Source organism: Thermomonas sp., assembly GCF_023953935.1.
Taxonomy (GTDB): domain Bacteria; phylum Pseudomonadota; class Gammaproteobacteria; order Xanthomonadales; family Xanthomonadaceae; genus Thermomonas.
Genome location: NZ_JAMLIW010000010.1, coordinates 1 through 55,599, shown reverse-complemented (window position 1 = coordinate 55,599; position 55,599 = coordinate 1). Strand labels below are relative to the sequence as shown.

The 55,599-nt window shown below is 67.7% G+C and carries 53 protein-coding genes and 6 pseudogenes (1 of these 59 only partly in view); 39 read left to right on the top strand and 20 right to left on the bottom strand.

Annotated elements, in window-relative coordinates:
* From M9902_RS11095 to hslU, 8 genes and pseudogenes are all read left to right on the top strand, one after another.
* On the top strand, window positions 1-1,173 hold the 3' portion of the coding sequence (locus M9902_RS11095) for a S9 family peptidase (protein WP_297223018.1). It extends 990 nt beyond the left edge of the window; 1,173 of the gene's 2,163 nt are visible here — the last part of the coding sequence; its start codon lies beyond the left edge, outside the window; the stop codon is at window positions 1,171-1,173.
* Between the two features lie 123 nt (window positions 1,174-1,296).
* Window positions 1,297-1,659: a YbaN family protein gene (locus tag M9902_RS11090; RefSeq protein ID WP_297223016.1), complete on the top strand. Its 363-nt coding sequence runs from the start codon at window positions 1,297-1,299 to the stop codon at window positions 1,657-1,659.
* Window positions 1,660-1,709: 50 nt separating this feature from the next.
* Window positions 1,710-1,907 carry a lipoprotein gene (locus M9902_RS11085; RefSeq protein ID WP_297223014.1) on the top strand — a complete coding sequence of 66 codons (198 nt, stop codon included), beginning with the start codon at window positions 1,710-1,712 and terminating at the stop codon, window positions 1,905-1,907.
* 7 nt (window positions 1,908-1,914) lie between these two features.
* Complete coding sequence (dapF, locus tag M9902_RS11080) at window positions 1,915-2,748, top strand: diaminopimelate epimerase (RefSeq protein ID WP_297223012.1); 834 nt, start codon at window positions 1,915-1,917, stop codon at window positions 2,746-2,748.
* Window positions 2,745-3,437, top strand: a complete 693-nt coding sequence (locus M9902_RS11075) for a DUF484 family protein (protein WP_297223010.1) — start codon at window positions 2,745-2,747, stop codon at window positions 3,435-3,437. The genes dapF and M9902_RS11075 overlap by 4 nt, the downstream gene beginning before the upstream one ends.
* Window positions 3,438-3,492: 55 nt before the next feature.
* A complete protein-coding gene (xerC, locus tag M9902_RS11070; RefSeq protein WP_297223008.1) occupies window positions 3,493-4,374 on the top strand; it encodes a tyrosine recombinase XerC in 882 nt (293 codons plus the stop codon).
* 111 nt (window positions 4,375-4,485) lie between these two features.
* On the top strand, window positions 4,486-5,037 hold the full coding sequence (gene hslV / locus M9902_RS11065; RefSeq protein WP_297223007.1) for an ATP-dependent protease subunit HslV: 552 nt from the start codon (window positions 4,486-4,488) through the stop codon (window positions 5,035-5,037).
* A 335-nt stretch (window positions 5,038-5,372) separates the two neighbouring features.
* Window positions 5,373-6,745 (top strand): annotated as a pseudogene (hslU, locus tag M9902_RS11060) (ATP-dependent protease ATPase subunit HslU).
* A gap of 57 nt (window positions 6,746-6,802) precedes the next feature.
* Here hslU and M9902_RS11055 read toward each other — a convergent pair.
* From M9902_RS11055 to M9902_RS11040, 4 genes and pseudogenes are all read right to left on the bottom strand, one after another.
* On the bottom strand, window positions 6,803-7,426 hold the full coding sequence (locus M9902_RS11055; protein WP_297223005.1) for a YbhB/YbcL family Raf kinase inhibitor-like protein: 624 nt from the start codon (window positions 7,424-7,426) through the stop codon (window positions 6,803-6,805).
* 79 nt (window positions 7,427-7,505) lie between these two features.
* Window positions 7,506-8,276, bottom strand: a complete 771-nt coding sequence (locus tag M9902_RS11050; protein WP_297223003.1) for a lysophospholipid acyltransferase family protein — start codon at window positions 8,274-8,276, stop codon at window positions 7,506-7,508.
* A 73-nt stretch (window positions 8,277-8,349) separates the two neighbouring features.
* Window positions 8,350-8,725: pseudogene (locus M9902_RS11045) on the bottom strand (hotdog fold thioesterase).
* An 82-nt stretch (window positions 8,726-8,807) separates the two neighbouring features.
* On the bottom strand, window positions 8,808-9,422 hold the full coding sequence (locus tag M9902_RS11040) for a DUF1232 domain-containing protein (protein WP_297223001.1): 615 nt from the start codon (window positions 9,420-9,422) through the stop codon (window positions 8,808-8,810).
* Between the two features lie 264 nt (window positions 9,423-9,686).
* Between M9902_RS11040 and M9902_RS11035 the strand changes: the two genes are divergently transcribed.
* From M9902_RS11035 to M9902_RS11020, 6 genes and pseudogenes are all read left to right on the top strand, one after another.
* Window positions 9,687-10,970 (top strand): cytochrome c, encoded by a 1,284-nt coding sequence (locus M9902_RS11035; protein WP_343231887.1) that lies wholly within the window; start codon window positions 9,687-9,689, stop codon window positions 10,968-10,970.
* On the top strand, window positions 10,919-11,425 hold the full coding sequence (locus M9902_RS12050) for an FTR1 family protein (RefSeq protein WP_343231886.1): 507 nt from the start codon (window positions 10,919-10,921) through the stop codon (window positions 11,423-11,425). The genes M9902_RS11035 and M9902_RS12050 overlap by 52 nt, the downstream gene beginning before the upstream one ends.
* A 5-nt stretch (window positions 11,426-11,430) precedes the next feature.
* Window positions 11,431-11,643 (top strand): hypothetical protein, encoded by a 213-nt coding sequence (locus M9902_RS12045; protein ID WP_343231885.1) that lies wholly within the window; start codon window positions 11,431-11,433, stop codon window positions 11,641-11,643.
* Window positions 11,644-11,714: 71 nt separating this feature from the next.
* Window positions 11,715-12,346: pseudogene (locus M9902_RS11030) on the top strand (ParA family protein).
* Between the two features lie 24 nt (window positions 12,347-12,370).
* Window positions 12,371-12,841: a histidine phosphatase family protein gene (locus M9902_RS11025; RefSeq protein WP_297222999.1), complete on the top strand. Its 471-nt coding sequence runs from the start codon at window positions 12,371-12,373 to the stop codon at window positions 12,839-12,841.
* A 4-nt stretch (window positions 12,842-12,845) separates the two neighbouring features.
* Window positions 12,846-14,824, top strand: a pseudogene (locus M9902_RS11020) (phospholipase D family protein).
* Window positions 14,825-15,595: 771 nt separating this feature from the next.
* Here M9902_RS11020 and M9902_RS11015 read toward each other — a convergent pair.
* The 3 genes from M9902_RS11015 to M9902_RS11005 form a co-directional block, all read right to left on the bottom strand.
* Window positions 15,596-15,793 (bottom strand): hypothetical protein, encoded by a 198-nt coding sequence (locus M9902_RS11015; RefSeq protein ID WP_297222997.1) that lies wholly within the window; start codon window positions 15,791-15,793, stop codon window positions 15,596-15,598.
* A 209-nt stretch (window positions 15,794-16,002) separates the two neighbouring features.
* Window positions 16,003-16,269 (bottom strand): RHS repeat-associated core domain-containing protein, encoded by a 267-nt coding sequence (locus tag M9902_RS11010; RefSeq protein WP_297222995.1) that lies wholly within the window; start codon window positions 16,267-16,269, stop codon window positions 16,003-16,005.
* Between the two features lie 116 nt (window positions 16,270-16,385).
* Entirely contained in the window at window positions 16,386-17,264 is an 879-nt protein-coding gene (locus M9902_RS11005) for an RHS repeat domain-containing protein (RefSeq protein ID WP_297222994.1), read from the bottom strand.
* Window positions 17,265-17,290: 26 nt separating this feature from the next.
* Between M9902_RS11005 and gdhA the strand changes: the two genes are divergently transcribed.
* The 4 genes from gdhA (at window position 17,291) to M9902_RS10985 (ending at window position 21,500) form a co-directional block, all read left to right on the top strand.
* The gene (gene gdhA / locus M9902_RS11000; protein WP_297223097.1) at window positions 17,291-18,628 is read left to right on the top strand and encodes an NADP-specific glutamate dehydrogenase; all 1,338 of its coding nucleotides are present in this window, start codon (window positions 17,291-17,293) and stop codon (window positions 18,626-18,628) included.
* A gap of 97 nt (window positions 18,629-18,725) precedes the next feature.
* On the top strand, window positions 18,726-19,367 hold the full coding sequence (locus M9902_RS10995; RefSeq protein WP_297222993.1) for a TetR/AcrR family transcriptional regulator: 642 nt from the start codon (window positions 18,726-18,728) through the stop codon (window positions 19,365-19,367).
* 132 nt (window positions 19,368-19,499) lie between these two features.
* A complete protein-coding gene (locus tag M9902_RS10990; RefSeq protein ID WP_297222991.1) occupies window positions 19,500-20,153 on the top strand; it encodes a protein-L-isoaspartate O-methyltransferase in 654 nt (217 codons plus the stop codon).
* An 18-nt stretch (window positions 20,154-20,171) separates the two neighbouring features.
* Window positions 20,172-21,500: a TolC family outer membrane protein gene (locus M9902_RS10985; RefSeq protein WP_297222980.1), complete on the top strand. Its 1,329-nt coding sequence runs from the start codon at window positions 20,172-20,174 to the stop codon at window positions 21,498-21,500.
* A gap of 3 nt (window positions 21,501-21,503) precedes the next feature.
* Here the strand turns inward: M9902_RS10985 and waaA are convergent, their stop codons facing one another.
* Window positions 21,504-22,808 (bottom strand): lipid IV(A) 3-deoxy-D-manno-octulosonic acid transferase, encoded by a 1,305-nt coding sequence (gene waaA / locus M9902_RS10980; protein ID WP_297222978.1) that lies wholly within the window; start codon window positions 22,806-22,808, stop codon window positions 21,504-21,506.
* 41 nt (window positions 22,809-22,849) lie between these two features.
* Here waaA and lpxL point away from each other — a divergent pair, with 41 nt between their 5' ends.
* Window positions 22,850-23,758, top strand: coding sequence for an LpxL/LpxP family Kdo(2)-lipid IV(A) lauroyl/palmitoleoyl acyltransferase (gene lpxL, locus M9902_RS10975; RefSeq protein ID WP_297171936.1), 909 nt, complete (start codon window positions 22,850-22,852; stop codon window positions 23,756-23,758).
* Window positions 23,759-23,848: 90 nt separating this feature from the next.
* On the opposite strand, the gene phhA is transcribed toward lpxL, so the two are convergent.
* Window positions 23,849-24,739, bottom strand: coding sequence for a phenylalanine 4-monooxygenase (gene phhA / locus M9902_RS10970; RefSeq protein ID WP_297222976.1), 891 nt, complete (start codon window positions 24,737-24,739; stop codon window positions 23,849-23,851).
* A 131-nt stretch (window positions 24,740-24,870) separates the two neighbouring features.
* On the opposite strand from phhA, the gene M9902_RS10965 reads away from it, so the two are divergent.
* Entirely contained in the window at window positions 24,871-25,347 is a 477-nt protein-coding gene (locus M9902_RS10965) for an Lrp/AsnC family transcriptional regulator (protein ID WP_297222974.1), read from the top strand.
* Between the two features lie 27 nt (window positions 25,348-25,374).
* Here M9902_RS10965 and M9902_RS10960 read toward each other — a convergent pair whose 3' ends face one another.
* On the bottom strand, window positions 25,375-26,874 hold the full coding sequence (locus tag M9902_RS10960) for an FAD-dependent oxidoreductase (protein WP_297222972.1): 1,500 nt from the start codon (window positions 26,872-26,874) through the stop codon (window positions 25,375-25,377).
* Between the two features lie 190 nt (window positions 26,875-27,064).
* On the opposite strand from M9902_RS10960, the gene folE (M9902_RS10955) reads away from it, so the two are divergent.
* The 4 genes from folE (M9902_RS10955) to M9902_RS10940 are packed head-to-tail and all read left to right on the top strand — an operon-like array spanning window position 27,065 to window position 29,183.
* The gene (gene folE, locus M9902_RS10955) at window positions 27,065-27,676 is read left to right on the top strand and encodes a GTP cyclohydrolase I (protein WP_297222970.1); all 612 of its coding nucleotides are present in this window, start codon (window positions 27,065-27,067) and stop codon (window positions 27,674-27,676) included.
* A 10-nt stretch (window positions 27,677-27,686) separates the two neighbouring features.
* Entirely contained in the window at window positions 27,687-28,376 is a 690-nt protein-coding gene (locus tag M9902_RS10950) for an RNA polymerase sigma factor (RefSeq protein ID WP_297222967.1), read from the top strand.
* A gap of 40 nt (window positions 28,377-28,416) precedes the next feature.
* Window positions 28,417-28,761 (top strand): hypothetical protein, encoded by a 345-nt coding sequence (locus tag M9902_RS10945; protein WP_297222965.1) that lies wholly within the window; start codon window positions 28,417-28,419, stop codon window positions 28,759-28,761.
* Window positions 28,758-29,183, top strand: a complete 426-nt coding sequence (locus M9902_RS10940) for a DUF2231 domain-containing protein (RefSeq protein WP_297222963.1) — start codon at window positions 28,758-28,760, stop codon at window positions 29,181-29,183. The genes M9902_RS10945 and M9902_RS10940 overlap by 4 nt, the downstream gene beginning before the upstream one ends.
* 102 nt (window positions 29,184-29,285) lie before the next feature.
* On the opposite strand, the pseudogene M9902_RS10935 reads toward M9902_RS10940, so the two are convergent.
* The 3 genes and pseudogenes from M9902_RS10935 to M9902_RS10925 all read right to left on the bottom strand — a co-directional run.
* Window positions 29,286-30,221, bottom strand: a pseudogene (locus M9902_RS10935) (patatin-like phospholipase family protein); the annotation flags it as partial.
* 104 nt (window positions 30,222-30,325) lie between these two features.
* A complete protein-coding gene (locus M9902_RS10930) occupies window positions 30,326-31,090 on the bottom strand; it encodes a rhomboid family intramembrane serine protease (protein ID WP_297222961.1) in 765 nt (254 codons plus the stop codon).
* 84 nt (window positions 31,091-31,174) lie between these two features.
* Window positions 31,175-32,134 (bottom strand): TerC family protein, encoded by a 960-nt coding sequence (locus M9902_RS10925; protein WP_297173795.1) that lies wholly within the window; start codon window positions 32,132-32,134, stop codon window positions 31,175-31,177.
* A gap of 208 nt (window positions 32,135-32,342) precedes the next feature.
* On the opposite strand from M9902_RS10925, the gene M9902_RS10920 reads away from it, so the two are divergent.
* From M9902_RS10920 to M9902_RS10875, 10 genes and pseudogenes are all read left to right on the top strand, one after another.
* Window positions 32,343-33,512, top strand: a complete 1,170-nt coding sequence (locus tag M9902_RS10920) for a class I SAM-dependent rRNA methyltransferase (protein WP_297223095.1) — start codon at window positions 32,343-32,345, stop codon at window positions 33,510-33,512.
* 15 nt (window positions 33,513-33,527) lie between these two features.
* Entirely contained in the window at window positions 33,528-34,193 is a 666-nt protein-coding gene (locus M9902_RS10915) for a response regulator transcription factor (RefSeq protein WP_297222960.1), read from the top strand.
* Entirely contained in the window at window positions 34,180-35,523 is a 1,344-nt protein-coding gene (locus M9902_RS10910) for an ATP-binding protein (protein WP_297222958.1), read from the top strand. The genes M9902_RS10915 and M9902_RS10910 overlap by 14 nt, the downstream gene beginning before the upstream one ends.
* A 120-nt stretch (window positions 35,524-35,643) precedes the next feature.
* Entirely contained in the window at window positions 35,644-36,738 is a 1,095-nt protein-coding gene (locus M9902_RS10905; RefSeq protein WP_297222956.1) for an efflux RND transporter periplasmic adaptor subunit, read from the top strand.
* Window positions 36,739-36,742: 4 nt separating this feature from the next.
* Window positions 36,743-39,817, top strand: a complete 3,075-nt coding sequence (locus tag M9902_RS10900; protein ID WP_297222954.1) for a CusA/CzcA family heavy metal efflux RND transporter — start codon at window positions 36,743-36,745, stop codon at window positions 39,815-39,817.
* Window positions 39,814-40,119, top strand: coding sequence for a DUF3240 family protein (locus M9902_RS10895; RefSeq protein ID WP_297222952.1), 306 nt, complete (start codon window positions 39,814-39,816; stop codon window positions 40,117-40,119). Before M9902_RS10900 ends, M9902_RS10895 begins: the two co-directional genes overlap by 4 nt.
* The gene (locus M9902_RS10890) at window positions 40,116-41,348 is read left to right on the top strand and encodes a TolC family protein (RefSeq protein ID WP_297222950.1); all 1,233 of its coding nucleotides are present in this window, start codon (window positions 40,116-40,118) and stop codon (window positions 41,346-41,348) included. Before M9902_RS10895 ends, M9902_RS10890 begins: the two co-directional genes overlap by 4 nt.
* 123 nt (window positions 41,349-41,471) lie before the next feature.
* A pseudogene (locus tag M9902_RS10885) lies at window positions 41,472-42,176 on the top strand (VIT family protein); the annotation flags it as partial.
* A 53-nt stretch (window positions 42,177-42,229) separates the two neighbouring features.
* Complete coding sequence (gene rmuC / locus M9902_RS10880) at window positions 42,230-43,597, top strand: DNA recombination protein RmuC (RefSeq protein ID WP_297222947.1); 1,368 nt, start codon at window positions 42,230-42,232, stop codon at window positions 43,595-43,597.
* Window positions 43,598-43,649: 52 nt separating this feature from the next.
* The gene (locus tag M9902_RS10875; protein WP_297222945.1) at window positions 43,650-45,278 is read left to right on the top strand and encodes an acyl-CoA dehydrogenase family protein; all 1,629 of its coding nucleotides are present in this window, start codon (window positions 43,650-43,652) and stop codon (window positions 45,276-45,278) included.
* Window positions 45,279-45,293: 15 nt separating this feature from the next.
* On the opposite strand, the gene M9902_RS10870 is transcribed toward M9902_RS10875, so the two are convergent.
* Window positions 45,294-45,623: an SMR family transporter gene (locus M9902_RS10870; RefSeq protein WP_297173804.1), complete on the bottom strand. Its 330-nt coding sequence runs from the start codon at window positions 45,621-45,623 to the stop codon at window positions 45,294-45,296.
* Entirely contained in the window at window positions 45,620-47,137 is a 1,518-nt protein-coding gene (locus tag M9902_RS10865; RefSeq protein ID WP_297222943.1) for an acetyl-CoA hydrolase/transferase family protein, read from the bottom strand. The genes M9902_RS10870 and M9902_RS10865 overlap by 4 nt, the downstream gene beginning before the upstream one ends.
* Before the next feature lie 94 nt (window positions 47,138-47,231).
* Here M9902_RS10865 and folE (M9902_RS10860) point away from each other — a divergent pair, with 94 nt between their 5' ends.
* Both folE (M9902_RS10860) and M9902_RS10855 read left to right on the top strand, forming a co-directional pair.
* Window positions 47,232-47,828, top strand: a complete 597-nt coding sequence (gene folE, locus M9902_RS10860) for a GTP cyclohydrolase I FolE (RefSeq protein ID WP_297222941.1) — start codon at window positions 47,232-47,234, stop codon at window positions 47,826-47,828.
* 54 nt (window positions 47,829-47,882) lie between these two features.
* Window positions 47,883-48,476, top strand: coding sequence for a DUF2239 family protein (locus M9902_RS10855; RefSeq protein ID WP_297222939.1), 594 nt, complete (start codon window positions 47,883-47,885; stop codon window positions 48,474-48,476).
* Between the two features lie 69 nt (window positions 48,477-48,545).
* On the opposite strand, the gene M9902_RS10850 is transcribed toward M9902_RS10855, so the two are convergent.
* Complete coding sequence (locus tag M9902_RS10850) at window positions 48,546-48,842, bottom strand: I78 family peptidase inhibitor (protein ID WP_297222937.1); 297 nt, start codon at window positions 48,840-48,842, stop codon at window positions 48,546-48,548.
* A gap of 129 nt (window positions 48,843-48,971) precedes the next feature.
* Here M9902_RS10850 and M9902_RS10845 point away from each other — a divergent pair, with 129 nt between their 5' ends.
* The 3 genes from M9902_RS10845 (at window position 48,972) to M9902_RS10835 (ending at window position 52,869) form a co-directional block, all read left to right on the top strand.
* Complete coding sequence (locus M9902_RS10845; protein WP_297222935.1) at window positions 48,972-50,888, top strand: M61 family peptidase; 1,917 nt, start codon at window positions 48,972-48,974, stop codon at window positions 50,886-50,888.
* A 155-nt stretch (window positions 50,889-51,043) separates the two neighbouring features.
* Window positions 51,044-52,012 carry a ferrochelatase gene (gene hemH, locus M9902_RS10840; RefSeq protein WP_297222934.1) on the top strand — a complete coding sequence of 323 codons (969 nt, stop codon included), beginning with the start codon at window positions 51,044-51,046 and terminating at the stop codon, window positions 52,010-52,012.
* Complete coding sequence (locus tag M9902_RS10835; RefSeq protein ID WP_297222932.1) at window positions 52,012-52,869, top strand: alpha/beta hydrolase; 858 nt, start codon at window positions 52,012-52,014, stop codon at window positions 52,867-52,869. Before hemH ends, M9902_RS10835 begins: the two co-directional genes overlap by 1 nt.
* A 30-nt stretch (window positions 52,870-52,899) precedes the next feature.
* On the opposite strand, the gene M9902_RS10830 is transcribed toward M9902_RS10835, so the two are convergent.
* The 4 genes from M9902_RS10830 to M9902_RS10815 form a co-directional block, all read right to left on the bottom strand.
* Window positions 52,900-53,124, bottom strand: coding sequence for a hypothetical protein (locus M9902_RS10830; protein WP_297222931.1), 225 nt, complete (start codon window positions 53,122-53,124; stop codon window positions 52,900-52,902).
* Between the two features lie 105 nt (window positions 53,125-53,229).
* The gene (locus M9902_RS10825; protein WP_297170318.1) at window positions 53,230-53,745 is read right to left on the bottom strand and encodes a hypothetical protein; all 516 of its coding nucleotides are present in this window, start codon (window positions 53,743-53,745) and stop codon (window positions 53,230-53,232) included.
* A gap of 51 nt (window positions 53,746-53,796) precedes the next feature.
* Window positions 53,797-54,585, bottom strand: a complete 789-nt coding sequence (locus M9902_RS10820) for a SprT family zinc-dependent metalloprotease (RefSeq protein WP_297222928.1) — start codon at window positions 54,583-54,585, stop codon at window positions 53,797-53,799.
* 59 nt (window positions 54,586-54,644) lie between these two features.
* A complete protein-coding gene (locus M9902_RS10815) occupies window positions 54,645-55,547 on the bottom strand; it encodes a recombination-associated protein RdgC (RefSeq protein ID WP_297222927.1) in 903 nt (300 codons plus the stop codon).
* Between the last annotated feature and the right edge of the window lie 52 nt (window positions 55,548-55,599).

Below are 55,599 nucleotides of genomic sequence, written 5' to 3'. Positions count from 1 at the left end.
AACTTCAAGCTCGTCACTGCCGCCGACGGTGCGACATCGCGCACGGACTGGCAAGACTGGATCGGCCACCGCGACGACGTGCTGATCGAGGATTTCGAACTGTTCGACGGCTTCACGGCGATTGCCGAACGCAGCGGCGGGCTGGAGCGCGTGCGCCTGCTGCGCGCCGACGGCAGCGAGGAATTCGTCCGCGCCGACGAGCCGGCCTATTCGATGGGACTGGCCACCAACAGCGAGCCTGGCACCGCCTGGGTGCGCTACAGCTACACCTCGATGACCACCCCGGGCACGGTGTACGAGCTCAACGTGGCCACCGGCGAACGCCGCCTGCTCAAGCGCCAGCCGGTGCTGGGTGATTTCGACCCGGCCAACTACGTCACCGAACGGCTGTGGGCGACGGCGCGCGACGGCACCCGCCTCCCCGTCTCGCTAGTCTATCGCAAGGGCTTTGAAAAGAACGGTCAAGCCGCGCTGCTGCTGTACGGCTACGGCAGCTATGGCGCATCGATGGATCCGGGCTTTTCGATCAGCACGCTCAGCCTGCTCGATCGCGGCATGGTCTATGCCATCGCCCACGTCCGCGGCGGCCAGGAACTGGGCCGGCGCTGGTACGAGGACGGCAAGCTGCTCAAGAAGGTCAACACCTTCACCGATTTCATCGACGTCCGCGATTTTCTGGTGCGCGAAGGCTACGCCGCACCGAACCGTATCGCCGCCCACGGCGGCAGCGCCGGTGGCCTGCTGATGGGCGCGGTGGCCAACATGGCGCCGGACAAGTTCCGGGTGATCCTCTCGCAGGTGCCGTTCGTCGATGTGGTGACGACGATGCTGGACCCGTCGATCCCGCTGACCACCAACGAATACGACGAATGGGGCAACCCCGAGGACAAGACCTACTACGACTACATCCTCGGCTATTCGCCCTACGACAACCTGCGCGCGCAGGCCTACCCGGCGATGTTCGTCGGCACCGGGCTGTGGGATTCGCAGGTGCAATACTGGGAGCCGGCGAAATACGTGGCGCGGCTGCGCGATGTGAACACCTCTGCCGCACCTGTCGTCTTCCGCACCAACATGGACGCCGGCCACGGCGGCAAATCCGGCCGCTTCCGCCGCTACCGCGAGCAGGCCGAGATGTACGCCTTCATGCTGGAACAACTGGGGGTCGATTGAGCTTCGCGGCGCGCACCGCTTTCATCACGGGACCACATCCCGTTCGTGGTGAGCCTGTCGAACCATGAACGGACCAGAACCCTCGATGCCAGTCATCACACCGCGACTCGGACAGCCCGCCGCATGACCCGCCACCTCTGGGCAGCACTGGCCTGGATCAGCTTGATCCTCGGCATCATCGGCGCGTTCCTGCCGATCATGCCGACCGTGCCCTTCATCCTGCTGGCCGCCTTCGCCGCCGCGCGCGGCTCGCAGCGGCTGCGCCACTGGCTGGTCACCCACCCGAAATTCGGCCAGAGCATCATCGACTGGGAACGTGACGGCACCGTCGCCCGCCGCGCCAAATGGCTGGCGACCGGAATGATGTCCGCCTCGGCGGTCTCCATGCTGGTGTTCTCGCCGGTCTGGTGGGTGCCGGCGCTGGGCATCGCGATCATGGGTTCGGTGACGCTGTGGCTTTGGCGGCGGCCGGAACCGAAAGGCTGATCTGCGCGCCTGACCGCGACGGCGGCGCGGGGCACGGGTACACTTCCGCCATGATCAAACGCGCCATCTTCCTGCTGCTCCTGTCCTGCCTGCTGGCCGCCTGCGGCAACAAGGGGCCACTGGTGCTGCCGGACAAGCCGCAGGCAGCGGCTGCGCCTGAGCCGATCGTGCCTGTGCCGGCACCCGCCGCGCCTGCATCCACCCAGGCGGCCCCGGAAAGCGCGCCCCAGCCCGATCCCGTCCGCTGAGCCGGCCATGCGTTTTTCCAAGATGCACGGTGCCGGCAACGATTTCGTGGTGCTGGACCTGCGCGACGGCACGCCCGCACCGACGCCGGCACTGTGCGAACAGCTGGCCGATCGCCATTTCGGCATCGGCTGCGACCAGATCCTCACCATCGAACCTCCACAACACGCCGCGGCGGTCGCGTCGTATCGCATCTGGAATGCCGATGGCTCGGCCTCCGGCCAATGCGGCAATGGCGCGCGCTGCATCGCGGCCTGGCTGGTGCGCGACGGCAGTGCGCCGGCGGCGGAAGGATTCGTGATCGAAAGTCCGGCCGGCCAGCACGCCGTGACCCGCGCCAGCAACGGCGACTTCGTGATCGACATGGGCGCGGCGCGCTTTGCCCCGGCCGACATTCCGCTGGCCGGCGTTGCCGCCGCGCAGGACGAATACGCGCTCGACATCGACGGGCAAACCCTGCGCTTCGGCGCCGTGTCGATGGGCAATCCGCACGCCGTCATCGAGGTGGACGCCGTGGCCGGCGCGCCGGTGGCGACGCTGGGCGCGGCGCTCCAGCGCAGCAGCATGTTTCCGGAATCCTGCAATGTCGGCTTTGCCGAGGTGCGCGCACCGGATCACATCCGCCTGCGCGTCAACGAGCGCGGCGCGGGCGAGACCCTGGCCTGCGGCAGCGGCGCCTGCGCGGCGGTGGCGGTGCTGGCCGCGCGCGGCCGCGTCGATGCCGCGCGCGGCGTGACGGTTGAACTGCCCGGTGGCTGCCTGCACATCCGGCAGGCAAGCGATTCCGGCACCATCTTCATGGGCGGCCCGGCCGCCTTCGTCTTCGAGGGAGAATGGCCTTGAGCGTGGATTACGACGACAGCACCGAAAAACTCGGCGCGCACGAAGTGGCGGCCTGGTTGCGCCGACACCCGAACTTCCTCCTGCAGTTCCCCGATCTGGCGCAATCGCTGGTGCTGCCGCGCGACAACGGGCAGACCGCCTCGCTGGCCAGCTACCAGCTGGAAATCCTGCGCGAAAAGAACCGCGAGCTCGGCCGCCGCCTGCACACGCTGGCCGCCAACGCGCAGGACAACGAACGCTTGGCGGTGCGCACGCACCAGCTCGCGCTGGCGCTGATGAAGCAGGGCAGCGCCGCCGACACCCTGCGGGCGATGGCCGCCAGCCTGACCGAGGATTTCCAGGGCGATCTGGTCCGGATCGTCAGCTTCCGCGACCTGCCCGAACTGGACGCCGCCGAGTGGTACCAGCATCTTCCGCCCGACAGCCCGCGCCTGGCCGGTTTTCAGGATTTGCTGGCCAGCGGTGAGCCGGTCTGCGGCCGCCTGCACCCGGACAAGAACGCGCTGCTTTACGGCGTCCGCGCCGAGGACGTGCAAAGCTCGGCGCTGCTGAGCCTTGCCGGTGTCGGACTGGTTGCAGTCGGCAGTTTCGACGGCAACCGCTTCTTCCCGGGCATGGGCACGATGTTCCTGAGCATGATGGGCGAAGCGCTGGCGGTGGCGTTGCAGCGGGAGTCGGCGGCGGGCTGAGTCGCGGGCAGAGCGCCAGGTTTCCCCCGCCTCGCGGAACGAGGATGATGGAAGAATGCCGGTTGCCGCCTTCCTCGAACACCTGCGCGTCGAACGCCAAAGCTCGCTGCACACGCTGGACGCCTATCGCCGCGACTTGGCCGCGCTTGCCGACTTCGCGCAAGGCCGCGACCTGCTCGAACTGCATGCTGACGACATTCGCGCCTTCATCGCCCGCGAACACCGCCGTGGACTGACCCCGAAGTCGCTCCAGCGCCGGCTCTCGGCCTGCCGCAGCCTGTACCGCTGGTTGCTCAAGCAAGGCCGCATCACCGCGCTGCCGACCGCCGGCGTGCGCGCGCCGAAAGCGCCGCGCAAGCTGCCGCAGGTGCTCGATGTCGATGAAGCCTCCCGATTGGTCGAAGTGGCCACCGACGCGCCGCTGGGACTGCGCGACCGCGCCTTGCTGGAATTGCTGTATTCCTCCGGACTGCGCCTGTCCGAGCTGTGCGCGCTGCGCTGGCGTGATCTCGATTTCGAACAGGGCCTGGTCAGCGTGCTCGGCAAGGGCAGCAAGCAGCGGATCGTGCCGGTCGGCTCGCACGCACGCACCGCCCTGCACGAATGGCGGGCAGAGTCCGCGGGCACACCGGAGAGCTTCGTCTTCCCCGGCCGCAGCGGCAAACAGATCAGCGCGCGCGCGATCCAGCTGCGGATGAAGCAGCTGGCGCTGCGCCAGGGCGTGCTCAAGCGCATCCACCCGCACCTGCTGCGCCACAGCTTCGCCAGCCACGTACTGGAATCTTCCGGCGATCTGCGCGGGGTGCAGGAATTGCTCGGCCACGCCGACATCGCCACCACCCAGATCTACACCCATCTGGATTTCCAGCACCTGGCCAAGGTCTACGACAGCGCGCACCCGCGCGCGCACCGCAAGCGCACGGACAAGGGCGAGTGAGCGCGCAGCGGGTTCCCGCTGCGCACCCACGCTCCATCGCAACCCCACCGGTTGCCGCGCTTGAAGCCGTGCCCGCGCGCCCCCACCTTGCAGGTTCAAGCGGAGACAACGATGGATCCCAGCCAGAACCCGACCGTGTTCCACGCCACCACCATTTGCTCGGTGCGCCGAAACGGCCAAGTCGTGATCGCCGGCGACGGCCAGGTGACGCTGGGCCACACGGTGATGAAGGCCAACGCGCGCAAGGTGCGCCGGCTCGGCAAGGACGGCCGGGTGCTGGCCGGCTTCGCCGGTGCCGCCGCCGACGCCTTCACCCTGTTCGAATTGTTCGAAGCCAAGCTCGAAAAGCACGGCCAGCTGCAGCGCGCGGCGGTGGAGATGGCCAAGGACTGGCGCACCGAGCGCCGCTTCGGCAAGCTCGAAGCCCTGCTGGCGGTGGCCGATGCCGACACCTCGCTGGTGATCTCCGGCACCGGCGACGTGATCGAACCGGAAGACGGCCTGATCGCGATCGGCTCCGGCGGCATGTACGCGCTGTCGGCGGCGCGCGCGCTGCTGGCGCATACCGATCTGGACGCCCGCACCATCGCCACGGAAGCACTCAAGATCGCCGGTGATATTTGCATCTACACCAACCAGAACATCGTGGTTGAAGCGTTGTGATTGGGGATTCGGGATTGGGGATTTGATAAAACCAAAGCATTTGGCTCCGTTCCGCACCTCCCGTCTCCCGTCTCCCGTCTCCCGTCTCCCGTCTCCCGTCTCCCGTCTCCCGTCTCCCGTCTCCCGTCTCCCGCCTCCCGTCTCCCGAATCCCGAATCCCGAATCCCGAATCCCGAATCCCGCCTCCCGTCTCCCGAATCCCGAATCCCGAATCCCGAATCCCGAATCCCGAATCCCGAATCCCGAATCACGAATCACGAATCACGAATCACGAATCCCGAATCCCGAATCCCGAATCACGAATCACGAATCACGAATCACGAATCACGCCCCCCATGACCGACTCCTCCTCCATGACCCCGCGCGAGATCGTTGCCGAGCTCGATCGCCACATCATCGGCCAGCAGGCCGCCAAGCGCGCCGTGGCCATCGCCCTGCGCAACCGCTGGCGGCGCGCGCAGTTGCCGGCCGAGCTGCGCAACGAGGTGATGCCGAAGAACATCCTGATGATCGGCCCCACCGGCGTCGGCAAGACGGAGATCGCGCGGCGGCTGGCAACGCTGGCCAACGCGCCATTCGTGAAGGTGGAGGCAACCCGCTTCACCGAAGTCGGCTATGTCGGCAAGGACGTCGAACAGATCATCCGCGACCTCGCCGATACCGCGGTCAAGCTGTACCGCAGCCAGGCCAAGCAGCGCGTGCGCACCCAGGCCGAGGAGCGCGCCGAGGAGCGCATCCTCGATGCCCTGCTGCCGCGCCGCGAGATGAAATCGGGGTTCGGCCTGCAACAGAGCGTGACCACGGTGGACATCGCCGCCGAGCCATCGTCGCAGGAATCGGCCACCCGCCAGAAACTGCGCAAGCAATTGCGCGCCGGCGAGCTCGATGAACGCGAGATCGAGCTCGATCTGAGCGTGAACATCGGCGTGGACATCATGGCGCCTCCGGGCATGGAGGAAATGGGCCAGCAGCTGCGGCAGATGTTCTCCCAGCTCTCGGGGCAGCCAAACCCACAAGAAGACCCTGAGCATCCGCGCCGCCCGCCCGCTGCTGATCGAGGAAGAGGCCGGCAAGCTGGTCAATGAAGACGACGTGCGCGAGCAGGCGATCGAGGCCTGCGAACAGCACGGCATCGTCTTCATCGACGAGATCGACAAGGTCGCCAAGCGCAGCGAGGGGCTATGGCGCGGATGTTTCCCGCGAAGGCGTGCAGCGCGACCTGCTGCCGCTGGTCGAAGGCAGCACCGTGAGCACCAAGTACGGGCCGGTGCGCACCGACCACATCCTGTTCATTGCCTCCGGCGCCTTCCACCTCGCCAAGCCGTCGGACCTGATCCCGGAGATGCAGGGCCGCTTCCCGATCCGGGTGGAGCTGTCGGCGCTGGGCAAGGACGACTTCGTGCGCATCCTGACCGAACCCAAGGCCGCGCTGACCCGGCAATACGTCGAACTGATGCAGACCGAGGGCGTGGCGCTCAGCTTCGCGACGGAGGCGGTGGATCGCCTGGCCGAGATCGCGGCGCATGTGAACGAACGCCAGGAAAACATCGGCGCCCGGCGCCTGCATACGGTGCTGGAACGGCTGCTGGAATCGCTGAGTTTCGACGCCCCGGACAAGGGCGGCACACTCACCATCGACCGCGCCTACGTCGATGCCCACCTCGGTGAACTGGCGCAGGATCCGGATTTGAGTCGCTACATTCTTTGATGGGGATGGTCCGTCCGTGGTTCGACCGGCTCACCACGAACGGATACCGCATCGGGCTCAGCCCTGCCCCGAAGCCGCATTGAGGCTGTAGGTCCCGTGGATCGCCGTCTCGGCCAGCACGTGGCCGTGCATCGCGCGCAGGACATCGCCGGCGGTGAACGTGTCGGGCAGGGCCAGCTGCGCGCAATCCAGCGCGAACAGGCGGAAGAAATAGCGGTGCACACGCAGGTCGTGCGGCGGCGGGTAGGGGCCGTCGTAGCCGTGGTACTGGCCGGCCATCGCCGGATCGCCGGCGAACCAGCCGGTGTAGTCGTTGAGGCCGCGCGCGCCGCCGGCGTCCTGACCGGCCGGCTTGCCGTGCACGGTCAAGCCATCACTGCAACTGCCGGCCGCGATCCCGCGCACGCCGGCCGGGATGTTGGCGATGGCCCAATGCACGAAATCCCCGCGCGGATGTTCCACCGGAATGGGCGTCGCCGCATCGGCCACCAGCGCGCCGTCGGTGGGCGCATCGGTGTCGATGCACAGCAGGGCGAACGAATGCGTGCCCTCCGGCACGTCCTCCCAGGCCAGATGCGGGTTGCGGTTGCCACCGAGCCCGTCCTTGCCATCCCGTGCCCCGAGGGCGAATTCGGGCGGAATCGACTGGCGGTTCTGGAAACTGTGGCTATGGATCTGCATGGCGTACTCCAAAAGCGCGTGCAAAACGGCTTGCACGCAAAGCGTACACGCACGACCGTCGCCGCCAAAGCGGCGCGACTCAGTCCGCCGTCAACGCCGCGATCACCCGTGCCTGCGCCGTTTCGGCCATCCCGCGCCGCCCGTCGAACTGTCCGGGAAGCACGGGTTCGAGGAAGCAGACCCGTACCGGGCGCGTCGGCTCTGCGAGCACGCGGAAAAAATTGCCGAGGAAACGCTCGCGCGGCCTGAACGCCATGATCGCCTGCGCGCTGGCCTTCGGCCCATACGCCACCGCCACCGGCTGCACCGGCGCCTCTGCCTCCACCGCCGCCGCGAAGATCCGCGCGTGGAAGACGATCACACCCCTGCCGCTGCGGGTACCGCCTTCCGGAAACGCGCCGACCGCGCGACCGGCGCGCAGCCGCTGCGCCATCTCGCCCACGACCTGCCCCAGCGAATCACCGTTGCCGCGCTGCAGGAAGATGCTTTCACCCTGCATCGCCAGCCATCCGACCAGCGGCCAGCCGCGAATTTCCGATTTGGCGATGAACCCCATCATCTGCTGCGAATGCAGCACCACGATATCCATCCAGCTGACGTGATTGGCGACGAACAGCACGCCACCTTGCCGCGGCACGCCTTCACGCCGCACCCGCAACCCGAACACCCAGGCCAGACCGCCCATGAAACCACGCACCGCCGCGTGCGACAGCCGCCCGCCGCGGCCCAGTGCAATCAGGACCAGCGTGATCGGCAACCCGATCAGCAGATGCAGCAGCAGCAGCGGCAGACGGTAGGCGTAGCGCAGGCTGCGCATCAGGGATTCGACGGCGGGGGGCGTCGTGCTCATGATCGGAAGTGTGCCGCGTCGCGCTGGAGCAGGTGGCCTAAAGCAATGGTGACTTGATCAGCCCTGCCCGAATTCAGGCGCCGGAACCCGGCGGCTTGGGCAGCACCGCAAGGGTGATCCGGCCGATGCAGACCGCGCGGTCGTCCGCGTCGGCGATCCGGTATTCCCAGACCTGGGTGCTGCGGCCGATGTGGATGGGCCGGGTGGTGCCGGTGACGATGCCGCTGCGTACGGCGCGCAGATGGTTGGCGTTGATTTCCAGGCCAACGACCGCGGCATCACGGCCGGCCACCAACCCGCCGGCGCTGCTGCCGAGGGGTTTCGCCCAGCACCACCGAGGCGCCGCCGTGCAGCAAACCATAGGGTTGGTGGGTGCGTGGCTCCACCGGCATGGTCGCGCGCAGATAGCCATCGCCCAGCTCGGTGAAAACGATCCCGAGCGTCTCCATCAGGGTCCCGGCCGACAGCGCATTGAGCAGCTCGACCGAGGCGCCCTCCGGCCAGCGGAAACCCGCGGCGATCACGCGCCCGTCAGCCGACCCGGAACGAACCCGGACGCCAGGCGCGCACATACGACTGACGGCGGTCGGCATAACCGCTGCTGCGGCCGTAACCGGTCCCGACGTCCCGCTCGCGGCGTTCGTGCATGCGTTCCTGCAGTTCCTGGCGGCGTCCGTCCATCCACTCGGCGCGGCCCAGCGTGCTGGGATCCACGCCGCGCCGCTTGGCTTCGCGCTCGCGGTATTCGCAGAACTCGTCGTAGGCGTCGATCTCGTGGGTCAGCTGGTGGACGGCCAGTTCGACCATCACCGCATCATCGAAGAAGCCCAGCGGGCCGGCGTTATCCGGGATGATGTCGTTGGGGTCGGCGAAGTAGGACAGGGTGTCGATCACCCGCTGGCGGTCGGCGTCCGGCAGGCTCCAGCCCTGGTCGCGCACCATCGCGATCATGTCGTCGAGGCGCAGCAGGCGATGCAGGATGAACTCCGGCACCCCGGCTTTCTGCGCATTTTCGAGCACGCTGGTGGCCGCCGCGATGATGTCCTCGCCGCTCTTGCCTTCGGCCGCCTTGCGCGCACGCTCTGCCGCAGCATTGAAATGCTCGAGATCCTTGTCGTTGAGCTCGAAAGTCAGGGTGATCGGCATGGCGGGTTTCCGTTGGCGAGGGCTTTGCAAACCGCCAGACTAGGCGGGTCGACGCTGCTCGTCAATCACGCCCGATCGGCGGCCCGCCCTGCCGGCAGCGGTTCCCGTCTCGGCCGGGTTTGGTCGCCGCCCCCGGCCAGGCGAAGCGAACAGGCCCGCGGGCGCTGGCCGGCCCCACGCGATCCGTCACGGCGCCCGGCCGCGAATGATTCGCATCCGCAAAATCCTGATAAACTGCCCGACTCCCGATTCCGAGGCCTGTTCATGGCCCAGTCTTTCCTGCGTCGCCTCGCTTTCATCCTGCTGCTGCTAGCCAGCGGTCTTGCCGCGGCGGCGGCACCCGGCCCCGAGGCCGAAGTCCGCCAGGCTTGGCAACTGCTCGACTACATCGCCGTCGATTACGCCGGCGCGGTACAAGGCGGCAAGGTCATCAGTGCGGGCGAATATGCCGAAATGCGGGAGTTCTCCGCGACCGCGCGGGAACGGATCGCGGCCTTGCCGGGCAATTCGAAACAAGCAGACCTGCTGGGCCAGGCCGATGCGCTGATCGCGCTGGTCGAGCGCAAGGCGGCCGATGCCGACGTGGCGCGCAACGCGCACGCCCTGGCGACGGATTTGCTGGCCGCCTACGGGGTGGCCGCGGCGCCGGCCCAGACCCCTGACGTGGCCGCCGGCAAGGCGCTGTACGCGCAGCAGTGCGCGGCCTGCCACGGCGCCAGTGGCCACGGGGACGGACCCGCCGGGGCCCAACTCGATCCGCCGCCGATCGCCTTCACCGACGCCGATCGCGCCTCCCAGCGCAGCCCGTTGGCACTGTACGAGGCAATCAGCCGCGGCGTTCCCGGCACCTCGATGCCGGCTTATTCACAGCTCACCGACGCCCAGCGCTGGGCCTTGGCGTTTTACGTCGGCGGGCTGGCCTTCAGCGATGCCCAGCGCGCCCAGGGCGAGCAACTGTGGAAGCACGGCACCCCGGATCTGCGCGCCGCGCTGCCGTCACTGCCGACACTGGTACAGGCCAGCGAGCAGCAACTGGCGCAGCGCCTGGATCCGCAGCAGGCGCAGGCCGTGCTGGCCTTCCTGCGCGCGCAGCCGCAGGCGCTGACTGCGGCCGCCGGGAAGCAGGCAACCTCGCTGGAGCTGGCCCGCACCAAGCTCAGGCAAGCGGTGGACGCCTATGCGCAAAACGACGCCAAGCAGGCGGCGACGCTGGCGCTGTCGGCTTATCTCGACGGTGTGGAGCCGGTCGAGCCGCAGATCAGCGCGCGCGACGCCGAGCTGCTGCGCGCGATCGAAACCGCGATGGGCAAGCTGCGCTCGGACATCGGCAAGGGTATGCCGCCGGCGCAGGTCGAAGCCGACGCGGCGCAGGCACTGGCGCTGTTCGAACGCGCCGACGCCGCCCTGCAAGGCAGCAGCGGCAGCTGGATGGCCGCCTTCCTCGGCAGCCTCACCATCCTGCTGCGGGAAGGACTGGAAGCGCTGTTGATCCGATCGTGGTCGGCATCATCGCCTTCCTGCGCAAGGCCGAACGCCGCGAAGCGCTGAAGTGGGTGCACGCCGGCTGGATCGGCGCGCTGGTGGCCGGTGGTTTGACCTGGGTGGTGGCAACCTGGCTGATCGACATCAGCGGTGCCAACCGCGAGCTGACCGAGGGCCTGTCCTCGCTGTTCGCCGCGGCGGTGCTGCTGAGCGTGGGCATCTGGATGCACCAGAAGAGCCTGGCCGGGCGCTGGCAGCAATATCTCAATGAACGGCTGTCGGCGGCGCTCGGGCGTGGCTCGATGATCTTCCTGTTCGTGCTGTCGTTCGTCGCGGTCTACCGCGAAGTATTCGAGACCATCCTGTTCTACGCGGCGATGTGGAATCCGCGCGATGCCGGCGCGATTGTTTCCGGCCTCGTCGTCGGTTCAGCGGGATTGGCGTTGATCACCTTCGCCCTGCTGCGGCTGGGCATGCGGCTGCCGATCGGCAAATTCTTTGCCTTCAGCTCGGCGCGCTGATCGCGGTGCTGGCGGTGGTGCTGGTGGGCAAGGGCGTGGCCGCCCTGCAGGAGGCCGGCTGGATTGGCCTGGGCCTGGTGCAGGCGCCGCGGATCGACCTGCTCGGCGTCTACCCCACCTGGCAAACCCTGCTGGCGCAGCTGGTCATCGCCGTGGCGGCGCTGCTGGGCTTCTGGATCAACCTGCGTGGCGGCAAGCCGGTACCGCACCGCGCCTGAGGCGGGCCGGCCATCGGTGCGATCCGGTGCCGGCGCGTGTACCCTGCTGGAAGCAATTGCGGAGCGCGGTAATGAAGATCTGGCTCGTTGCCTGCGCCAAGGGCGGTGTCGGCAAAACCACGCTGGCGGTCAACCTCGCTGCGGCAGAGGCTGCGGCGGGCCATGCCGTCACCTTGGTGGATGCCGATCCGCAGGGTTCGGCGACGCGCTGGAGCGCACGCCGGGCCGAGCTCGGCAACCCGCTGCCCACCCTCGACGGGCGCAGCCGGAGCGAGGTGCGGCGTTGCCGGCGGGCGCCGGGGTTGCCGTCGTGGATACGCCGGCCGGTGCCGGCGAGCGCGAGCTGGAACCGTTCCTCGACGTCGCCAGCGCGGTGCTGGTGCCGGTGCAACCGTCCGCCTTCGACATCGAGGCCAGCGCGCGGTTTCTCGAAACCCTGGCCACGCACCCGCGGGTCCGCCGCGGCACCTTGCCGGTCGCGCTGGTCGTCAACCGGATCAAGCCGCAGACCAACGCGGCGCAGCAGGCGCTGGAATTGCTGCGTGGCTGGAACTTCCCGGTGGTCGCGCAATTGCGCGACAGCCAGGCCTATACCGTGTTGACCGGCCTGGGTCGCAGCCTGTTCGACTACCATTCGGCGCAGGTGCGCGCCCATCAGGACGACTGGAAACCGCTGTTCCACTGGCTGCAGCAGGTGGATTGAGCGCAACGAAGGAAACGAGAACCCATGCGCGAACTGATCCTGCTGCGCCACGCCCACGCCGAATCCACGCATCCCGGACAAGCGGACGTCGAGCGTCCGCTCTCCACCACCGGGCGCGCTGAGGCCGCGGCGGCCGGTGACTGGCTGCGCGAACACGCCCTGCAACCCGGCCGCGTGCTGTGCTCGCCGGCCGCGCGCGCGCCAGACGCTGGACGCGCTGGCCCGCTGGATTGCGCCGACGTGCGCGAGGAAGCCGCGATTTTCGAGGCCACGCCGGGCACCTTGATCGAACTGGCCGACGCCCACCGCGACGTTTCCCGACTGCTGTTGGTCGGCCACAATCCGGGCCTGGAGCAGTTGGTGGCCCTGCTCCACAGCGGCCGCTCCGGCCACTATCGCGGAATGCCGCCGGCCGCCATCGCGGTGCTGGAATTCGACGATGACGCCGCCATGGAGCCGGGAGCGGCGCGGCTGTCCTGGTTCTGGTGGCCTTGAGGCGATGGCGGGAGGCGTTGCGGCGCGCCTGACGGGTGGCCTGCTTGCCCTGCTGCTGGCAGGTTGCGCCAGCCTGCCCACCGCCCGGCACGATGCCGCCGCCGCGATTGCCGCCTCGGCCCGCGCCACCACGGTCGACTGCGCCCGTGACGACGCCTGCGCGCTGGATTCACCGCTGCTGGCGATGGCCCGCGACGCGCTGGCCCAGTCGCGCCCGCAGGCGCCCAGGCATCGCGCACTGATTCTCGACGACGGCCCGGACGCGCTGCTGGCGCGGGTGCACCTGATCCGCAGCGCTCGCCGCAGCATCGAATTGCAGACCTACATCTTCGACGAGGACGACGCCGCCCAGCTGGTGCTCGACGAGCTGCAGGCGGCGGCCTTCCGCGGGGTCAAGGTGCGGCTGTTGATCGACCAGCTCGCGGCACTGCGCAAGGTGGAGACTCTGGCCGCGCTGTCGGCACTGCATTCCAACTTCGAAATCCGCGTCTACAACCCGGTGCTGGACCGCGCCCGGCTTTCCGGCCCGATGTACGCAGTGGCAGCGCTGTGCTGCCTGCGCCGGCTCAACCGCCGCATGCACAACAAGCTGCTGGTGATCGACGATGAACTCGGCATCATCGGCGGCCGCAATTACCAGGACGACTATTACGACTGGGGCGAGGACTTCAATTTTCGCGATCGCGACCTGCTGATCGCCGGCCCGGTCGCGGCCAGCATGCGGGCCAACTTCGACGCCTTCTGGAACGATCGCCGCAGCGTGCCCGCCGAACGGATCGGCGACGTCGCCCGCTATCTGCGCAGCCACGGACCGCCGCCGGCGCCGCACCACCCTACCGGCGCCCGCAGCGGGTGCGCGCGCTGCTGGCCGACGTCGCCGATCCGCTGGTCATGCGCATGCGCTTCGTCGATCCGGCGCTGGAGGTGCGCGGGGTGCGTTTTCTCGGCGACCTGCCGGGCAAACATCGTGGCGAAGACGCCGATGGCGGCGCCGCAACCGCGTCCGCTGCCACCGGCACCGGGGACAGCCTGCTCGGCCTGATTGAAGGTGCGCAGCGGGAAATCCTGCTGCAAACGCCCTATCTCGTCCTGTCCAAACCGGCCCAGCACCTGTTCCGGGCGCTGCATCGCCGGGACGAGCCGCCGCAGGTGTTGGTCTCCACCAACAGCCTGGCCTCGACCGATGCCTTCATCGCCTACGCGGTGTCCTACAAATACAAGCGCCGCTACCTGCGCGACTTCGGTTTCCGCATCCACGAATTCAAGCCGTTTCCGGCCGATGCGCCGTTCGAGATCGGTGCCACCGGCGCCGGTCTGGAGACGGGGGACGATTCCGCCGCGCTCGCGCCCGAAGCGACCCTGGACGCGACCACTGCCGGCACCACCCGGCGCGAGCGCCGGCTGGCCGCGCGCGGTCTGACCACCGAACCGGGCAGCGAAGCCGGGCGCCCGTCACCGTTCGCCTCTTCCGGTGGCCTGCCGGTGCGGCTGAAGAGCGCCGGGCTGCGGATCGGGCTGCACGCCAAGTCGCTGGTGATCGATGCCCGCATCGGGGTGGTGGGCACCCACAACTTCGACCCCCGCGGCGAGGCCCTCAACACCGAAAGCGCGGTGGTAATCGAGGACCCGGCCTTTGCCGCGGCGCTGGCGGCCAGCATCCGCCGCGACATGGCGCCCGGCAATGCCTGGACCATCGCCCGGCGCGAGCCGTCCCCGATCCTGCCGCGGATCGAATACCACCTGGCGCGACTGTCCGAACGCATGCCGATCTTCGACCTGTGGCCGGTGAAGTACGCCACCAGCTATGACTACAGCGTCGGTCCGGGCTGCCCGGCGACCGACCAACCGCAGGATCCCTTCGCCCCCGAATTTCGCCGCTGCAATCGCCCGGTCGGCGATTTTCCCGAGGTCGACCTCGGCTTGAAGTGGCTGGGCGTGCGCGTGTTCACCGCCTTCGGCTCCGGGCTGGCGCCGATCCTGTAGCCCGGCCGGCGGCGCGGAGGAAAGGTGTTAGTGACAAAAAATCAATGACTCCGACCCCATTGATTTATGGGCGTCGGCTAATTGTCCCTGACACCATTATTACGGCTGATTGGCCGGTTGACGCAGGCTCTACAAGCGGTTTTCGCAAATTGTGCGTGTTTGTTTTTTCTTTGGTCAACGCAAATTGTGAATTGTGCGTGTCCTTGTTTCCGGTCGAAGATCCGCAAACACAACTGATTGGCCGGTTGACGCGGGCTCTACGGGCGGTCAACGCAAATTGTGCGTGTCCTTGTTTTTCGTTTCGGTTCTTGTTTTTCGCTTTTTACGAGTCTCGCTGAGGCGCCGCCGCAGCAGGGAACTACTTAGATATGTCCGCCACCAATTTCTGAGATCCGCTTTTTGCGAATCTGTAAGTCGGCTTCGAATAAAGGCTGGGCGGATATAGGCGCGTCCTGAATCCTTCTACCAGAAAGGCCGCCTGATCACCTACTGTCGATCGTCCAGGAACACTTCCGCTCGCTTCGTACATAACACCCGCGCATGGCTCTTTCGAATGCAAGGAGTGCCAAAAGCCCCGGGACATCTTCCTCATTAATGATTCTTGAGGTGGTGACTGAATATGTACGTATGGAGGCGATTGTCAAAGGTTTTTAGGCTCTCTAGGAACATCATCGGCGCCTTCGCCGCGACATCCCTGGTTGATCGCGCGCAGAATCAATGCGCCACAAACAAAGCGAAAAAAAACAAGGCTGCAACTATCAATAGTTGCCATTATTTTCTCCTGAACCACTCAATCAATTGTCCATATGCCGGATTCTGATCGCCATGATGGTCCACCAATGGACCTGTCGGACCTTCCTTGCTTAAGACGCGCGTTGTATTTCCTTCCTCATCAACTGCGATGACACGAGCAGAGTGATCGATCTCGTTCTCTTCGAATTCTTCCATTGCCGTTTGCATCGTGGCCATAGACCAGTACGTCATTAACCAAATTTGCGCTCGTTGGTGTCGAGTTGTTGTGCCTCAAGCATATCGTTGTGTACTTCGGCTTTGATCAACTTTTCAACCTTCCAAGTTCCGCCATGGCGGTTACCGGAATCCGTAGGGTCACCTCGTCGCCAAGCTTCCGGTGGCAATTGTAAACATTCGGATCCTTAATAAGATCCTGACGACTTCCTTCATGCTCGATTGCGTGGTTTGTCATCTTCCGTTTTGCTTTTGCTTTGCGCCCATCCGGATCCACAAAACCGATACGGATTCCCGCTGGCATACCAGTACCGATTAAACGCCCCCACCGGATTGCTGTAAGCCGTGACAGGATCGACGCTCAGGAACGCCCCAATCCCCGGATCGTAATAGCGCTGCTGCATATAAGTCAGCCCGGAGGCAGCATCCATCACATGCCCGGTATACCCCGCCCGGTTGTCGTTGCCCCGGTTGAGCAACCTCCCGTACGGCTCGTATTCGCTGGTCTCGATGATAGCGCCGGTCGCGCTGGTTTTGGCAATAGGACTGCCCAGTGCATCGGTGTGCAGGTAGCGGATGGTGGTCGTGTTGCCGGTCAGCGGGCGGCTGATCTCCGCCAGCAGGCTGCCGGCCAGATACGCGTTGGCGATGCGCTGGTTGGTGGTTTCGTCGCGCTGCCAGACCAGCCGACCGTCTTGGGCGTACTGGCTGTATTGCAGTTGGCCGCCGCCACGTCCTGCCGCACCCGCCGGCCTTGGGCGTCATAGCGGTAGTTCTGGTTCGCGGTGGCCCGCAGCCGGTTGCCGTAGTCGAAGGCGTAGCTGGCGTTGTTCTTGAAGCTCAGGTTGCCCTGCAGGTCATAGCCCAGCGCGATCACCGCCGGGCTGGCGTTGCCGCTGCAGTTGGGGCCGCTGCGCACGAATTCCAGCCGGTTGGCTGCGCTGTAGCAGTAGGTGTGGTCGCGCGGCTGGCTGCCGCCGGTGATCTGAACCCTTGTCAGGTTGTCCTGCTGGTCATAGGCATAGCTGGCGGTGCCGAACATCGGCGAGGTGGTCTGGGTGAGCCGGTCCAGCGCGTCGTAGCTCATGCTGCGGGTTTGTCTGCCGCTGGCAGTGTTGTCGGTGATGGCGGCGACGTTGCCGTTCGCATCGAACACGGTGGCCAGATCCAGTACGCTGCCGTCCACGCTGTGGCTGGGCAGCTGACGGGCGTTCTGGCTCATCGTGTGGGCGATGCCGTTGCCGTAGGTGAACTGCGCCAGCGCGCCATTGGGGTAGTAGCTGGCATTGCTTGCCAGGGTGGTGGCGCCGGTCTTGGCTTGGGTGACTTGGCCGGCTAATTGTCCCTGACACCTTAATTGGCCCGGCCGGCGGCGCGGAATTTGATTGTTGACTCTAGTCGTTTCCGGCGACGGTCGATGGCGTGCGCCGCACTCGCGACGCCACGCCGTCTGTACCACCCGCCCAGCGCCCACCGCTGAAAGGATGCCCCGTCGTGCCCCTGCCTTCCCGCGCCGATTTCCTGCAACGCCTGCGCCGGCGCGATCCCGAGCAGCCTGAGTTCCTGCAGGCGGTCAGCGAAGTGACGGCCAGCCTGTGGCCGTTTCTCGAAGTCCACCCGCACTACGCCCGCGCCGGATTGCTGGAACGCCTGGTGGAGCCCGAGCGCGTGCTGCAATTCCGCGTGGCCTGGACCGACGATGCCGGCAACGTGCAGGTCAACCGCGGCTTCCGCGTGCAGCACAGCAGCGCCATCGGGCCGTTCAAGGGCGGGATGCGTTTTCACCCCTCGGTCAACCTGTCGATCCTGAAGTTCCTCGCCTTCGAGCAAACCTTCAAGAATGCGCTGACCACGCTGCCGATGGGCGGTGGCAAGGGCGGCTCGGACTTCGACCCCAAGGGCCGCAGCGAAGGCGAAGTGATGCGGTTCTGTCAGGCGCTGATGCTGGAGCTGCACCGCCACCTCGGCGCCGATACCGATGTCCCCGCCGGCGACATCGGCGTGGGCGAACGTGAGGTCGGCTACATGGCCGGCATGATGAAGAAGCTCGGCAATAGCGCCGCCTGCGCCTTCACCGGCAAGGGCATTGCCTACGGCGGCAGCCTGATGCGGCCCGAGGCAACCGGCTACGGCACGGTCTACTTCGTCGAGCAGATGCTGCACCACGCCCATTGCGAAACCCACGGCGCCCGGGTGCTGATCTCCGGTTCGGGCAATGTTGCCCAGTACGCCTCGCTCAAGGCCTGCGAACTCGGTGGCAGGGTGCTCACTTTCAGCGATTCCAACGGCACCCTGCACGCGCGCGACGGCTTCGATGCAGAGGCCATTGCCACCGTCATGGCGCTGAAGAACCAGCGCCGCGGCCGGCTCGCCGAACTGGGTGAAGACCCGCGTTTCGACTATTTGCCGGGCCGCCGTCCCTGGCAAATCCCCGCCGAGATCGCCCTGCCTTGTGCCACCCAGAACGAGCTGGACGCCGGCGATGCCCGCACCCTGGTGGGCAACGGCGTGCTGTGCGTGGCCGAGGGCGCCAACATGCCCTGTACCCTGGACGCGGTCGATGTGTTCCAGCAGGCCGGCACGCTGTACGCGCCGGGCAAGGCCTCCAACGCCGGCGGCGTCGCCACCTCGGGGCTGGAAATGAGCCAGAACGCGATGCGGCAATCCTGGACCCACGCCGAAGTTGACGAACGCCTGCATCTGATCATGAAGGAGATCCACTTCAACTGCGTCCGCCACGGCACCGGCCGCGACGGGCGCGTGAACTACGTCGATGGCGCCAACATCAGCGGCTTCGTGAAGGTGGCCGACGCGATGCTGGCGCAGGGCGTGACTTGACCGCACCGGCATTGTCGGAACCGCCACGGGCGGTAATTGAACCGATCAGTATGGTATAGTGGGCGCATCGGATAGGCCGGTTCAGTCGATCGTAGAAATGCCCCAAGCCCCGCGCCCCAAGCCCGGCACGCCCGGACGCCCCAAGGACATGCAGAAGCGCGCCGCGATCCTCGCGGCCGCCACCCGGCTGTTCCTGCAGGACGGCTTCGAGCGGGTCAACATGGACCAGATCGCCGCCGATGCCGGGGTCTCCAAACTCACCGTCTACAGCCACTTCGGCGACAAGGACCGGCTGTTCATCGAAGCGGTCCGCGCCCACTGCGAGCAAAGCGTGCCGGATCGGTTGTTCCAGCCGCGGCCCGACCTGCCGCTGCGCAAGCACCTGATCAACATCGGGACCGCCTTCTTCGCGATGGTGATGACGCCCGAAGCGATCGCCGGGTTCCGCATCCTGTGTTCACCGCAGGCGGTCGGCGGCGGGCTGCCGCTACTGGCCTGGGAGGCCGGCCCCAAGCATCTGCAGGAGGCGTTCACCGAACTGCTGCAGCGCCGGATCGCCACCGGCGAGTTGGAGATCGCCGACCCGGCGGCGGCGGCCGGGCACTTCTTCACCCTGCTCAAGGGCGAGCCGCACGCGCAGGCGGTGGTCGGCGTCTGTTGCGGCCCGCGTCCGCCGTCGCCGAAAGCGCACGTGGCCAGCGTCGTGGACCTGTTCCTGCGCGCCTATGGCAAACGCTGAACGCCAGCCACACGCGCGCCCGATGGCGGTGACTTCCGGCACTGCGTGCTGGTGTATCAGCACGGCCAGACTGCGCGGCAACAGGCGGGCTCCGACTACAATGGACGGTTCACCGCAGGAGTACTTCCGGACATGAACATCGACTTCGCCCGCGCCCGCGAAAACATGGTGGAACAGCAAGTTCGCCCCTGGGACGTGCTGAACGTGCGGGTACTCGACACCATCGCCAGCCTGCCGCGCGAGGCCTTCGTCGCGCCGGCACTGCGCGGCATGGCCTACGCCGACACCGAACTGCCGATCGGCCACGGCGAAACCATGATGAAGCCGGTGCTGGAAGGCCGTCTGCTGCAGGCGCTGCTGCCTGACCCGGAAGACAGCGTGCTGGAAATCGGCACCGGCAGTGGCTATCTCACCGCCTGCCTGGCCCGCCTGGCGCGTGAAGTGGTCAGCCTGGAACGCCACGCCGACCTTGCGGACGCCGCACGCGCGCGGCTGGCCGCGCAGGGCTTCGCCAACGTCAGCGTCCACGCCACCGACGTCTTCGCCGGCGCACCCGGTCGCCGCTTCGACGTGATTTGTGTCACTGGTGCGGTGGCCACGCTGCCGTCACAGTTCTGCGACTGGCTGGAGCCCGACGGTCGCATGTTCATCGTGCAGGGTGTTGCGCCGGTGATGGAAGCTTTGCTGGTGCGGCGCGATGTCAACGGTCTTCGCACTACGTCGTTGTTTGAAACCGATCTGCCATATCTCGCGGGTGCCCGGCCCGTTCCCGCGTTCAGTCTGTAACTCCCAAGGAATCGCGTCATGCTGCGTCGCTCCCTCGTCATTGCTCTCGCTCTTGCCCTCGCGCCGCTAGCGGCGCAGGCCGACGATCTGGTGCAGACCTACCAGAACGCGCGTGGCAGCGATCCGCAGTTCGCCCAGGCCGAATCGTCCCGGCTGGTCGCGGCCGAACGTCCGGTGCAGGCGCGCGCGGTCATGCTGCCCAACCTCAGTGGTTCGGTGGGGACCACCCGCATGAACACCGGCGCCGGCAGCAGCCGCACCGGCAGCTGGGGCGTCAATCTGAACCAGACCCTGTTCGACTACGGCAACATCACCGCGCTGCGCGGTGCCAAGGCGCAGGACCGCGCCGGCGGTTTCACCCTGGCCGCTGCCGGCCAGAACCTGATCACCCGCACCTCGGCCGCCTATTTCAACGTGCTGGTGCAGATGGAGACACTGGCCGCCGCCGAGGCCGCCGAATCGGCGGCCAAGAAGCAGTTCGACTACGCCAGCAAGCGGCTGGAAGTGGGCCTGGCGCCGATCACCGACGTCCACGAGGCACGCGCCCAGTACGACGGCGCCCGCGCCAATACCCTGCTGGCACGCAATGCGGTGCAGGACGCCTATCAGGCACTGGTGGAAATCACCAACGCGCCGGTGGCCACGCTCAAGGGACTGCCGGACGACTTCAAGCCCAGCTTGCCCTCCGAGCGCAGCGCCGCCGACTGGGTCAACGAGGCGCTGGCCTCCAATCCCACCCTGCAGGCGCAGCAGGCCAATCTGGAAGCCGCCGAGGCCAACGTGGCCACCGCGCGGTCCAATCACTACCCGACTCTGGGCCTGCATGCCAGCTACGGCAAGGCGCTCACCGGCCTGTACGACCCGCCCTTCATCGGCTCCAACCACGCCACCACCAGCGTCGGCCTGACCCTGAGCATCCCGATCTTCTCCGGCTTTTCCGTGCAGTCCGGCGTGCGTACCGCGCTGGCCCAGCGTGACAGCGCCGCCGACATGCTCGAGCAGACCCGGCGCTCGATCGAACGCAGCACCCGCAGCGCCTATCAGGCGGTCGTCACCGGCATCACCGAGGTTGAAGCACGGCGGCTGGAGGTGGTCTCGGCGCAAAGCGCCTACGATGCCTCGCAGGTCGGGCTGGAAGTGGGCACCCGCACCGTTCTCGACGTGCTCAACAACCAGCGCATCCTGTTCTCGGCGCAGCAGGCCTACGCGCAGGCCAAGTACAGCTTCCTGCAAAGTCGCCTGCTGCTGGAACAGTCCGCCGGTTCGCTCGACGTGGCCGATCTGGAAGACATCAACCGCCTGCTGACCGCCGACAAGCCGATCGACCCGGCGCTGTCCGCGCGCTGAGCCTCAGCCCGCCGTCGGCGCGGCCGGCAACACCGGCGCGATCAGCGCCAGCGTCCGATCCAGCGCGCCGCGCCCGCTTTCCAGCAAGCGCGCCGCATTGGCGGCCATCGTCTCGCGGGCATTGACGTTGTCGAACAGCGCGGCCAGCGCCTGGGCCAATGCCGCGGCATCCTCCACCACCCGCATCGCCTGCGCCTCGCGCAGGCGCTGGGCGATATCGACGAAGTTGTGCAGCTGCGGGCCGCTGAGGATCGCGGTGCCGGTGGCCGCCGGCTCCAGCAGATTGTGGCCACCGATCGGCTGCAGGCTGCCGCCGACGAAGGCGACGCTGGCGCAGGCGTAGAAACTGGTCAGCTCGCCCAGGGTGTCGATCACGAACACGTCGGTCTCCGGCTGCGGCCAGCGTTCGGTGCCGCGGCTGGCCACCCGGAACCCGGCCTCGCGCGCACGCTGGGCGACCGCGCGGAAACGCTCGGGATGGCGCGGCGCCCACAGCAGCAGCGCCGCCGGATGCCGCTCGCGTAGCAGGCGGTGCGCGTCCAGTACCGGCGCTTCCTCGTCTTCGTGGGTGCTGGCGGCGATCCAGACCGGGCGCGGCTGGCCCAGCGCCGCCGCAAACGCGTGCACGAAATCGCCGGTTTGCGGCGGCGGAATGTCGAACTTGAGGTTGCCGGTGACACGGGTGCGCTCGGGCGCCGCCCCCAGGCGCTCGAAGCGACGCGCATCGTCCACTGACTGCGCCGCCACCAGCCGCACCGTCGCCAGTGCGCGCCGGATCAGCGGCGCCAGCACCCGGTAGCCGCGCAGCGAACGTGCCGACAGGCGGGCGTTGAGGATGTGGGTGGGAATCCCGCGATCGCGGCAGCCGAACAGCAGGTTCGGCCACAGCTCGGTTTCCACGATCAGCGCCAGCGCCGGCTGGAATTGGTCGAGGAAGCGCGCCACCGCGCCCGGCAGGTCGTAGGGCAGATAGACGTGGGTGACCGCATCACCCCACAGCTTGCGCACGCGCTCCGAGCCGGTTGGGGTGATCGTCGTTACCACCACCCGCAGATCCGGGCGCAGCGTGCGCAGGCGATCGACCAGCGGCGCGGCGGCATTGACCTCGCCGACCGAGACCGCATGCAGCCACACCGGCGCCGGCGCGCCGGCCGGCGCATAGCTGGCATAGCGTTCGTCCCAGCGCTGGAAATAGGCACGCTGGCGGAACCCGCGCCAGATCAGGTGATACAGCGTGATCGGCACCAGCAGGTACAAGGTGGCCGAGTACAAGGCCCGCAGCACCCGTTCGAGAAAGGCGATCCGCATCCGCCAAGGATAGCGGAGCGGCGCCCGTTAGAATCCCCTTCGTGACCGCCACACCGCCACCGCGCCCCTCGTTCGCCCCGCGCCATTGGCCGGCCTGGCTGGGCGTGGGCCTGTGCGTGGCGCTGGCGCACCTGCCCTGGTCACTGCAACGCGCCCTCGGCGCCGCGCTGGGCCGGCTGGCGCTGCATCTGGCGCGCTCACGCCGCCGCGCGGCCGCGGTCAACCTGACATTGTGCTTCCCGGAATTGAACGAAGCCGAACGCGCCGCCCTGCTGCGTGCCAACTTTCGCGACCTCGGCATCGGCCTGTTCGAATTCGCCCGCGCCTGGTGGGGCCGGATCGCGCCGCTGCGCAACAGCGCGAACATCGAAGGGCTGGAGATCCTGCAACGCCTGCGCGATGAAGGCCGCGGCATCCTGCTGATCTCCGGCCATTTCATGACCCTGGAGACCTGCGGCCGGCTGCTGTGCGACCACATCCCGCTGGCCGGCATGTACCGCCCCTACCGCAACCCGGTGCTGGAATGGGCGGTGCTGCGCGGCCGCCTGCGCTACGCCTGCGCGATGTTCGGCAACCGCGACACCCGCGCCGCCCTGCGCCACCTGAAAAACGGCGGCGTGCTCTGGTACGCACCCGATCAGGACATGCTCGGCAAAGACACCGTGTTCGCCCCGTTCTTCGGCATCCCGGCCGCCACCATCACCGCCACCCACCAGTTCGCGCGCATGACCGGCTGCGCCGTGGTGCCGTTCTTCCATCGCCGCGAAGGCGGACGCTACGCGCTGAAAATCGGTGCGCCGCTGGAACCGTTCCCGACCGCCGACGCCAGCGCCGACACCGCCGCCGTCAACGCCGCCATCGAAGCCATGGTCCGCGAAGCGCCTTCGCAATACCTGTGGCTGCACCGCCGCTTCAAACGCCAGCCGGACGGGAAATCGCGGTATGCATGAGGCGGGGCGGCGGCCAGATCAATGGAATCCTTGCTTTTTCAACCGCCAACCTCGCCATCTTGCCCATCCGCGCTCAGACGCGCGCCACCCTCAGACGTCGCCGTCGGCCGGCCAGCCTTCGCCGCTGCCGCGCTGGAACACGTGGTCGCCGTCCTGCACGCTGCCGGCGGCCAGCAGCGGCTGCTGCGCCACCCGCGCATAGATCGGCGTGAAATCCGGCTGCGTGGCTTCGATCAGCTGTTCATAGCTGTCGATGACGAAATAGGTCTTCTGGTAGCTGTCGATCCGGTAGCGGGTGCGCATGATCCGCTCCAAGTCGAACTGGATCCGGTTCGGAGAGGCGCTTTCCACGCTGTAGACCGACTCGCCCGCCGAGCTGGCGATGCCGGCGCCGTAGATCCGCATCTGGCCGTGTTCGCACATCAGCCCGAATTCGACCGTGTACCAGTACAGCCGCGCCAGCTGCATCAATGCGTCTTGCCCGAGCCCGTGGGCCTTGACCCCGCCCTGGCCGTAGGCGACCAGATAATCGGCGAAGTCCTGGTCCATCAGCGGCGGCACGTGGCCGAACAGGTCGTGGAACAGGTCGGGTTCGGCGATGTAGTCGATCTGGTCCGGGCGGCGGATCCACCAGGTGACGGGAAAACGCCGATTGGCCAGATGGGTGAAGAAATCCAGCTCCGGCAGCAGGCCCTCGACGCCGACGATCTGCCAGCCGGTGGTATCCCCGAGGATCTTGTTCAACTCGGAAAACTTCGGAATCCGGTCCGGCGTCATCCGCATCGTGTCCTGCGCGCGCAGGAAAGCATCGCAGGCGCGGCCCGGCAGCACCGCGCGCTGGCGCGCGTACAGCTGGCGCCAGACGTCGTGGTCAATCGCGCTGTATTCGTCCCACGGCTGTTCGACGATGCCGGTGGTGTAGACCGGGACCGAACCGCGGTCGGTCTGGACGTTTTCGATGCGGCGGGGCTGGGCGTTCATGGGCGTGCCTTTGGCAAACGAGGGTGCACCGGCCAGCATAGTCGAGCGTTCGCGCAAATTGTGTGTGAAATTGCTCGATTTCGCGTGGTTGACGCAATAACATTGCGTGAACTGCGCGAGATGAGGTGGAAATGTCTGCTGCCGTGCTGGATCGCATCGACTTGCAGCTGCTGGCACTGCTGCAGCGAGAAGGACGGCACACCAATGCCGAGCTGGCCGAGAAAGTGCACCTGTCAGCCTCGGCCTGCCTGCGCCGGGTGCAGCGGCTGGAACGCGAGGGCGTGATCATCGGCTACCGCGCCGAGGTGGATCCGGAGCGATTGGGGCTGGGCCTGCAGGCCTTCGTGCGGGTGCAGCTGAAAAGCCACGATGCGGCGCGGGTGGAGGCGTTCGCGCGGCAGGTCAATCGCTGGCCCGAGGTGGTGGCTTGCCACGCCCTGACCGGCGACATGGATTACCTGCTGCACGTCGTCGTCAGCGGGCTGGAGCACTTCTCGCATTTTCTGCTCGACCACCTGCTGGCGCAGGGCGACGTTGGCGACGTCAATTCCAGCTTCGTCCTGCGCACGGTCAAACAGGCGCGGGCGCTGGGGCTGCCGTCGGCGTAAAGACGGCGCGGGCCAGCGCGGGCGGGGCTATTGCAGCTGCGCCTGCAATTCCAGCAACTGGCGGTCGCGGCCGATCGCGGCGGCGGCGATCAGCGCACCGTCGCGGTAATAGCGGGCGAGACAGTCGTTGTCGGCGGGCGCACCGTCGAGTTCCACCGAGGTCCAGCCGCGGCCGTGACCGAGATAGCGCAGGTCGGTGCCGTAGTGGTGGGTCCAGAAGAACGGCGGATCGTCGAAGGCGCGGGCAGCGCCCAGCAGGTTGTCGGCCACGCACTGGCCCATGCGCTCGGCGTGGACCCAATGCTCGACCCGCGCCCGACCACCGCCGTGCGGATAGCTGGCCACGTCGCCGGCGGCGTAGATGCCGGCTGCCGAGGTGCGCAGGAACGGATCGACGAGGATGCCGTTGTCCACCGCCAGCCCGGCCGCCTGCGCAAGCGCGGTGCGCGGCTTGACGCCGACGCCGACCAGCACCGCATCGGCGTCAATCGTGCTGCCGTCGGCCAGGGTCAGGGTCTTGCCGTCGAAGGATTGGGTCTGGGCCTGCAGATGGAATTGCACGCCCTGATCCTGATGGCGCTTGAGCAGATCGTGGGCCAGCGTATCGCCGACAATCCGCGCCAGCGGCAACGCCTCGGGCGCGATCACATGCACGGCCAGCCCACGCGAGCGCAACGCGCCGGCGGCCTCCAGGCCGATGAAGCCGGCGCCGACGATAGCCACCGATTTGGCGTGTTCGATCCCGGCCAGCAGCGCCCGTGAATCCGCCTGCGAGCGCAGTGCGTAGACATTGGGCAGGTCGAAGCCGGGCAGCGGCAGGTGGTTGGGCTCGGCGCCGGTGGCCAGCAGCAGGGCGTCGTAATCGAAGTGTTCGCCGGCGGCAGTCGTCACCCGGTGCGCGTCTGCGTCAATCGCTGTCACCTTGCAATTCAGGTGCAGGTCGATCCGGTTGTCGGTGTAGAACTCCGGTGCCTGCAACGGGATCCAGGCTTCGTCGGCGGTGCCCGCCAGATAATCCTTGGACAGGTTGGGGCGGTCGCAGGGCGGATCGGCGTCGGCGCTGAGCAGGGTGACGCTGCCCGGGAAACCGCGCTCGCGCAGCCGCTGCGCGCAGGCAAACGCGGCCGCGCCGCCGCCGACGATCAGCACGCGCCCCGGAACCGCCGTGGTCGGCGTCGGCGCAGGCGCTGGCGCCGGGTCCTGCGCGCTGCGCACATAGGCCCTGTCACCTTCGACCTCGACCGTCCAGCAGGCCAAGGGCGCGAACGCCGGCGCCTTCAGCGCTTGCCCGGTGCGCAGGCTGAAGCAGGCGTGGTGCCAGGGGCAGCGGATCTCGTCGCCCACCCGCAGCCCTTCACCCAGCGGGCCGCCGTAGTGGGTGCAGCTGGCGGAAACCGCGTGCAATTGGCCCTGGACGCGCGCCAGCAGCACCGGCGCGTCGCCGACGTGGCCGGACAGCACGCCGGTCTCGGGGATGGAGGACAGGGCCACGCCCTGGGTGAAATCGAGATCGCTGTTGGCCGCCATGGGGCCCTCCGGTTGCGATGGCTGAAGCTGAGGATGCACACAAGCTGGATGCAATCGGCGTGAAAACGGTTCCCGGGATCGCGCGTTCGCACGGGGTCCTTGCGCGGCGGGAACTTTTTTTGCCCGCGGTGCGTCAGCCGTGAAACCCCATCGGAACGAGGCTGCAATGTTCGAACAGGCTCCGCATAGCGTGACCATCCTTGCCCGGACTGCGATTGCAGAGCCGGAGAGCATCGAAACTCCGCAACCCACCCGCGCCGAAGCCGAAGCGGCGGTGCGCACGCTGATCCGCTGGGCCGGTGACGATCCAACCCGCGAAGGTCTGCGCGACACCCCGTCACGGGTGGTGCGGGCCTACGGCGAATGGTTCGAGGGCTATCGGCGTGATCCCGCCAAGCTCCTCGGCCGCCGCTTCGCTGCGTCCGGCTATGACGATCTGGTGGTGCTGCGCGACATCCCGGTACAGTCGGTGTGCGAGCACCATATGGCGGCGATCCAGGGCGTGGCGCAGGTGGCCTACCTGCCGGGCGACGAGGTGGTCGGCATTTCCAAGCTGGCGCGGCTGGTCGATGCCTATGCGCGGCGGCTGCAGATCCAGGAACGACTGACCGCGGAAATCGCCGACACTCTGCAACGCGAGCTCCGCCCACGCGGCGTGGCGGTGCTGATCCGGGCCAGCCATGGCTGCATGACCACACGCGGCGTGCACAGCCACGGCACCAGCATGGTGACGCGGCGCTTGCTGGGCGAATGTGCGCACGAGCCGCATCGCAGTGATGTCCTCAAGCTGCTGTCGGCGTGAAGGAGAGGCGATGAAAACCGGATCGGCAGGCACCGCGCGCGAGTACGCCGCGCTGGATGACGCGCAGCTGGCGGCGTGCGTGCGCAATGGGGAACGCGAGGCGTTCCGGCAGATCACCCAGCGCTGCAACCAGCGCCTGTTCCGGGTGGTGCGCGGGGTCATCCGCGACGAGGCCGAGGCCGAGGACGTGGTGCAGGAGGCGTACCTGCACGCCTATCAAAAGATCGGCAGCTTCCGCGGCGAGGCGTCACTGGCGACCTGGCTGACCCGGATTGCGCTCAACGAAGCCTACGGCCGCCTGCGGCAGAGGCACGAGACCTTGAATATCGATGACATGGAGCCGGTGGCCGAGATGGACAACGTGGTGGCATTTCCGGGCGCGAATGAAGACCCGCTCCGGATGGCTGAGAACGCGCAGCTGCGACGCTGGCTGGAAGGCGCGATCGACGCGCTGCCGGAGGGCTTCCGGCTGGTCTACCTGCTGCGCGACGTGGAGGGCTGTTCGGTCGCGGAAACCGCGACGACGCTGGAGCTGCGCGAGGAAACCGTGAAAACCCGCCTGCATCGCGCCCGCAAGCAGTTGCGCAGTGCATTGGAAGACAAGGTGACGGCCGCGCGCGGCGGCGTGTTCGAGTTCATGGGCGCGCGCTGCGCGCGCGTCACCGAGGCGGTGATGGCGCGGATCGCGGTCCTGCCCTGAGCCCCATCGTTTCGATACATCAGGCATAAGGAGTCTGAAGATGTTGCTGTATGCATTGCTGGTGTTTCTGGTCGGCGCCTGCGGCGGCCTGGTTCTGGCCTCGTTCGTCCTGCGTGGACGCTTCGCGCCGTGGGCGGTGTCGCTGCTGCACGCGCTGCTGGGCGCCACGGGCATCGTGCTGCTGATCCTGGCGGTGATGCTGGACAACCTCGGCGCCCTGCCGCTGGTGGCACTGGGGTTGTTCCTGATCACGGCCGGCTTCGGCTTCTTTCTCGCCACGCTGCATTTCGATCAAAAGGTGGCGATGAAAAGATACGTGCTCACCCACGCCGGTTTTGCCGTGACGTCGGTGATCGTGCTGCTGGTGGCGGTGCTGCTGGGATGAAACATCCCCTGCATCCGGCCCTGGTCCACATCCCGGTGGCCTGTTGGCTGCTGGCACCGCTGGCGGATTTCGGGGCGCTGCTGCGCTGGCCGGAGCAGTTGGCGCTGGCGTCTGCCGGGCTGGCGGGCATCGGCTGCGCCTTTGGTCTGCTGGCCGCAGGGGCGGGGATGTTCGAATTGGTGAAACTGGGGCCCGAGCACCCGGCCAGCAGGACGGCGATGCGGCACATGGGTTGCGCGCTGCTGACCTGGTGCCTGTTCGCCGCCAGCCTCGTGCTGCGCGCCCGCGACGGCGCGTGGGGCGTAGCGGGCCCCGCTGTGCTGGCGCTGGATGCGGCCGGCCTGCTGGGGGTGTTGATCACCGGCTGGCTGGGCGGGACGCTGGTGTACGTCTACGGTGTCGGGGTCCGCGAGCGCGCCTGAGCCGGCACCGCTTCAGTCGCTTTTGCAGCTTTGCCGCCAGGGGGAGAACCAGTGCCTTTGTGGCGTGCAGGCAACCGGCGATGCGGGCGCCGGCTGCGGTGGCCGGGCCTGCGCGGCCTGCGCGCGCGCCGCTTCCATGCGCGCCGTTTGCACGGCGGCCAGGCGGTCGCGGAGCTGCGGCAGCGCGGCCTGCAGCGCACGCTCGCCTTCGAGGATCGCGCGCTGCTTCTGGTCAAAATCGGTCGGGCCGATGTCGTTGACCGCCGGCCGAACCACCACGTCGGCGCGCTTGAGCTCCTCGGCGGCCAGGCGCTGGCCCATGATGCGGATGCTCTGGTTGACGTTGCCGAGCAGGCTGTAGGGCGTGGCGCTGGCGCCGGTGGCCTTGCTGCCGATGTCGACCGCGATCACGAAGTCGGCGCCGAGCGCGCGCGCCGCATCCACCGGCACCGGGCTGACCACGCCGCCATCGACGTAGTGCCAACGCCCGATCGTCACCGCCTCGAACACCCCGGGCACGGCGCTGGAAGCACGCACCGCCTGGCCGACATTGCCGCGCCGGAACACCGTCGGCTTGCCGTCCTCCAGCCGCGTCGCCACCGCCGCGAACGGGATCGGCAGGCGTTCGATCGGACGATTGCCGACCTGCGCATTGACGTAGTCCTCGAGTTTCTGCCCCTTGATCAGGCCGCCGGAAAACAGGCTGACGTCGCGGATCTGCGCTTCATCCAGCGCCACCGCATGTTCCTGCAGCGCGTAGGCGTCCATGCCGCTGGCATAGAGCGCGCCGACCACGCTGCCGGCGCTGGTGCCGGTGACGATCACCGGCTTGATGCCGTTGGCTTCCAGCATCTTGATCACGCCGATATGGGCAAAGCCCTTGGCCGCGCCGCCGCCGAGGGCCAGCGCAATGCGCAGCGGCGGCAGTGCGGGCGTGGCGATGGTGGCGGGAGCCGTCACGACCGCAGGCGCAGGCGGCGTCGACGCACAGCCGGCGAGCAAGGTGGCGAACAGGGCGAACAGGAGGTTGCGAATCATGATCGGATGCAGGCAAGTCGATGCAACGCCGGCATGCCGCATGCGGCACCGGGCAAGGGTCGCCAGCATACGCGTCGCACTCGCAACGCCAGCACAACCGCGATTCAGTCGCCCGTGCGCTTGAACGGCAGCACGTTGCCGGTGGTCTCGGTCCCGCCATCGCGATGCCAGATCACCGGCACGTCGTCGGGGGCGCGGGTTTCGAAGGTATCGAAGCCGGCCTGCGCCTGCTGGCGTTCCAGTTCTTCCTCGATTTCCCAGCTGTACTTCTTGCGTGCCGGCAGCGGATCGCTGCGGCGGAACAGGAAGGCCGCCAGGATCCCGGCCAGCGCGCCGCCCAGGTGCGATTCCCAGGACACCCCGACCTCGCGCGGGAAGATCGTCAACAGCATGCTGCCGTAGAGGAAGAACGCGATCATGCCGGCCGCGATCGAAGCACGGTCGCGGCGCAGCAGGCCGAGCACGAACACCAGGAACATCAAGCCGTGGCCGATCCCGCTGGCGCCCAGGTGATGGGAATCAGGTTCGCCCAGCAGCCAGGCGCCCAGCCCCGAGCCCAGCCACAGCAGCGGCAAGGCGCGCAGGGTGGCCTTCGGATAGACGATCCCGGACAGGGTTCCCAGCAGGAACAAGGCGCCGCTGTTGGCGAGGATGTGCTTGAACGAGCCGTGCAACAGCGGTGCGGTCAGCAGACCGAGCAAGCCCTCCGGCGACTGCGGCGTTACCGTCAAAAAGGTCCAGTCGAAGGTCTGCTGGAGCCCGAAGCACAGCCACAACAGCGCAACTCCCAGCCCGCTGGCGACCACCGCACGCCGCATCCGGCGGCGGTCGACCTGTTTCTGTGCGGCGGCGGTCAGTGGCGGCGACATGGCCTTGATGTGGGGCGGCGCGCGCGCGAATGCAAGCAAGTGACCGAACCTGCCTCGCGGCGTAGGCGCACCGCGATCCCGGCGTCAACGCCCTGCGGGCGCGGGCGCCGGTCGCAGCAGGCTCAGTGCAATCGTGCTGCCGATGATCACTGCCACCACCGCCAGCGCCAGCAGCACCGGCAGTTTGTAAACGTCGATCAGCAGCATCTTCGCGCCAATGAAGACCAGCACCAGCGCCAGGCCATAGGGCAGCAGATGGAATCGATCGGCCATGCCCTGCAGCAGGAAGAACATCGCACGCAGGCCGAGCACCGCGAACACGTTCGAGGTCAGTACGATGAACGGGTCGGTGGTGATCGCGAAAATCGCCGGGATCGAATCCACCGCGAAAATGACGTCGGTGACGCCCAGCATCACGATCACGATCAACAGCGGGGTGAACTTGCGGCGCGTGCCGTGGCCGATCCACAGCGCGCTGCCGTAGTAGCGGCGCAGGAATGGGACGTGGGCGGTCAGCCAGCGCAGCACCGGGTTGCTGTTCAGGTCCGGCCCCTGCCCGGAGGCGCGCCACATCTTGACGCCGGTCGCCAGCAGGAAGATGCCGAAGATGTACAACAGCCAGTGGAATTTCTGCAGCAGCAGCGCACCGGCGAAGATCAGGATCGCGCGCAGCACGATCGCGCCGAGGATGCCGATCACCAGCGCGCGCTGGCGCTGCAGCTCCGGAACCGCGAAATAATTGAACAACATCAGGAACACGAAGATGTTGTCGACCGCCAGCGCCTTTTCCACCAGATAGCCGGTCAGGAACTCCATCCCGATTTCGTTGCCGACTGCCGCGCCCAGACGTTGCCCGGTGTGCCACCACAGCCAGGCGTTGAAGCTCATTGCCAGCGCGACCCAGCCCACGCTCCACCACGCGGCTTCCTTGAACGAGACCTTGTGCGGCCCGCCGTGCCGCATCAGCGCAAAATCCGCGACCAGCGCCAGCAAGGTGACGCCGGCGAACACCAGCCACAGCAAGGGTGTCCCGATTGTTTGCATGCCAACTCCGCCTTCGTGAGTGACGGACGTGTCCATGCGGGAGGCAAGGAAGGGGCACGCTTCGCCAATCGGCGAAGGTCTCACCCACAGGCGGTCGGCCTGCCGCAGCGCCGGGGCTTATGGCCCGTCTTGACGACGTCTGCGCGTAGGGTTACTCCCCTTCTTGCGCGACAATACACGAAATCCAGCGAAAAAGATGAACGCCGCAATGGCCGACCTGCTGCCCCAGATCCACCTCAAGAACGCCTGGAATTCGACCCATCCGTGGATTTTCCAGCGGCTGGTGGAAAAGCCCGCGCAAAAGCCCAAGCCGGGCAGCATTGTCGACGTGGTCGGCGTGGATGGCGCATGGATCGGGCGCGGCTTCTACAACGGCCATTCGCGGATCGCGCTGCGGATGCTGGAAAAGGATCCGGATGTGGCCGTCGATGCCGACTGGTTCGTGCGCAAGATCGGCGAGGCGGTGCGGCTGCGCCGCGAGATCCTGAAGCTGGACGAGGTCGGCAATGCCTGGCGCGTCGTCCACAGCGAGGGCGATGGCATCAGCGGATTGGTGGTGGATCGCTACGACGACCTGCTGGTGGTCGAATTCTTCAGCGCCGGCGCGTGGCGGCAGCGTTCGATCATCTTCGATGCACTGCGCACGCACTTCCCCGGCTGCCGCTTCCACAGCTTTGCCGATGAACACGTGCAGAAGCAGGAAAGCTTCGATTACAAGGACACCCAAGGCACCGCGCCTGCCACCGTCAGCGAATACGGCATACAGTTCCGCGCCGATCCGGCCGGCGCGCACAAGACCGGGTTCTTCGCCGACCAGCGCGAGAACAGGCAATGGCTGAGCCAGCAATGCGCCGGCAAGCGCGTGCTCGACCTGTGCTGCAATACCGGCGGCTTCGGCGTGTATGCGGCGGCGCGCGGGGCCAGCGAGGTGGTTGGGATCGACATCGATCCGGCGGTGCTGGAGATCGCCAAGGACAACGCGCGCCTCAACCACGTGAAGCCGCGCTTCATCCAGGCCGACATCTTCCCGTGGCTGCGCGACGCAGCGATCAATGGCGAGCAGTTCGACGTGGTGATACTCGACCCGGCGAAGATGACCCGCGATCGTGAGCAGGTCATCAATGCGCTGAAGAAATACCTCGACATGAACAAGCTCGCGCTGGGCGTGGTCAAGCCGGGCGGGCTGTTCGCCACCTTCAGCTGCACGGGCCTCGTCAGCGAGGAACAGTTCCTCGACATGCTGCGCCGCGCCGCGTTCTACGCCGGCCGCACCGTGCAGATCTTGAAGGTCGCCGGCGCCGGCCCCGATCATCCGTGGCTGGCGCAGGTGCCCGAGTCACGCTATCTGAAGGCGGTGTTCTGCCGCGTGCTGGACTGAGCCGGGTCGGCCGCCGTGCGCGTGCTGATCGTCGAAGACTCCGCCACGCTGGCCGACACCCTGCAGGCCACGCTCACCGGCGAGGGCCATGTCTGTGACCATGCGGCCGATGGTGTGGTGGCCCTCCACCACCTGGCCGATCGCCGCTATGACCTGCTGGTGCTGGACTGGATGCTGCCGCGGCGTGACGGGCTGGACGTGCTGAAAGCGCTGCGCCAGTCGGGCGCACCGACCCGGGTGTTGATGCTGTCGGCGCGCGATACCGTGGCCGATCGCGTCGCGGCGCTGGACGCCGGTGCCGATGACTATCTGGTCAAGCCGTTTGCACTGGATGAACTGCTGGCTCGGGTGCGTGCGCTGGCGCGGCGGTCGCAGGAAGGCGGCGGCGAAGTCTTGCGTTGGCAAGCGTTGCAGGTGGACACGCCGGCCCGGCGCGCGCGCTGGCAGGGCCACGACTTGCAGCTGTCGCCCAAGGAATATGCCCTGCTGGAGCTGTTGCTGCGCGAGCGCGGGCGGGTGCTGTCGCGCGCCGCGATTTTCGATCGCCTGTATGACAGCCGCAGTGAATCGTCCGACAAGGTGGTCGAAGTGATCTTGAGTACGCTGCGCGCGAAACTTGCGAAAGCCGGTGCGGGCGACCCCATCCAGACCCGGCGCGGTTTTGGCTATGCCATCGACTGAGCCGCACGGATGGTCGCTGCGCACGCGGCTGCTGTGGCAGTTGGTGCTGGCGTTCGGCTTGCTGCTGGGGGGGCTGTTCCTCGCGCTGGACGTGCTGGTGGACCGGGCGATGCTGCACCAGCTGGATCAGGTGCTGGCTGCGCGTGCGGCTTCGCTGGCCCAGCAGCTGCAAGACGAAGCCGACCCGCACCGCGCGGTGCTGCCGGCTTGGGATATCGCCGGCCATACCGAGTTTTTCGCGGTCTTCGATGGCAACGGGACGCTGCGCATGGCCTCGCTCAACAGCGGCACCCATCCGCTGCGGATCCCCGCAGGCCAGCGGCGGGACGGGTTTGGCAACAGCCGTCTGCCCGATGGTCACAACGGGCGCTACCGGCAGGTGACGCTGCGCCACGGCGCGTTTGCCGGCGGACGGTTGCTGGTGGCGACCGAGCGCGAAAGCTGGGACAGCACCGGGCGCGAGATGCATCGGGTCCTGGTGACCGGGCTGGTGCTGGCGATCGTGGCGGCCGTGCTGTTGTGCCTGCTGCTGCTGCGGCAGGCGTTTGCGTACATGGCGCGTGAGGCCGAACGCCTGCCGCACGATGGGCCGCCGCAAGGGGCCCTGCCCGATACCCCGGTGGAGTTGCGGCCCTTCGTCCAGGCCGCGCACGATGCGCTGCGCACGTCCTGGGCAATGGCCGAACGCGAGCGCCGGTTTTCGCGCAGCGTGGCCCATGAGCTGCGCACGCCGGTGGCGGAGATTGGCGCTGCCAGTGAGCGCGCGTTGGCACAGAACGATCCGCAGGCCCTGCGGCACGGGCTGTTGCAGGCCCGGCAGGCGGGGGCGCGCATGCAGCGCGGCATCGAGGCCCTGCTGGCGTTGGCGCGATTCGAGTCGGGGCAGGAATTGCCGCAGTCCGACCCACTCGACCTGGCGGCGTTGCTGCGGCAGCAGGCGGCGACATTCGGGCCCGATCGCATCCACCTGCGCATCCCGGCCGAGGCGTGGGTGATCAGCGACGCCGGCATGCTGGAGCGCATCACCGCCAACCTGTTGCTCAACGCCCTCGAATACGGGGACGCCGGCGGTAGCGTGCAGGTGCAGTTGCATCAAGTCAACGCGGGTGTGGAGGTGGAGGTTTGCAATCGCGCCAGCCGGCTCACCCCGCAGGACATTGCCCACTTCGGCGAACGCCATTGGCGCGGTGAACGCGATGGCGACGTTCGCCACGCGGGGCTGGGACTGGCGCTGGTCAATGCGATGGCCCAAGCGCTGGGTCTGCAGGTCGGGTTCGTGCTGGAAGCCGGCGAACTGCGGGCCCGACTTGGCATTCTGCGCCAGGTCTAGGGATGAGCTGGCTGACGGCACCGGACTGACGGCGCCGGGCTGGCGATGCTCAGGGCCATCCAAAGGATGGCTTAAGTTTCGCCCGCCACACTGCGCGCACCCTGCCAGCACGATCCCCGCATGCGTCAAGTTTTCCTCCTGCTTCTTGCCGGCACGTTTCTTGTTTCCGGCTGTGGTGGTAACCCCGAACCCACGCCTGAAGCCGCGCCGCAGCCGGATGCCCAAGGGCGGATCCAGCTGAGCGCAGCGCAGCAAGGCAACCTTGGCATCACCGTGGCCAAGACCGTGGCTGCTGCCGAGGTGCCGGTGACCGGGCTGCCGGCGCAGGTCACTGCGCCGCTGTCGGCCAGCGCCGAGGTGACGTTGCCCTATGCCGGCGTCATCACCCGGGTGCTGGTGGATGAGGGGCAGCAGGTGCGGCGCGGGCAGCCGATGCTGCGCGTGCAAAGCCGCGAGCTGGTGGCGGTGCAGGCCGAATGGGTGCGCGCCAGCGCAGAGGCCGGACTGGCGCGCCAGCAGGCCGGGCGCGATGCGCAGCTGCTGCGCGAAGGATTGATTGCGCAGGCGCGGGCGCAGGAAAGTGCGGCGCGGGCTGCGATGGCCGCTGCCAGCGTGGCCCAGGCCCGCACCCAGTTGACCCAGCTGCGGCCGGCCCGGGGCGGCGTGCCGGGGGAATTCGAATTGCTGGCACCGCAAGACGGGCGGGTGTTGCATCGGGCGGTGAAACCCGGACAGGCGCTGGAGGCGCTGGCCTCGGTCTTCACCCTGCTGGAAGGCGATGCGCTCGACGTGGAGTTCAATGTCCCGCTGGCGTTGCGCGATGCGGTCGCGCCGGGGCTTTCGGTGCAGCTTCCCGGCGGTGCCCGGGCCAAGGTTGTCGCGGTGGGCGGTGATGCCGATGCCGGTGCGCAGGGCCTGCGGGTGCGGGCACAGCTCGATGCCGGTGCCGGCCTGCTGCCGGGCCAGCAGCTGGAAGCCAGTCTGCACCTGAAGGCACCGGCGGATGCGGTGGAGGTGCCGGCATCGGCGCTGCTGCAGCACGGCGAAGGCCATGTGCTCTATGTGCAGGAAGGACGCGCCTGGCGCGGCCTGCGCGTGCGGCTGCTGGGCGGCGATGGTCAGCGTGCGGTCGTTCAGGGCGTTGGCTTGAAAGCGGGCATGGGCGTGGCCGCCACCGGCGGCAATCTGCTCAAGACCTTGGCCCCGGTGCGCTGAGGCCATGTTCACCCGTCTGGTGGCGTTTTCCCTGCGCCAGCGCCTGCTGGTTCTGCTGGCCGCGCTGGTGCTGGCCGGCGCTGGCCTGCGTGCATACCTGCAATTGCCGATCGACGCCTATCCGGACATTTCACCCACCCAGGTGAAGCTGATCCTGAAAGCCCCGGGCATGACCCCGGAGGAAGTGGAAAGCCGGGTGGTGGCACCGCTGGAGCGGGAGCTGCTGGGCGTGCCCGGCGCGGTGATGCTGCGATCCACGGCCAAATACGCCATTGCCGACATCACCCTCGATTTCAAGGAGGGTACCGACATCTACTGGGCGCGGCAGCAGGTGACGGAGCGCTATGCCGGCGTGGCCGAGGCGCTGCCGGCCGGCGTGGACGGCGGGCTGGCACCGATCGCCACGCCGTTGTCGGACGTGTTCATGTTCACCGTCGAAGGTGCGGGCCTGAGCCTGCAGGAAAAACGCAGCCTGCTGGATTGGGTCATTCGTCCCGCCTTGCGCAGCCTGCCCGGCGTGGCCGATGTCAATGTGCTGGGCGGTGAAGCCAAAAGCTACGTGGTCATTCCCGACCGCGCGCGGCTGCTGGCCAACGGCCTGCATTTCCAGGATCTGGCGCAGGCGCTCGAGCGCAACAACCGCAACGATGGCGCGGGCCGCATCAACACGGGTGAAAACGCGCTGGTGATTCGCGTCGAGGGGGCACTGCAAAACGAAGCCGACATCGGCAACGTGGTGGTCAAGCCCGGGACGCCGCCGCTGCGGGTGCAGGACTTGGCCCAGGTTCGCGTTCAAGCCATGACCCGCTACGGCGCGGTCACCCGCGATGGCCGGGAGGAAGCCGTGCAGGGCATTGTCGTGGCGCTGCGCGGAGCCGACGCGTCGCAGCTGGTGCACGCCACCCAGGCCAGGTTGCAGGAACTCCAGCCCAGCCTGCCGCCGGGCGTGCAGGTGGTGCCGTTTTACAACCGCGGCCAGCTGATCGAACGGGCGGTTGCCACCGTGCAAGACGCGCTGCTGGAAGCCACGCTGCTGGTCATCGTGCTGTTGCTGCTGTTCCTGGGCGGGTTGCGCGCCGCGCTGGTGGTGGCGCTGATGCTGCCGTTTGCCGCGCTGTTCACCTTCCTGCTGATGTCCCTGACCGGCCAGAGCGCGAACCTGATGAGCCTGGGCGGGTTGGCCATTGCCATCGGCATGTTGGTGGATGCGGCCGTGGTGGTGGTGGAAAACACCGTCACCCGGCTGGATCCGGAGTCCGGCAGCGCGCATTTGCCACGCCTGCACCGGGTGTTTGCCGCCACCCGCGAAGTGGCGGTTCCGGTCGCGGCGGGCATGGGAATCATCGCCTTGACCTTCCTGCCGCTGCTGACGCTGGAGGGGCTGGAAGGCAAGCTGTTCGCGCCGGTGGCGCTGACGATTGTCTTTGCGCTGGGTGCTTCGCTGCTGCTGTCGCTGAGCTTCGTGCCGGTGCTCGCCTCGCTGTTGCTGGGGCAGCAGTCGCACCGCGAACCTTGGCTGATGCGACAGGTCCACCGGCTTTACCGACCTTTGCTGGAGGCGGTGCTGGAACGGCCCCGGCGTGCGCTGATTCCGGCCTTGGTCGCCCTTGCGCTGGGCGCGGTGGCGTACCTGCTGGTGGGCAAGAGCTTCATGCCAACCATGGACGAAGGCGATCTGGCCGTGCAGCTGGCCAAGGCTCCGGCGATCTCGTTGCAGCGCTCGCTGGCGCTGGATCTGGCGGTGGAGCGCGCGATCAAGGCCCAGCTGCCGGAAGTGGAGCACATCGTGGCGCGGGTGGGCTCGGACGAATTGGGCCTGGATCCGATGGGGCTGAATGAAACCGACATGGTCTTGCAGCTCAAGCCCAAATCGCAGTGGCGGCGGCCCGACAAGGACTGGCTGGCCGACCAGCTGCGCACGGTGCTGGCGGGGTTTCCGGGCATCGATTCGGGCCTGACCCAGCCGATCGAAATGCGCATCTCGGAAATGCTCACTGGCAGCCGAGGGGATCTGGCGATCAAGATCTTCGGGCCGGATCTGGCCACGCTGGGCACGCTGGCGCAGCAGACCGCAGGCGTGGTGGAACGCCTGCGCGGGGCGCAGGACGTGATCACCCAGGCCAGCGAGGGCGTGGATTACCTGCAAGTCGAAATCAACCCGATCGCCGCCGGCCGCAACGGTTTGGCGGTGGCCGACGTGCAGGATGAACTGCGCGCACAGATAGACGGTATCGCCGCGGGCAGCGTGCTGGAGACGGATCGGCGCACCCCCATCGTGGTGCGCGGCGATACCGACATCCGGATGTCCGAGCTGCGCTTTCGGCAGCTGCGGATCGCGCTGCCCGACGGCGGCGAGATTCCGCTGGCGGCCATTGCCACGCTCAAGGCCAGCACCGGCCCGGTCAGCGTGGAACGGGAGCAGGGTGCGCGCTACGCCAAGGTCCAGGCCAATGTGGATGGGCGCGACTTGGTGGGCTTCGTCGAAGAGGCCCGGGCGGCGGTGGGGCGCCAGGTTCGGCTGCCGCCCGGCTATCGGATGGAATGGGGGGGCGAGTTCGAAAACCAGCAGCGCGCGGCGGCGCGGCTGGGGCTGGTCATCCCGCTGGCGCTGGCGGCGATTTTCCTGGTGCTGTTCATGACCTTCGGTTCGCTGCGGCAGGCCACCTTGATCTTGTGCAACATCCCGTTCGCGTTGGTCGGCGGCATCCTCGCGCTGTGGGCGTCCGGGCAATACCTGTCGGTGCCTGCCGCAGTCGGCTTCATCGCCCTGCTCGGGATTGCCGTGCTCAACGGACTGGTGCTGGTGACCTGCTTCAACCAGCTGCACGCGGCTGGCCTGCCGATCACCGAGGTGGTGCGCCGCGGCGCGCTGCAGCGGGTGCGCCCGGTGCTGATGACCGCCAGCATCACCGCGCTCGGGCTGGTGCCACTGCTGCTGGCCAGCGGGCCGGGCTCGGAGATCCAGCGGCCGCTGGCCATCGTGGTGATCGGCGGGCTGGTGACGTCCACCGCGCTGACTTTGCTGCTGCTGCCGATCCTGTTCCAACGCTACGGCATCGATCCGCAGGAGAACGCATGAACATGCACGTGCGCCTGGTGCTGCTGTTTCCGCCGAGGCTGGAAGATGCCCTGACCGAGGCCATCGTGGCAGGTGCCGGGGTGCCTGGCTTCACCCTGCTGCACGCCGAGGGCCACGGCAGTGATTTTTCCCGCGCCTCGGCCGCCGAGAAAGTGCGCGGGCGGGTGCAGCGGCGCGTGCTGTGGATGCTGCTGCCGCAGGAGCAGGTGGAGTCGGTTTTGAATCTCCTGCGGCAGCAGGTGGATGGCCACGAGGTGCGCTGGTGGGTCGAGCCGGTGCTGGCAGTGGGGAAACTGGGATGAACAAACGCATGCTTGCCTGCGGGCTGTGGCTGCTGTCAGCAAGCGCGGCAGCGCAGCAGTGGTTGCCGCCGCACGCCGCGGTGCACGCGGCGATCGACGTCCAGCCCGATGTGGCCGCCGCGCGGGCGCGCCTGGACGCGGCCCAGGCCAACGCGCGGGCGCGCCGGGTGGGAGAGCACGAGTTCCAACTCGACATCGTCGCGCAGCGCCGCAATACTGATGAATTCGGCGGCCGGCAGCGGTTTTCGGAATCTGAAATCACTTTGAGCCGGGCGATCCGCCTGCCCGGCAAGGCGCGGCTGGATCGCCAGATCGGTGAGGCCGGCGTGGCGGCGGCGGAATTGCGGCTGGAGGACGCCCGGCATCAGGCGGCCCGGCTGCTGCTGGAGGATTGGATGGCGTGGCTGCGTGCCGCCGATGCGGTGCGGCGCAGCACCGAGCAATACGCGTTGTACGACCAGGAATATCGCGGTCTGGCGCGCCGGGTGGCGCTGGGCGACGCGGCGCGCAAGGACCTAGAATTGCTGGAAGTGGAGCGTGCCCAGGCGCAGGCCGTGCAGTTGTCCGCACAGGCCGCGCAGGCGGCGGCGCGGCTGGCGATGCAAAGCGATTTCCCCGGCCTGCCGATTCCCGAGCGCGCGCCCGACGTGGAGGCACCGCTTGGCCTGCCCGGGGCAGCGGAGGCGTGGATCGAGCGCATCATCACCCGCAGCCATGAAGTCGGCGCGCTGGAAGCCGATGCGCGCGGCGGCGATGCTTTGGCCGCACGTGCGCGCGCCGATCGGATTGCCGATCCCAGCCTGGGTCTGCGCCGTCTGAGCGAGCGCGGCGGCGCGGAACAGGTGACCGGGCTGGTGCTGAGCATTCCCTTGGGCGGCGGTCGCCGCGCCGCCTTGGCCGAGGCCGAAGCGGCCAACGCGGCGGCGCTGCATGGCGATGCCTCCACGATGCGGCGCGAGATCAGCCACGCGGCCGTGCTTGCCGTAACCCGCGCCAGCCATCTGGCCGAACAATGGCAGGCCCGGCACGCCGCGCTGCTGGCCAGCGCTTCGGCCACCCGCCGGGTCAAGCGCGGATGGGAGCTGGGCGAAACCGCCCTTGCCGAATGGCTGCTGGTGCAGCGCCAGCATGGCCAGATTGCCGGCGAGGAGGCCGCCGCCCGCGCCGATGCCGAGGAGGCACGGCTGCGCGTTCTCGTGGATGCCCACGACATCTGGCATGACGAGTAGGCGGATGTTCGGGGATGCTGTTTTTTTCGACGTTGCCTTGAATCAAGGCCGCATGGGTTCGCAGCGTTTACCATTCGATTGACGCGGGAGTCGGCCCGTGTCTCGACCCAGCGACCGGCAGCCATGAGTGACGACGACCATTCCCACCATCACGAACCCCACCGCAGCCAGAACAGCGGCTGGCTGCGGGCGGCGGTGCTGGGTGCCAACGATGGCCTGATTTCCACCAGCAGCCTGATGTTGGGCATGGCCGCTGCCCAGGCCCATCCGTCCACCATTTTGCTCAGCGGTCTGGCCGGGCTGGTGGCCGGGGCGCTGTCGATGGCGGCGGGCGAGTATGTGTCGGTCAGTTCGCAGGTGGACGCCGAACATGCGGACATGCGGATCGAATCACGCGCCCTGCGCGAGCATCCCGAGCTGGAGCTGGAGGAACTGACCGACATCTACATCCAGCGCGGCCTGACGCCGGAGCTGGCGCACGAGGTCGCGGTGCAGCTGACCGCCCACGATGACCTGGGCACGCATCTGCGCGACGAGGTCGGGATCAACGACACCCACCGGGCCCGGCCGATCCAGGCCGGGCTTGCTTCCGCTGCCGCGTTCACCGTCGGCGCGCTGCCGCCGGTGCTGTTGGGCTGGCTGTGGCGGGCGCCTGGCCTTGCCGTGGTGATGGTGGCCAGCTCCCTGCTGCTGCTGGCGGTATTGGGCTACGTGGCCGAACGGATTGCCGGCGGCGGCGGCTGGAGGGGTGCCGTGCGCGTGCTGCTGTGGGGCACGCTGGCGCAGGCGGGGACCGCACTGATTGGCTGGGTGTTCCGGGTCTCGGTGGCTTGGGCGCAGTTGTCGCGGGATTTGCGACGCGCTCTGGCTAAACTGCGGGGATGGAGATGCAAACCGTCCTGCTGATTGCGCTGTTGGTCGTGGCCGTGGCCATCGTCCTGATCCTGCTGCTGCGGCGGCCGGAGGAGCGGATTGGCGACAGCATCGGCGCGCTGCTGCGTCAGGAACAGCGCGGCGGCCGCGAGGAGCTGCGCGGGCAGTTGGACAGCTTCATGCTGCAGCAAAGCCAGCGCATCGACGGCTTCGGCGGCCAGTTGCAGGCGGTGGCCACGCGCACGGATTCGCGCCTTGATGAATTGACCACCGCCACCAACACACGCCTTGGCGAGCTGCGCGACGCCCTGACCGAAGATGCCCGCAAGGCCCGGCTGGAGCTGGCCGAACAGCAGCAGCGTCACGCCGATGTCCTGGGCACCAAGCTGGGCGAGCTGACCCAGCGCAATGAACAGCGCATTGGCGAAATGCGTGCCACGCTGGAAGCGCAGCTGGCGGCGCTGCAGGCCGACAACGCGCAAAAGCTGGAACAGATGCGCGCCACCGTGGACGAAAAGCTGCACGCCACGCTGGAAACCCGCCTGACCGAAAGCTTCGGCAACGTCACCCGGATGCTGGCCCAGGTGCATCAGGGCCTTGGCGACATGAACAAGCTGGCCGCCGACGTGGGCGGCCTGCAGCGGTTGCTGACCAACGTGAAGACCCGCGGCATCTTCGGGGAAGTGCAGCTGGCCGGCCTGCTGGAACAGGTGTTCGCCCCGGAGCAATACGCCGGCAACGTCGCCACCGTGCCCGGCAGCAGCGAGCGGGTGGAGTTTGCGGTCCGCTTTCCCGGCAGCGACGACGGCGGCATGGTCTGGCTGCCGATCGACGCCAAGTTCCCGCGCGAGGACTACGAGCGCCTGCTTGACGCCCAGGACCGCGCCGACGCCGAGGATGCCCGCAATGCCGGCGACGCGCTGGAGCGTCGCGTGCGCGAAGAGGCCAAGCGGATCCGCAGCAAGTACGTGGCGCCGCCGTACACCACCGAGTTCGCAGTGCTGTTCCTGCCCACCGAAGGCCTGTACGCCGAAGTGTTGCGCCGCCCCGGACTGTTTGAAAGCCTGCAGCGCGAGCAGCGCATCACCGTTGCCGGCCCCACCACCCTGCTGGCGCTGCTGACCAGCCTGCAGGTCGGCTTTCGCACCGTGGCCATCGAAAAACGCTCGGCGGAAGTCTGGCGCGTGCTGGAAAAGGCCAAGAGTGAATTCGGCAAGTTCGGCGATGTGCTGGACAAGGTGAAGGACAAGCTGGATCAGGCCAGCCGGCAGATCGAGCAGACCGGCGTGCGCACCCGCGCCATCGAACGCAGCCTGCGCGAGGTGCAAGATGTTCCGGAGGCGCCGGCGCCCGGCCTGCCCGAGCCGCCGGCCTGAGCCATCCGCCGCGCCGCCAGTGCACAATGCTCTGGATCGCAGGAGCTGCGCCATGTCCGAAGACCGCTTCCAGACCCACCACGTCGACAACCAGCCGCCGCCGTTTCCGGCGTGCAATCTCTGGGCCGACGATCCCGGCCTGCGCGAGGCGGTCGTGCGCGAAGGCGGTTTGGCGTTCAGCGGCCGGCTGGAAGCTTACGGCGCACTGGCCGGGGGCCGCCTGCTGCAATTGGCCGATGATGCCCACCGCGATCGTCCGCGGCTGATTGCCTACGATGCTTATGGCCGCCGCGAGGATCGCGTCGCGTTCAACGCCGCCTACCATGAAGTCATGGGTACGGCCATCGCCCACGGCGTCGCCGGGCTGTCTTGGGCGCAGCCCGAGCCCGGCGCGCACGTGGCCCGCGCCGCGCTGAGCTATCTGCACTACCAGGGCGAACCGGGCAGCAGCTGTCCGCTGACCATGACCCACGCGGCGGTGCCGGTGTTGCAGCGCGAGACGGCGCTGCACGAATGGACCGTCAAGGCCGCCGCGCCGCATTACGACGCCCGCTTCGTCCCGATCGATGCCAAGCAGGGCATCACCCTGGGCATGGGCATGACCGAGAAACAGGGCGGCAGCGACGTGCGCAGCAACAGCACCCTGGCCACGCCACTGGCGGCCGCAGGCGAATATGCACTGGTCGGGCATAAATGGTTCTTCTCGGCGCCGATGTCGGACGGCTTTCTGGTGCTGGCGCAGGCGCCGGGCGGGCTGAGCTGCTTCCTGCTGCCGCGCTGGCGGCCCGACGGCCGCGTCAACGCGCTGCGGCTGCTGCGCTTGAAGGACAAGCAGGGCGATTGGTCGAATGCGTCTTCGGAGGTCGAATTCGAAAACGCCTGGGCATTCCTGATCGGCGAGGAAGGCCGCGGCGTCGCCACCATCCTGGAAATGGTGATGCTGACCCGGCTCGACTGCATGCTCGGTTCGGCCGGATTGATCCGCATGGCGCTGCGGCGGGCGCTGCATCACACGCACCATCGCAGCGCATTCGGCAAACGACTGGTCGACCAGCCCTTGATGCGCAACGTGCTGGCCGATCTGGTGCTGGAATCGGAAGCCGCCACCGCGCTCGCCCTGCGGGTGGCCGGTGCGGTCGACCGCGCGCCGCGCGATGCCCACGACGCCGCGCTGGCGCGGGTGGCCACGGCAATCGGCAAGTTCTGGGTGTGCAAGCGCGCTTCGCTGGTGGCCGCCGAGGCGCAGGAGTGCTTTGGCGGCCTCGGCTACATCGAGGAATCGCAGATGCCGCGCCTGTTCCGGCAGTCGCCGCTCAACGCGATCTGGGAAGGCTGCAGCAACATCCAGTGCCTGGACGTGCTGCGCGCGCTGGGCCGCGAGCCGGAAACCCGCACCGCGCTGATGGCTGAACTTGGACAGGCCGCAGGCCACAGCGCGCACTTCAACGCCGCGCTGGCGGAAGCGGACGCGCGGCTGCAAGGCCCGCTGGAGCAGGCCGACGCGCGGCGATTGGTGGAAACGCTGGCGCTGCTGCTGCAAGGTGCCACCCTGCTGCGCGCCGGTCATCCGCTGGCCGAATCCTGGTGCGCCAGCCGGCTCGGCGGCGGGCGGCAGTCCTGCTTCGGCAGCCTGACGTCGGCGCCGGCCATCGAAGCGGCATTGGCGCGAACGGAGGGCTGACGACGCGCCAAATGCTCAGTGCGACGAGGTTCGCGAGAACAGGTTCAGCACCACCACGCCGCAGGCGATCAGGGCGATCCCGACCAGCGCCGGCCAGTCCAGTTTCTGCCCAAAGGCCAGCCAGGCAATCAGCGTGACCAGCACCACGCCGACGCCGGACCAGATCGCGTAGGCAACCCCGACCGGGATCGCGCGCAAGGTCAGCGACAGGAAGAAAAACGCGGCGCCATAGCCCACGATCACCGCAAGCGACGGCCACAGCCGGGTGAAACCTTCGCTGGATTTGAGCAGCGAGGTGGCGATGACTTCGGCCACGATGGCGAGCCCGAGATAGACCCAATTCATGGCGTGCGCATCGTTCCCGTCTCCAACCAGCGCTGGTGCCAGGACAGCGCTTCGCGCAGCAGATGCGGCGTGTGTTTGCCGCGGCTGTCCCGACAGGCGCGGTCGAAGTAGTCCCGCAGGGCATCGCGATAATCCGGGTGCGCGCAGCGGGCGATGATCTGGCGCGCGCGCTGCTTGGGCGACAACCCGCGCAGGTCGGCCAAGCCTTGTTCGGTCACCAGCACCGCGACGTCATGCTCGCAGTGATCGACATGGCTGACCATCGGCACCAGCGTGGAGATGCTGCCACCGCGTGCCGTGGAACGGCTCATGAAGATCGACAGAAAGCCATTGCGGGCGAAATCGCCGGAGCCGCCGATGCCGTTCATGATGCTCGAACCCATGACATGGGTGGAATTGACGTTGCCGTAGATGTCGGCTTCCAGCATCCCGTTCATGCAGATGCAGCCCAGCCGGCGAATCAGCTCGGGATGGTTGGAGATGCCCAGCGAACGCAGCACGATGCGGTTGCGAAGGGAGCCGAGGCGGTCGCGGAAGCGCGCTTCGGCCTGCGGGCTGAAGTTGAAGCCGGTGGCCGAGGCATAGCGCAGCACGCCCGCTTCCAGCAGATCGAGCATGCCGTCCTGGATCACTTCGGTGAACGCGCCCAGATCGTGGAACCCAGCCTGGGCCAGTCCGGCCAGCACCGCGTTGGGGATATTGCCCACGCCCGACTGGATCGGCAGCAGTGTCGCCGGCAGCCGTCCGCGCGCGACCTCGTGACGCAAAAACTCGATCAAGTGCCCGGCGATGCGGCGGCAGTCGTCGTCAATCGGGTCGAAGCGGTTGCTGCGGTCCGGCGCGTCGGTCAGGACGATGGCGGCGATGCGCTCCGGATCGCAGCGCAGCGTGGGCTGGCCGATGCGGTCGTCGCCGTGGATCAGCGGAATGGGCTGGCGCTGCGGCGGCAGCGCGGTGCCGTAATAGATGTCGTGCAACCCCTGCAATTCCAGCGGCTGCCAGGCGTTGACTTCCAGGATGATCCGCTGGCCCAGGTCCAGCCAGGTCTTGTTGTTGCCAACCGAGGTGGTGGGCAGCAAGCTGCCGTCTTCGAAAATCGCGGCAACTTCCACCACGGCAACGTCGATCGCGTTGTGAAACCCGAACCACACCTCCTGCGGCAGATGCGATAGGTGCATGTCGAGATATTCCATCTGGCCGGCATTGATCCGCCGCCGCGCCTCCGGATCGCTCTGGAACGGCAGCCGCAGGGCAATGCCGTCGGCATGGGCCAGCGCGCCGTCGAGTTCGGGCGCGGTCGAAGCGCCGGTAAACAGGTTGATCTTGAACGGCGTGCCGGCGGCGTGGGAAGCCTCGATCCGCCGCGCCAGCGCCTGCGGCACCGCCTTGGGATGGCCGGCGCCGGTGAAGCCGCTCATCGCCACCGTGGCGGCGGGTGCAATCAGCGCCGCGGCGCGGTCGGCATCCATCACGCGCGCGCGCAGGGATACCCGCTGGATTCGATCTTCGCCCATTTCGCCACGCGCTCTTGCCGGCACAGCGGGTATTGTCCACGCTGAAGGGGAAAGCGCGACCTGCGCGCTACCATGATCATTTGCGAGGACACCCATGACCGAAGAGATTCGCCACGACATCACCCGCAGCCAGGCCGAAGACGCCGTGCGCACGCTCTTGAAATGGGCTGGCGATGATCCCGCGCGCGAGGGCCTGCTGGACACGCCGCGGCGGGTGGTCGATGCCTACGGCGAGTGGTTCGCCGGCTATTCGCTCGACCCGGACGATTACCTGCAGCGCACCTTCGAGCACGTCGGCGGCTACGACGGCATGGTGGTGCTGCGCGACATCCAGTTCGAAAGCCACTGCGAGCACCACATGGCGCCGATCATCGGCAAGGTCCACATCGGCTACCTGCCCAACGGCAAGGTGGTCGGGATCAGCAAGCTGGCGCGGGTGGTCGAGGCTTATGCCAAGCGGTTCCAGGTGCAGGAAAAGATGACCGCGCAGATCGCCGACTGCATCCAGCGCGCGCTGCAGCCGTTGGGCGTGGGCGTGGTGGCGATCGGCGCGCACGAGTGCATGACCACCCGCGGCATCCACAAGCGGGGCGTTGGCATGGTGACATCGCGAATGCTCGGCAGCTTCCAGGAAGATGCCCGCACCCGCACCGAGTTCCTGCAGTTCATCGCGGTGGAATCCGGGCGTTGAGTTGATTTCATGATTTATCCGGGTAAAATGTGACGTCGTACTCTGGAGGCCGTCATGTTCAACCCCTCTCAGCGCAGCACCGCGTTTTCCAGTTCGGTTCGGATCGCCACCGGCGAACTTCGGCACGTGGCGATGAAGGCCAAACAGGCCTACGACGCTCACCCGGAGCGGCCGCTGCGGGTGTTCGAAGATGCCACCGGGCGCGCGCTGGAGCTGCCGCTGGAACTGCCGGCGGCCGATTTCCTGCGTCTGATCGAACAGCCCGAGGCGGCGCTCGCAGGCGCGGGCAAACCCGCGGAAAAGCGCCGACCCGGGCGCCCGAGGCTGGGCGTGGTGGCGCGCGAAGTGACCCTGCTGCCGCGACACTGGGACTGGCTGGCGGCGCAGCCCGGCGGCGCCTCGGTGGCGCTGCGGCGGCTGGTGGACGCGGCGCGCAAGGTCAGCGCCGGCAGCGACCGCCGGCGCGCCGCGCAGGAAGCGACGTACCGGTTCCTGCTGGAGATGGTCGGCGACGCTCCGGAGTTCGAGGAATCCGCTCGCGCCCTGTTCGCCGGCGAGGCCGGGCGTTTCGAAAGCCTGCTGCTGGCCTGGCCCGAAGACGTGCGCGAGCACGCCCTGTGGCTGGCAACGGACGCATTTGCGGCCTGAGACGCGCCGGCCCCGTGGCCGATCGGGCCAGATGTTCGAATTCAGCCGCCGCGCATCACCCGCAGCACATCACCCACAGCGCACTTGGGCAATCGCGCCAGCGGCGTCCTTGATGACGTTCAGGCGGTCACCGCGAAAATCCAGGGTCATCGGATCGGAGGGGCCAAGAGCGCGCACGCTGGCGGCACCGGCAGCAAGCCGGGCGGCTTCGACATTGGTCGGCGTGGCCGGCTGGCCCACCAGACCGCTGGCTGCTTCGGCGTTGCAGGCCTGCATCGTGGGGCTCGCGGCCGGCGCGTCCGCGGCGGGTTGGCCGGCGCAGGCCGACAGCAGGAGAACCGGGAGGCACAGCGACAGAGCGCGCATGGGGTATTCCTGAATGGGGTGACTCATCCTGCCAGAGCCTGCATGAACCGGGCTTGCATGGCTTTCGGCAGAGGAAGCCGCCAGCCGCGGCGACTAGGATGGTGGTTTGACCCGCGTACGGAGCCACCCATGATCCGCCAATGCCTGCTGCCGCTCGCCCTGCCGCTGTTGATGGCCACCAGCGCCGGCGTCCACGCCCAATACGCGTCGCCCGCGGTCCAGCCGCCGCAGGACGTGGCCTATCCCGGCACGATCCGGCTCGAAGTCGACGCCACCAATCTCAACCAGCGCATCTTCAAGGTGCGCGAAACCATTCCTGCCACGCCCGGTGAATTGACCCTGCTCTACCCGATGTGGATTCCCGGCGGGCACACGCCGCGGGGGTCACTGGACAAGCTGGCCGGCATCACCTTCAAGGCCAATGGCCAGACCCTGGCTTGGAAGCGCGACCCGCTGAACGTGGCCGCCTTCCACATCACCGTGCCGGAGGGCGCCACCGAGGTCGTGGTCGAGTTCGATTTCCTTACCGCCACCGGCCCCGGCCAGGGGCGGGTGGTGATGACGCCGAACATGCTCAACCTGCAATTCATTTCCACCGCGCTGTATCCGGCCGGGCACTACATGTCCCGGATCATGTTCGATACCCGGGTCACCTATCCGGCCGGCTGGACCGCGTTCACCGCGTTGCACGAAGAGGGCCGCAGCGGCAATACCGTCAATTACGAGGACGTGCCGTTCGACATCCTTGCCGACTCGCCGGTGTACGCCGGCCGCTACGCGCGCCAGATCGACCTGACCCCGACCGGCAGCGCGCGCCCGGTGCGGCTGGGCGTGGTGGCCGACGCGGCCAAGTATCTGGAGGCCAAGCCGGCGCAGGTGGACATCCACCGTGCCATGGTCGCGCAGGCGTTCAAGCTGTTCGGCGCCCAGCATTTCGATCACTACCAGTTCCTGTTCTCGCTGTCCGATCAGATGGGCGGCAACGGCCTGGAACACCAGCGTTCCAGTGAAAACGGGATGGGGACCGGCTATTTCACCGACTGGAAGGAGAAGGTCGGGTTCAGCGATCTGCTGGCGCACGAGTTCACCCATTCCTGGAATGGCAAATACCGCCGCCCGGCGGATCTGTGGACGCCGAACTTCAACGTGCCGATGCAGGACAGCCTGCTGTGGGTCTACGAAGGCCAGACCCAGTACTGGGGCAACGTGCTGGCCGCGCGCAGCGGCATGCGCCCGCTGCCGGCCTCGATCGACGCGCTGGCGCTGGTCGCCGCGACCTATGCGGAAAACCGCCCGGGCCTGAGCTGGCGCAATGTGCAGGACACCACCAACGACCCGATCATCGCCAGCCGCGCCCCGCTCGCCTATCGCAATTACCAGATGAGCGAGGACTACTACTCCGGCGGCCAGATGATCTGGCTGGAAGCCGATGCGCTGATCCGCGCTGGCAGCGGCGGCAAGAAGTCGCTGGATGACTTCGCCCGCGCCTTCTTCGGCGTCAACGACGGCGAGTGGAAGGTGCAGAACACCTACACTTTCGACGACGTGGTGGCGACGCTCAACGCGGTCTATCCGCACGACTGGAAGAGCTTCCTGCGCGAGCGTCTCGACGGCCGCGTCGGCCTGACCGGCGGCATCGAGGCGGCCGGCTGGCGGCTGGTGTTCAAGGACACCCCCAGCGCCTACGCCAAGGGCAGCGCCAGCCCGCGCTGGGGCGGCGCTGATTTCGTCTATTCGCTGGGATTGATGATCGGCAAGGACGGCGCCATTTCCGACGTGCGCTGGGACAGTCCGGCGTTCAATGTCGGGCTCGGCAGCGGCGCCAGCGTGATCGCCGTCAACGGCCAGGCGTATTCGCAGGACGTGCTGGAAGACGCGGTCAAGGCGGCCAAGGGCACGACCGCGCCGATCGAACTGCTGGTCAAGGAATTCGACCGCTACCGCACGGTGCGGATCGACTACCACGACGGCCTGCGCTACCCGCACCTGGAGCGCATCGAAGGCCGTCCCGACTACCTGACGCCGATCCTGACCGCGCGCAAGTAAACCGGAATTCGCCCATTTGCGGCCACGGCGGCGGGCCCGCCGCGGCCGCAATGAGGCACGGGTGTCACCGTTGTTCCGATCGGAATGATGGTGTTTGCGCGGGCGTTGCGGCACGCAGCTGCGGGTGAGCGCGCCCCGCATGCGATGCTATGCACATGCCTCCTTCTTCTGAAGTACCGCCGGCGCTGCTCCTGGCCAACCTCGGTACGCCGGCCGCGGCCACGCCGGCGGCGGTGTCTGCCTATCTGCGCGAATTTCTGTCCGACCCGCGGGTGGTCCAGATCCCGCGCTGGCTGTGGCGGCCGCTGTTGCGCTGGGTCATCCTGCCGCGCCGCAGCCCGAAGGTGGCACACAAGTACGCCAGCATCTGGCTGGACGGCGGTTCGCCGCTGGCGGTCCACACTGCCGCGCTGGCGCGGGCCGTGCAGGAGCGCTTGCCGGATCGGGAAGTGGGCTACGCGATGCGCTACGGCACACCGCCGCTGGCCGCGGCGCTGGCGTCACTGCGCGAGCGCGGCGTGCGCCGGGTGCGGGTGCTGCCGCTGTACCCGCAGTATTCCACCACCACCACGGCCAGCATGGCCGATGCGATTGCGATGCACGGGTCCGGAATGCGGGTGGAACTGCTGCACGACTACCACGCCGATCCGGACTGGGCCGCCGCCATCGCCGCGTCGATCCGCGCCTTCCACGCCGAGCACGGGCGTGGCCAGCGGCTGCTGCTGTCCTACCACGGCATTCCCGAGCGGCTGGTGCGCGCCGGCGACCCGTATGCGGCCCAGTGCGAGGCCAGCACCCAGGCCATTGCGCACGCGCTCGGGGTGGAGCGCGATGCCCTTCTGCTCACCTTCCAGTCGCGTTTCGGGCCGGAGCGCTGGCTGCAGCCCTACACCCTGCAAACGCTGCAGGAGCTGGCCCGGCAAGGCGTGCATACGGTCGACGTGGTGTGCCCGGGATTTGCCGCCGATTGCCTGGAAACGCTGGAGGAAATCGCGCTGCAAAACGCCGAAGCTTTCCGCGCGGCCGGCGGTGAAACGCTGCGCTATATCCGCTGCCTGAACGGTTCGCCGATGCACGCCGATGTGCTGGCGAAGCTGGCGCGCAGCGACGCGGGGTGGTCCTGATGCGCGCGTTTTCCCTGCGTACGCCGCTGGGCGAACTTGCCGCCCTGTCCAACGACCGGAAAGGGCCGCGCGTGCTGGCGCTGCACGGCTGGCTCGACAACGCCGCCAGCTTCCTGCCGCTGGCGCCGCATCTGGGCGCCGTCGAACTGGTGGCGATCGACCTGCCCGGCCACGGCCACAGCGCGCATCTGGGCGCCGGCGGCGACTATTCCTTTGCCGGCAGCATTGCCAGCGTGCTCGATGCGGCAGACGCGCTCGGCTGGGATCGCTTCCGCCTGCTCGGGCATTCGATGGGCGGGGCGATCGCCAGCCTGGTGGCCTGTGCCTGCCCGGAGCGGATCGAACGACTGGCGACGATCGAAGCGCTGGGCGTGCTGACCGAAGCACCGGAGCGCACCGGCGCCCGTCTGCACGAGGCGGTAGCCGCGCAGCGGGCGCTCAAGGGCAAGCATCTGCGCGTGTTTCCGGATATCGACAGCGCCGTGCAGGCGCGTTTTGCCGCCTTGCGCGCCCCCGGCGCCGGACTTGAACCGGAGTTGCTGCGGCTGCTGGTTGAACGCGGCGTGCGCTCCGTGGACGGCGGTTTCGTCTGGAGCAGCGATCCACGCCTGACGTTGCCGACGCTGGTGCGGATGACCCAGGCGCAGGCAGACGACCTGCTCGCCGGCATCGAATGTCCGACGCTGGTGCTGTTCGCCGATCCGCCGCAGCCCTATCTGCCGGACGCGGAACGCCGTCGGCGCGTGGCCGCGCTGCCGAAGGGGCGAATGGAAGTGCTGGCGGGCGGCCACCACCTGCACATGCAGCAGCCGGCACGGGTGGCCGCGGTGATCGCGCCGTTTCTTCGCCAGCAATGACCTGCGCCAGGAATGCGGATTCAGCAACGTTCAAAGCAGGCCATGCCGGCGGGCGATGCGCCTGTGGATCCAGACGCTGAGCGCGCAAGCAAGCGGAAATGGCCCGATCAGGAACAACACCTGGCGCAGGGGGACCTTCGCGGAACCCTGGACCCACAGCACGAGGCTGAAAAACACGAGCAGCAGCGTCATCACGCCGAAGATCATGATCAGCTGTTCGGACAGCCGATACCAGCGCGCGTCGCGCGGACTCACGGCAAGGATCTGCTCGTAACCGCCCTGAGACATCTTGAGCCTGCCGGTGTCAGGTCCCGCGGAACCGTCTTGCCGCCAGCGTCGGCCAGCCGACGCCGGCAGGCATCATTGCTGCGTGGTGGTCGTGGCGTTGACGTTCAAATCGGTGCTGCCGTTTTCGTTTTTCGCGATGTAATACACCACGTGGTGGTCGCCCTTGCTGAAGCCGAGCGTGCCGCCATCGTCGGTCTGCGCCGACAGTTCGCGGGTCCAGCCGCTGCGCTCCATCCCGCCGGACAGGCTGTTGAACAGCGAACCCATCGCTTCTTGCGTGGTCATCGACAACACCTGCGCCCCGCCCAATTCCATCACGCTGGACAGCTTGTATTGGGCGGGCAGCTGGATGTCCTTGGGGAAACTGGCCGGCAGCGCCAGATTGTCGCCGTCCTCGGAGGAAGCGATCCGCGCTTGGCCTTCGTCGGTCTGGACCGTGACGGTGTTGCCATCACGATCGACCTTGACCCCGGTGGCGCGCTCCAGCGCCGCATCGACGGCGGCATCCCGGGCCTTCTTGCACGCCGGCAAGGTGAGTACCAGGGCGGACAGGGCCAGCGCGAGCGCGCTGCGGGTCGAAATGTTCATCGGGGGACCTCGGCTTGGAACGACACTTCCAAGCAAACGCAAATGCTCTGCTCAACCGGCCAACAGAGCGCGCAGGCGGGATTTCAGGCCACGCCCCTCGTGGCGCAGATACTCGCGTTCATCGCGCCAGCCGGGGTATCTGGCTTCGACCTCGCGCCAGAAACGCGGCGAATGATTGGCCTGCAGCAAATGACACAATTCGTGCACCAGCACATATTCGAACGCCCTGGGACGCGCGAGCAGCAGGGCCAGATCCAGCGACAGGCTGCCGTCGTGCGCCAGTGAACCCCACTGGCCGGTGGTGCGCTTGAACGTGAAACGGCGCGGCACCCGCGGCAAGCCTGGGAGGTAGCGCGGCAGCCAGCGACCGAGATCGGCCCGGCCTTGGGCTTCGTAGAAGTCGCGCAGCGCCCGCTGCACGGCCGCCTGCCCGGCGCTGGCGGGAAACCGGAAACACAGCTGACCGGCGGCATCGAAATCGAGTCGCGCCGCGCGCGCGGTTCGCCAGGTCACGGGGGCGTCTTCCCCGCGCAGAGGCAGGGCCATCGTCTGCCCGACGATCAACGCCGGCGCGGCGTGTCTGACATGCAGGTCGAGCTGTTGTTGCAACCAATCGCCGTGATCGTGCACGAAGCGGTCGCCTGCGGCGAGACTGGCGCGCAGCGGCAACGTCAACCGCGCGCCGCGCTCGTCCACGCTGAGCTTGATCCGCCGCGCACGCGGGTCGCGGACGCGCAGCACATCGATGCGGCGGCCATCGGCCAGGGTGAATGCCACCTGCTCACGCTGCCGGACCACGGGACTGTGCGTGGGAGACAGCAGGCGGAACAGGGCGTGCATGGCGCGAGTGTATCGCGCTGGATTGGCCGATGGAGGGTCACCGTCGCTGGCTTGCGGGGTCACTGCGCCTGACTGAGCCGGAACGCGGCCTCCAGCACGCCGAACAGGCGCTTGAACTCGCCGGCCATCAGCGCGAAGCGGGTCTGGAGCTCGGCCACGATGTCATCGTCGCCGCTGGATTCCAGTTGATCCACTGCGCCGTCGAGCAGTTTGAACTTGCGCACGATCAGATCTTCGCCAAGCACGAAGCTGACGTGGTCATCCAGCACCAGCGCCAGCCGCGTGGCCTGCTTGCCGGCGTCCAAGTGCTTGGTGATTTCCTCACCGGACAGGTCCATTCGCTGGATCTTCACCACCGCGCCGGTGTCGGTGGGATCGCGCAGTTCGCATTCATCACCCAAGGTCAGGCCGTCGGGCAACGGGTCGCCGGCGATCCAGCTGGTCAAAATCGCACGCGGTGCGGTTTCGGCATTCAGCGGCAGCGCCGGGAAGCTGCCCAACGCGCGACGCACTTCCGAGACCACGGCCTCTGCCGCCTTGCGCGATGAGGTATCCACCGCGATCACGCCATGCTGGCGGTCGATCAGCGCATCGGTGCGCACCGGCCGCACGAACGCACGCGGCAGCAGTTCGGTGATGAGCTCATCCTTGATCCGCTTGCGGGTGCGCCCGCCGGGCTTGCGGCCGTCCTTTTCCTCGATCGCCGCCAATTTCTTTTGCAGCAGGTCATTCACCACCGCACCGGGCAGCAATTTGTCCTCGCCGCCGACGGTCAGCCACAGCGCGTCGTCACAAACGTGCTGAAAGGCGGCGTCGTGCTGGCCCATCGGCGGGATGAAGCCACGCGAGGACAGTTCCAGCGCGCCAACCGGCTTGAGCGCGCAGTCGTTGAGTTGTTGGTCGAGGTCGGTGAGGTCGAGCGTGGTGGGGAAGCGGAACAGGGTGAGGTTGCGAAAGAACATTCGGGATTCCAGTATCGAGGGAGGCGCTGCGGATGCCTGAGGCTTGCCGCGA

Excerpts from the sequence above, each read along its gene's own strand:
- M9902_RS10870 (WP_297173804.1), bottom strand. The coding sequence starts at position 45,623 with ATGAATTGGGTCTATCTCGGGCTCGCCATCGTGGCCGAAGTCATCGCC.
- rmuC (WP_297222947.1), top strand. The coding sequence starts at position 42,230 with ATGGAGATGCAAACCGTCCTGCTGATTGCGCTGTTGGTCGTGGCCGTG.
- M9902_RS10845 (WP_297222935.1), top strand. The coding sequence starts at position 48,972 with ATGATCCGCCAATGCCTGCTGCCGCTCGCCCTGCCGCTGTTGATGGCC.
- M9902_RS10945 (WP_297222965.1), top strand. The coding sequence starts at position 28,417 with ATGTTGCTGTATGCATTGCTGGTGTTTCTGGTCGGCGCCTGCGGCGGC.
- phhA (WP_297222976.1), bottom strand. The coding sequence starts at position 24,739 with ATGAACGCCCAGCCCCGCCGCATCGAAAACGTCCAGACCGACCGCGGT.
- M9902_RS10910 (WP_297222958.1), top strand. The coding sequence starts at position 34,180 with ATGCCATCGACTGAGCCGCACGGATGGTCGCTGCGCACGCGGCTGCTG.
- M9902_RS10960 (WP_297222972.1), bottom strand. The coding sequence starts at position 26,874 with ATGGCGGCCAACAGCGATCTCGATTTCACCCAGGGCGTGGCCCTGTCC.
- M9902_RS10820 (WP_297222928.1), bottom strand. The coding sequence starts at position 54,585 with ATGCACGCCCTGTTCCGCCTGCTGTCTCCCACGCACAGTCCCGTGGTC.
- M9902_RS10995 (WP_297222993.1), top strand. The coding sequence starts at position 18,726 with ATGCCCCAAGCCCCGCGCCCCAAGCCCGGCACGCCCGGACGCCCCAAG.
- waaA (WP_297222978.1), bottom strand. The coding sequence starts at position 22,808 with ATGCGGATCGCCTTTCTCGAACGGGTGCTGCGGGCCTTGTACTCGGCC.
- M9902_RS10990 (WP_297222991.1), top strand. The coding sequence starts at position 19,500 with ATGAACATCGACTTCGCCCGCGCCCGCGAAAACATGGTGGAACAGCAA.
- hemH (WP_297222934.1), top strand. The coding sequence starts at position 51,044 with ATGCCTCCTTCTTCTGAAGTACCGCCGGCGCTGCTCCTGGCCAACCTC.
- M9902_RS11055 (WP_297223005.1), bottom strand. The coding sequence starts at position 7,426 with ATGCAGATCCATAGCCACAGTTTCCAGAACCGCCAGTCGATTCCGCCC.
- M9902_RS10925 (WP_297173795.1), bottom strand. The coding sequence starts at position 32,134 with ATGCAAACAATCGGGACACCCTTGCTGTGGCTGGTGTTCGCCGGCGTC.
- M9902_RS10920 (WP_297223095.1), top strand. The coding sequence starts at position 32,343 with ATGGCCGACCTGCTGCCCCAGATCCACCTCAAGAACGCCTGGAATTCG.
- M9902_RS10895 (WP_297222952.1), top strand. The coding sequence starts at position 39,814 with ATGAACATGCACGTGCGCCTGGTGCTGCTGTTTCCGCCGAGGCTGGAA.
- M9902_RS11025 (WP_297222999.1), top strand. The coding sequence starts at position 12,371 with ATGCGCGAACTGATCCTGCTGCGCCACGCCCACGCCGAATCCACGCAT.
- M9902_RS11085 (WP_297223014.1), top strand. The coding sequence starts at position 1,710 with ATGATCAAACGCGCCATCTTCCTGCTGCTCCTGTCCTGCCTGCTGGCC.
- M9902_RS10950 (WP_297222967.1), top strand. The coding sequence starts at position 27,687 with ATGAAAACCGGATCGGCAGGCACCGCGCGCGAGTACGCCGCGCTGGAT.
- M9902_RS10865 (WP_297222943.1), bottom strand. The coding sequence starts at position 47,137 with ATGGGCGAAGATCGAATCCAGCGGGTATCCCTGCGCGCGCGCGTGATG.
- M9902_RS10855 (WP_297222939.1), top strand. The coding sequence starts at position 47,883 with ATGTTCAACCCCTCTCAGCGCAGCACCGCGTTTTCCAGTTCGGTTCGG.
- xerC (WP_297223008.1), top strand. The coding sequence starts at position 3,493 with ATGCCGGTTGCCGCCTTCCTCGAACACCTGCGCGTCGAACGCCAAAGC.
- M9902_RS11035 (WP_343231887.1), top strand. The coding sequence starts at position 9,687 with ATGGCCCAGTCTTTCCTGCGTCGCCTCGCTTTCATCCTGCTGCTGCTA.
- dapF (WP_297223012.1), top strand. The coding sequence starts at position 1,915 with ATGCGTTTTTCCAAGATGCACGGTGCCGGCAACGATTTCGTGGTGCTG.
- M9902_RS10875 (WP_297222945.1), top strand. The coding sequence starts at position 43,650 with ATGTCCGAAGACCGCTTCCAGACCCACCACGTCGACAACCAGCCGCCG.
- M9902_RS10900 (WP_297222954.1), top strand. The coding sequence starts at position 36,743 with ATGTTCACCCGTCTGGTGGCGTTTTCCCTGCGCCAGCGCCTGCTGGTT.
- M9902_RS10905 (WP_297222956.1), top strand. The coding sequence starts at position 35,644 with ATGCGTCAAGTTTTCCTCCTGCTTCTTGCCGGCACGTTTCTTGTTTCC.
- M9902_RS10930 (WP_297222961.1), bottom strand. The coding sequence starts at position 31,090 with ATGTCGCCGCCACTGACCGCCGCCGCACAGAAACAGGTCGACCGCCGC.
- M9902_RS11015 (WP_297222997.1), bottom strand. The coding sequence starts at position 15,793 with ATGGCCACGATGCAAACGGCAATGGAAGAATTCGAAGAGAACGAGATC.
- M9902_RS10965 (WP_297222974.1), top strand. The coding sequence starts at position 24,871 with ATGTCTGCTGCCGTGCTGGATCGCATCGACTTGCAGCTGCTGGCACTG.
- M9902_RS10850 (WP_297222937.1), bottom strand. The coding sequence starts at position 48,842 with ATGCGCGCTCTGTCGCTGTGCCTCCCGGTTCTCCTGCTGTCGGCCTGC.
- folE (WP_297222941.1), top strand. The coding sequence starts at position 47,232 with ATGACCGAAGAGATTCGCCACGACATCACCCGCAGCCAGGCCGAAGAC.
- M9902_RS11040 (WP_297223001.1), bottom strand. The coding sequence starts at position 9,422 with ATGCCGATCACCCTGACTTTCGAGCTCAACGACAAGGATCTCGAGCAT.
- M9902_RS10985 (WP_297222980.1), top strand. The coding sequence starts at position 20,172 with ATGCTGCGTCGCTCCCTCGTCATTGCTCTCGCTCTTGCCCTCGCGCCG.
- hslV (WP_297223007.1), top strand. The coding sequence starts at position 4,486 with ATGGATCCCAGCCAGAACCCGACCGTGTTCCACGCCACCACCATTTGC.
- M9902_RS11050 (WP_297223003.1), bottom strand. The coding sequence starts at position 8,276 with ATGAGCACGACGCCCCCCGCCGTCGAATCCCTGATGCGCAGCCTGCGC.
- M9902_RS10825 (WP_297170318.1), bottom strand. The coding sequence starts at position 53,745 with ATGAACATTTCGACCCGCAGCGCGCTCGCGCTGGCCCTGTCCGCCCTG.
- M9902_RS10890 (WP_297222950.1), top strand. The coding sequence starts at position 40,116 with ATGAACAAACGCATGCTTGCCTGCGGGCTGTGGCTGCTGTCAGCAAGC.
- M9902_RS10940 (WP_297222963.1), top strand. The coding sequence starts at position 28,758 with ATGAAACATCCCCTGCATCCGGCCCTGGTCCACATCCCGGTGGCCTGT.
- M9902_RS11090 (WP_297223016.1), top strand. The coding sequence starts at position 1,297 with ATGACCCGCCACCTCTGGGCAGCACTGGCCTGGATCAGCTTGATCCTC.
- M9902_RS10815 (WP_297222927.1), bottom strand. The coding sequence starts at position 55,547 with ATGTTCTTTCGCAACCTCACCCTGTTCCGCTTCCCCACCACGCTCGAC.
- M9902_RS10835 (WP_297222932.1), top strand. The coding sequence starts at position 52,012 with ATGCGCGCGTTTTCCCTGCGTACGCCGCTGGGCGAACTTGCCGCCCTG.